Annotated in this window: 50 protein-coding genes and 1 pseudogene (2 of these 51 only partly in view); 27 read left to right on the plus strand and 24 right to left on the minus strand. The window is 63.4% G+C overall.

Annotation, left to right across the window (positions count from 1 at the left end; translation table 11 throughout):
- The 3 genes from FB481_RS19585 to FB481_RS19595 form a co-directional block, all read right to left on the minus strand.
- Window positions 1-263 carry the start of an ABC transporter ATP-binding protein gene (locus FB481_RS19585; protein ID WP_093507252.1) on the minus strand. 847 nt of this gene lie to the left of the window's left edge, so only the first 263 of its 1110 coding nucleotides appear in the window; the start codon lies at window positions 261-263; its stop codon lies beyond the left edge, outside the window.
- A gap of 217 nt (window positions 264-480) precedes the next feature.
- Window positions 481-1110: a response regulator transcription factor gene (locus FB481_RS19590; protein ID WP_093507250.1), complete on the minus strand. Its 630-nt coding sequence runs from the start codon at window positions 1108-1110 to the stop codon at window positions 481-483.
- Window positions 1107-3527: a PAS domain S-box protein gene (locus FB481_RS19595; RefSeq protein WP_147177450.1), complete on the minus strand. Its 2421-nt coding sequence runs from the start codon at window positions 3525-3527 to the stop codon at window positions 1107-1109. Before FB481_RS19595 ends, FB481_RS19590 begins: the two co-directional genes overlap by 4 nt.
- A gap of 137 nt (window positions 3528-3664) precedes the next feature.
- On the opposite strand from FB481_RS19595, the gene FB481_RS19600 reads away from it, so the two are divergent.
- A complete protein-coding gene (locus FB481_RS19600) occupies window positions 3665-4639 on the plus strand; it encodes an alpha/beta hydrolase family protein (protein WP_147177451.1) in 975 nt (324 codons plus the stop codon).
- Between the two features lie 12 nt (window positions 4640-4651).
- Here FB481_RS19600 and FB481_RS19605 read toward each other — a convergent pair whose 3' ends face one another.
- Genes FB481_RS19605 through FB481_RS19615 form a run of 3 tightly spaced genes read right to left on the minus strand, consistent with a single transcriptional unit; the run spans window position 4652 to window position 7105 of the window.
- Window positions 4652-5410, minus strand: coding sequence for a DnaJ domain-containing protein (locus tag FB481_RS19605; RefSeq protein ID WP_147177452.1), 759 nt, complete (start codon window positions 5408-5410; stop codon window positions 4652-4654).
- 1 nt (window position 5411) lies between these two features.
- Window positions 5412-6083, minus strand: coding sequence for an N-acetylmuramate alpha-1-phosphate uridylyltransferase MurU (murU, locus tag FB481_RS19610; RefSeq protein WP_147177453.1), 672 nt, complete (start codon window positions 6081-6083; stop codon window positions 5412-5414).
- Entirely contained in the window at window positions 6080-7105 is a 1026-nt protein-coding gene (locus FB481_RS19615) for an aminoglycoside phosphotransferase family protein (RefSeq protein WP_147177454.1), read from the minus strand. Before FB481_RS19615 ends, murU begins: the two co-directional genes overlap by 4 nt.
- Window positions 7106-7229: 124 nt before the next feature.
- On the opposite strand from FB481_RS19615, the gene FB481_RS19620 reads away from it, so the two are divergent.
- From FB481_RS19620 to FB481_RS19670, 11 genes are all read left to right on the plus strand, one after another.
- Complete coding sequence (locus tag FB481_RS19620; RefSeq protein WP_147177455.1) at window positions 7230-9995, plus strand: LPS-assembly protein LptD; 2766 nt, start codon at window positions 7230-7232, stop codon at window positions 9993-9995.
- A gap of 4 nt (window positions 9996-9999) precedes the next feature.
- On the plus strand, window positions 10000-11271 hold the full coding sequence (surA, locus tag FB481_RS19625) for a peptidylprolyl isomerase SurA (protein ID WP_372239580.1): 1272 nt from the start codon (window positions 10000-10002) through the stop codon (window positions 11269-11271).
- A gap of 93 nt (window positions 11272-11364) precedes the next feature.
- Window positions 11365-12363: a 4-hydroxythreonine-4-phosphate dehydrogenase PdxA gene (gene pdxA / locus FB481_RS19630; RefSeq protein ID WP_147177457.1), complete on the plus strand. Its 999-nt coding sequence runs from the start codon at window positions 11365-11367 to the stop codon at window positions 12361-12363.
- A gap of 119 nt (window positions 12364-12482) precedes the next feature.
- Window positions 12483-13295, plus strand: coding sequence for a 16S rRNA (adenine(1518)-N(6)/adenine(1519)-N(6))-dimethyltransferase RsmA (rsmA, locus tag FB481_RS19635; RefSeq protein ID WP_075933858.1), 813 nt, complete (start codon window positions 12483-12485; stop codon window positions 13293-13295).
- A gap of 14 nt (window positions 13296-13309) precedes the next feature.
- Window positions 13310-13690 (plus strand): Co2+/Mg2+ efflux protein ApaG, encoded by a 381-nt coding sequence (gene apaG / locus FB481_RS19640; RefSeq protein WP_075932234.1) that lies wholly within the window; start codon window positions 13310-13312, stop codon window positions 13688-13690.
- Window positions 13691-13957: 267 nt separating this feature from the next.
- The gene (locus FB481_RS19645; protein ID WP_147177458.1) at window positions 13958-14782 is read left to right on the plus strand and encodes a symmetrical bis(5'-nucleosyl)-tetraphosphatase; all 825 of its coding nucleotides are present in this window, start codon (window positions 13958-13960) and stop codon (window positions 14780-14782) included.
- A complete protein-coding gene (glpE, locus tag FB481_RS19650) occupies window positions 14779-15108 on the plus strand; it encodes a thiosulfate sulfurtransferase GlpE (RefSeq protein WP_147177459.1) in 330 nt (109 codons plus the stop codon). The genes FB481_RS19645 and glpE overlap by 4 nt, the downstream gene beginning before the upstream one ends.
- A 459-nt stretch (window positions 15109-15567) precedes the next feature.
- Window positions 15568-17490 (plus strand): PrkA family serine protein kinase, encoded by a 1923-nt coding sequence (locus FB481_RS19655; RefSeq protein WP_147177460.1) that lies wholly within the window; start codon window positions 15568-15570, stop codon window positions 17488-17490.
- Window positions 17491-17556: 66 nt separating this feature from the next.
- Window positions 17557-18828, plus strand: a complete 1272-nt coding sequence (locus FB481_RS19660; RefSeq protein WP_147177461.1) for a YeaH/YhbH family protein — start codon at window positions 17557-17559, stop codon at window positions 18826-18828.
- Window positions 18825-20387 carry a SpoVR family protein gene (locus tag FB481_RS19665; RefSeq protein WP_147177462.1) on the plus strand — a complete coding sequence of 521 codons (1563 nt, stop codon included), beginning with the start codon at window positions 18825-18827 and terminating at the stop codon, window positions 20385-20387. Before FB481_RS19660 ends, FB481_RS19665 begins: the two co-directional genes overlap by 4 nt.
- 57 nt (window positions 20388-20444) lie before the next feature.
- Window positions 20445-21680: a multifunctional CCA addition/repair protein gene (locus FB481_RS19670; RefSeq protein ID WP_093507220.1), complete on the plus strand. Its 1236-nt coding sequence runs from the start codon at window positions 20445-20447 to the stop codon at window positions 21678-21680.
- On the opposite strand, the gene folK is transcribed toward FB481_RS19670, so the two are convergent.
- Both folK and folB read right to left on the minus strand, forming a co-directional pair.
- Complete coding sequence (gene folK, locus FB481_RS19675) at window positions 21677-22204, minus strand: 2-amino-4-hydroxy-6-hydroxymethyldihydropteridine diphosphokinase (protein ID WP_093507218.1); 528 nt, start codon at window positions 22202-22204, stop codon at window positions 21677-21679. The genes FB481_RS19670 and folK overlap by 4 nt on opposite strands.
- A complete protein-coding gene (folB, locus tag FB481_RS19680; RefSeq protein WP_093507216.1) occupies window positions 22195-22551 on the minus strand; it encodes a dihydroneopterin aldolase in 357 nt (118 codons plus the stop codon). Before folB ends, folK begins: the two co-directional genes overlap by 10 nt.
- A gap of 74 nt (window positions 22552-22625) precedes the next feature.
- Between folB and plsY the strand changes: the two genes are divergently transcribed.
- Entirely contained in the window at window positions 22626-23195 is a 570-nt protein-coding gene (plsY, locus tag FB481_RS19685) for a glycerol-3-phosphate 1-O-acyltransferase PlsY (RefSeq protein WP_147177463.1), read from the plus strand.
- A gap of 219 nt (window positions 23196-23414) precedes the next feature.
- On the opposite strand, the gene tsaD is transcribed toward plsY, so the two are convergent.
- Window positions 23415-24440 carry a tRNA (adenosine(37)-N6)-threonylcarbamoyltransferase complex transferase subunit TsaD gene (gene tsaD / locus FB481_RS19690; protein ID WP_147177464.1) on the minus strand — a complete coding sequence of 342 codons (1026 nt, stop codon included), beginning with the start codon at window positions 24438-24440 and terminating at the stop codon, window positions 23415-23417.
- A 203-nt stretch (window positions 24441-24643) separates the two neighbouring features.
- On the opposite strand from tsaD, the gene rpsU reads away from it, so the two are divergent.
- From rpsU to rpoD, 3 genes are all read left to right on the plus strand, one after another.
- The gene (gene rpsU / locus FB481_RS19695) at window positions 24644-24859 is read left to right on the plus strand and encodes a 30S ribosomal protein S21 (RefSeq protein ID WP_003290642.1); all 216 of its coding nucleotides are present in this window, start codon (window positions 24644-24646) and stop codon (window positions 24857-24859) included.
- Window positions 24860-24989: 130 nt separating this feature from the next.
- A complete protein-coding gene (dnaG, locus tag FB481_RS19700) occupies window positions 24990-26969 on the plus strand; it encodes a DNA primase (protein WP_147177465.1) in 1980 nt (659 codons plus the stop codon).
- A gap of 67 nt (window positions 26970-27036) precedes the next feature.
- A complete protein-coding gene (rpoD, locus tag FB481_RS19705; RefSeq protein ID WP_147177466.1) occupies window positions 27037-28884 on the plus strand; it encodes an RNA polymerase sigma factor RpoD in 1848 nt (615 codons plus the stop codon).
- Between the two features lie 244 nt (window positions 28885-29128).
- Here the strand turns inward: rpoD and yjiA are convergent, their stop codons facing one another.
- The 3 genes from yjiA to FB481_RS19720 form a co-directional block, all read right to left on the minus strand.
- Window positions 29129-30094 (minus strand): GTPase, encoded by a 966-nt coding sequence (yjiA, locus tag FB481_RS19710; protein ID WP_147177467.1) that lies wholly within the window; start codon window positions 30092-30094, stop codon window positions 29129-29131.
- 84 nt (window positions 30095-30178) lie between these two features.
- Window positions 30179-30382 carry a YbdD/YjiX family protein gene (locus FB481_RS19715; protein WP_013793040.1) on the minus strand — a complete coding sequence of 68 codons (204 nt, stop codon included), beginning with the start codon at window positions 30380-30382 and terminating at the stop codon, window positions 30179-30181.
- Window positions 30372-32453, minus strand: coding sequence for a carbon starvation CstA family protein (locus tag FB481_RS19720; protein WP_147177468.1), 2082 nt, complete (start codon window positions 32451-32453; stop codon window positions 30372-30374). Before FB481_RS19720 ends, FB481_RS19715 begins: the two co-directional genes overlap by 11 nt.
- A gap of 249 nt (window positions 32454-32702) precedes the next feature.
- Between FB481_RS19720 and FB481_RS19725 the strand changes: the two genes are divergently transcribed.
- The 5 genes from FB481_RS19725 (at window position 32703) to FB481_RS19745 (ending at window position 38621) form a co-directional block, all read left to right on the plus strand.
- Complete coding sequence (locus FB481_RS19725; RefSeq protein ID WP_093507201.1) at window positions 32703-34076, plus strand: cache domain-containing protein; 1374 nt, start codon at window positions 32703-32705, stop codon at window positions 34074-34076.
- Window positions 34073-34699 (plus strand): response regulator transcription factor, encoded by a 627-nt coding sequence (locus FB481_RS19730; protein WP_093507200.1) that lies wholly within the window; start codon window positions 34073-34075, stop codon window positions 34697-34699. Before FB481_RS19725 ends, FB481_RS19730 begins: the two co-directional genes overlap by 4 nt.
- A 76-nt stretch (window positions 34700-34775) precedes the next feature.
- Window positions 34776-35147: a PilZ domain-containing protein gene (locus tag FB481_RS19735; protein ID WP_093507198.1), complete on the plus strand. Its 372-nt coding sequence runs from the start codon at window positions 34776-34778 to the stop codon at window positions 35145-35147.
- Between the two features lie 131 nt (window positions 35148-35278).
- Window positions 35279-36466, plus strand: a complete 1188-nt coding sequence (locus tag FB481_RS19740) for a DUF3142 domain-containing protein (RefSeq protein WP_147177469.1) — start codon at window positions 35279-35281, stop codon at window positions 36464-36466.
- Window positions 36453-38621, plus strand: coding sequence for a hypothetical protein (locus FB481_RS19745; RefSeq protein WP_147177470.1), 2169 nt, complete (start codon window positions 36453-36455; stop codon window positions 38619-38621). Before FB481_RS19740 ends, FB481_RS19745 begins: the two co-directional genes overlap by 14 nt.
- A 7-nt stretch (window positions 38622-38628) precedes the next feature.
- Here the strand turns inward: FB481_RS19745 and FB481_RS23240 are convergent, their stop codons facing one another.
- Together FB481_RS23240 and radA are read right to left on the minus strand one after the other, a co-directional pair.
- Entirely contained in the window at window positions 38629-38802 is a 174-nt protein-coding gene (locus FB481_RS23240) for a hypothetical protein (protein ID WP_167363188.1), read from the minus strand.
- A 107-nt stretch (window positions 38803-38909) separates the two neighbouring features.
- Window positions 38910-40277 carry a DNA repair protein RadA gene (radA, locus tag FB481_RS19750; RefSeq protein WP_027904895.1) on the minus strand — a complete coding sequence of 456 codons (1368 nt, stop codon included), beginning with the start codon at window positions 40275-40277 and terminating at the stop codon, window positions 38910-38912.
- A 137-nt stretch (window positions 40278-40414) separates the two neighbouring features.
- Between radA and FB481_RS19755 the strand changes: the two genes are divergently transcribed.
- Entirely contained in the window at window positions 40415-40900 is a 486-nt protein-coding gene (locus FB481_RS19755) for a GNAT family N-acetyltransferase (protein WP_147177471.1), read from the plus strand.
- 135 nt (window positions 40901-41035) lie between these two features.
- On the opposite strand, the gene FB481_RS19760 is transcribed toward FB481_RS19755, so the two are convergent.
- Window positions 41036-41272, minus strand: coding sequence for a YdcH family protein (locus FB481_RS19760; RefSeq protein ID WP_075932254.1), 237 nt, complete (start codon window positions 41270-41272; stop codon window positions 41036-41038).
- Between the two features lie 221 nt (window positions 41273-41493).
- Window positions 41494-41748 (minus strand): DUF465 domain-containing protein, encoded by a 255-nt coding sequence (locus FB481_RS19765; protein ID WP_147177472.1) that lies wholly within the window; start codon window positions 41746-41748, stop codon window positions 41494-41496.
- 282 nt (window positions 41749-42030) lie between these two features.
- Between FB481_RS19765 and mscL the strand changes: the two genes are divergently transcribed.
- Window positions 42031-42444, plus strand: coding sequence for a large-conductance mechanosensitive channel protein MscL (mscL, locus tag FB481_RS19770; protein WP_147177473.1), 414 nt, complete (start codon window positions 42031-42033; stop codon window positions 42442-42444).
- A gap of 63 nt (window positions 42445-42507) precedes the next feature.
- On the opposite strand, the gene FB481_RS19775 is transcribed toward mscL, so the two are convergent.
- From FB481_RS19775 to araD1, 4 genes are all read right to left on the minus strand, one after another.
- On the minus strand, window positions 42508-44070 hold the full coding sequence (locus FB481_RS19775; RefSeq protein WP_147177474.1) for a TerC family protein: 1563 nt from the start codon (window positions 44068-44070) through the stop codon (window positions 42508-42510).
- 312 nt (window positions 44071-44382) lie between these two features.
- Window positions 44383-45156 (minus strand): ferredoxin--NADP reductase, encoded by a 774-nt coding sequence (locus FB481_RS19780; protein ID WP_013793054.1) that lies wholly within the window; start codon window positions 45154-45156, stop codon window positions 44383-44385.
- A gap of 352 nt (window positions 45157-45508) precedes the next feature.
- Window positions 45509-47086 (minus strand): aldehyde dehydrogenase (NADP(+)), encoded by a 1578-nt coding sequence (locus tag FB481_RS19785; RefSeq protein WP_147177475.1) that lies wholly within the window; start codon window positions 47084-47086, stop codon window positions 45509-45511.
- Between the two features lie 55 nt (window positions 47087-47141).
- Window positions 47142-48137, minus strand: coding sequence for an AraD1 family protein (araD1, locus tag FB481_RS19790; protein ID WP_147177476.1), 996 nt, complete (start codon window positions 48135-48137; stop codon window positions 47142-47144).
- A 113-nt stretch (window positions 48138-48250) separates the two neighbouring features.
- On the opposite strand from araD1, the gene FB481_RS19795 reads away from it, so the two are divergent.
- The gene (locus tag FB481_RS19795; RefSeq protein ID WP_147177477.1) at window positions 48251-49171 is read left to right on the plus strand and encodes a LysR family transcriptional regulator; all 921 of its coding nucleotides are present in this window, start codon (window positions 48251-48253) and stop codon (window positions 49169-49171) included.
- Between the two features lie 179 nt (window positions 49172-49350).
- Here FB481_RS19795 and FB481_RS19800 read toward each other — a convergent pair whose 3' ends face one another.
- Window positions 49351-50340: a TRAP transporter substrate-binding protein gene (locus FB481_RS19800; protein WP_147177478.1), complete on the minus strand. Its 990-nt coding sequence runs from the start codon at window positions 50338-50340 to the stop codon at window positions 49351-49353.
- 311 nt (window positions 50341-50651) lie between these two features.
- On the opposite strand from FB481_RS19800, the gene FB481_RS19805 reads away from it, so the two are divergent.
- Window positions 50652-51773, plus strand: a complete 1122-nt coding sequence (locus FB481_RS19805; RefSeq protein WP_147177479.1) for a class I SAM-dependent methyltransferase — start codon at window positions 50652-50654, stop codon at window positions 51771-51773.
- Window positions 51774-51856: 83 nt separating this feature from the next.
- Here the strand turns inward: FB481_RS19805 and FB481_RS23400 are convergent.
- Window positions 51857-52144: pseudogene (locus tag FB481_RS23400) on the minus strand (phosphodiesterase); the annotation flags it as partial.
- A 171-nt stretch (window positions 52145-52315) separates the two neighbouring features.
- Entirely contained in the window at window positions 52316-53236 is a 921-nt protein-coding gene (locus FB481_RS19810) for a LysR family transcriptional regulator (RefSeq protein WP_147177480.1), read from the minus strand.
- Between the two features lie 160 nt (window positions 53237-53396).
- On the opposite strand from FB481_RS19810, the gene FB481_RS19815 reads away from it, so the two are divergent.
- Together FB481_RS19815 and FB481_RS19820 are read left to right on the plus strand one after the other, a co-directional pair.
- A complete protein-coding gene (locus FB481_RS19815; RefSeq protein WP_256662778.1) occupies window positions 53397-54680 on the plus strand; it encodes an MFS transporter in 1284 nt (427 codons plus the stop codon).
- Window positions 54677-56203 carry a M81 family metallopeptidase gene (locus FB481_RS19820; RefSeq protein WP_256662779.1) on the plus strand — a complete coding sequence of 509 codons (1527 nt, stop codon included), beginning with the start codon at window positions 54677-54679 and terminating at the stop codon, window positions 56201-56203. Before FB481_RS19815 ends, FB481_RS19820 begins: the two co-directional genes overlap by 4 nt.
- A 633-nt stretch (window positions 56204-56836) precedes the next feature.
- Here FB481_RS19820 and FB481_RS19825 read toward each other — a convergent pair.
- Window positions 56837-57671 carry the 3' portion of a TldD/PmbA family protein gene (locus FB481_RS19825; protein ID WP_147177482.1) on the minus strand. It continues 485 nt past the right edge of the window, so only the last 835 of its 1320 coding nucleotides appear in the window; its start codon lies off the right edge, out of view — the gene reads right to left on this strand; its stop codon occupies window positions 56837-56839.

A 57671-nucleotide genomic window follows, 5' to 3' on the forward strand; every position in this document is an offset into this window, starting at 1 on the left:
ACCATGCCGATGTCGCGCTTGTGCGGTGGCACGTTGTTCAGGCGCTTGCCGGCCAGGGTGATCTCACCGGCGGTGGGCGTCTCGAAGCCGGCCAGCATCATCAGGCTGGTGGTCTTGCCGGAGCCGGACGGCCCGAGCAGGGTCAGGAACTCGCCCTTGCGAATATCCAGATTGAGATCTTTGACGATCAGGTTCTCGCCGTCGTAGCTCTTCTGCACGCCACGAAAGCTGACCAGGATGTCGCTCGAAGAAGTGTCGCCCATCACCGCACCTGCCTGTTGTTCTACCGTGCCCCAAGACTAGAACCGGCGTTAGAACCTGGAAATCGGGCGTGCTGACACTTTGCTATAAGGCAGGCGGAAAGGCGCTTGTAGGGCAATCCCTACAGCGATGTCGCGATTGGGTAAGTATCGGCGCTCCGGTGACGGCAGCATGCAGTGCCGCGCAGCAGAGCATGTCGCGAATGGATATGCGGCGCGCTCAGATCAGCTTGTGCTCGACCGCGTAACGCACCAGATCGGCCACCGAATGCAGGTTGAGCTTCTGCATCAGCCGCGCCTTGTGCGTGCTGATGGTCTTGCTGCTGAGCGCCAGGTGGGCAGCGATCTCGTTGACGCCCTCGCCCTGCACCAGACGCTCGAACACCGAAAACTCGCGCTCGGAGAGCAGCGCGTGGGGCGGCCGAGAGTCGGTCAGGCCGACCTCGAAGACCATGCGGTCGGCCAGTTCCGGGTCGATGTAGCGCCCGCCGCCGGCAACCTTGCGGATGGCGGTGAGCAGCAACGCCGGGTCACTGTCCTTGGTGGCATAACCCGCCGCGCCGATCTTCAGGGCGCGGGCGGCCATCTGCGCCTCATCATGCATCGACAAGACCAGAATCGCCGGCGGCTGACTCAGCGCACGAATCCGCGGAATCGCCTCCAGGCCATTGACGCCGGGCATGGAGATATCCAGCAGCACCACTTCGCAGGGCGTCTGCCGCAGGGTTTCCAGCAACTGCTCGCCGTTGCTCGCCTCGCCGACTACCTGCAGGTCGCGGGCCATGCCGATCAACTGCTTGATGCCCTCGCGGACGATGGTGTGGTCTTCGGCTACCAGTACTCGGATCACGCGTTTGGCCTCTGTTCGATCATCGGGTCGCACTCGCTCAGCGGCACCCGCACGCGCAACAGAGTACCTTCGCCAGGCCGGCTGTCGAGGTTCAATTGTCCGCCGAGCATCAGCACACGCTCGCGCATGCCGACCAGGCCGAAGGAGTCGGCGCGCACGCTGGCCGGGTCGAAACCCCGGCCATCGTCGCTGATCGACAGGCACAGGCTGTCGCCCTGCAGCTCCAGACGCACCGTCACCGTGTGCGCCTGGGCGTGGCGCATGACGTTGGTCAGCGACTCCTGAAGAATGCGGAACAGCCCGGTGGCCTTGGCGTCGCTCAGCGGCGGCACGTGTTCAGGCACCTCGACCAGGCACGGGATCTGCGTGCGCGCTTCGAAACGCCGCGCCTGCCATTCGATGGCCGAGGCGATACCGGCATCCAGAATCGGCGGGCGCAGCGCGGTGGCCACATCACGCACCAGCTGGAACAGGTTGGCGATCAGCTTCTTCATGTTGTCCAGCCGCTCGCGCAGGCCGGGGTCGAGGTCGGCGAAGCCCAGCTCGCACATTGAGGTTTCCAGCTTGAGCACGGTGAGCACCTGACCCAGCTCGTCGTGCACCTCGCGGGCGATGCGCGCCTTCTCTTCCTCGCGCACGCTTTCCAGGTGCGCGGACAGATCGCGCAGGCGCGCCTGGGATTCGGCCAGCGCCAGTTCATTGCGCTTGTTGTCGCTGATGTCCCAGACCACCCCGTCCCAGATCACCCGACCATCGGCCAGGCACCGGGCCATGGCCTTGATATCGACCCAGCGCGAATCCCCTGTGTGGGTAAGCATGCGGCCCTGCCAGTGCCAGTCGCTGTCGCTGTCGAAGGCCTGGTCCTGCACGCGGTGGTAGTCGGCCTTGTCGTCCGGGTGCACGAGGCTGCGCAGGCCGTGATCGGGCGCCAGCAGGGTCGCCGCACGATAGCCAACCAGGCTCTCGCTGCCTTCGCCGATAAAAGCGAACAGCGCCGGATCACCGGGCCGCGCCCGTTCCAGGCGAAACACCACGCCCGGCACGTTGGCGGCAATGCCCTGCAGACGCGCCTCGCTCTCCTGCAGCGCGGCCAGGGCGCGGCGGCGATCGGTGACATCGGTGATGAACACCACCAGGTACTCGGTATCGCGGTACTGCAAAAAGCTCAGCGACACGTCGACCGGCAGACGGCTGCCATCGGCGCGCAGGCATTCGGTCTCGAAACTCGGAGGACGCTCGTCCCCTTTACGTGCCAGGCGCCACAATTCGAGCCAGCGGTCCATGCTCATGCCCGGCTCGAAATCGCTCAGCGGTCGGTCCACCAGCGCGCCGCTGCGGTAGCCGAGCATCGCCTCCGCAGCCTGGTTGGCGTAGCGCACGTGGCTGTCCCAGTTGACCCAGAGGATGCCGACCGTGCTGTTGTCGATGGAGAACTGCGACAGGCGCAAGGCGTCGCGGGCAATCTCGCGCAGCTCAACCTCATGGCGCGCGGCCAGCAGGCGAAACTCCAGGGTGTCGCGCTGGCGCCGCAGCCACCACGCCAGAAGCAGGGCAAACACCAGCAGCAGGCCAAGCAACAGACTGCTCGCCCGCCAGAAACTCGCCGAGCTTTCCTGCTGCAGGTAGCTGGGCGGCAGCCAGCGATTGTGCAAGTCATCCAGCTCCCGCGCCGAAACGCTGCGCAAGGCGACATCAACGATGCCTGCCAGCTCCGGCCTATCGCGCCGAGTGGCCACGCGCAGCAGCTGCGGAAAGCCGATATCACCGACGATGGCCAAGCCGAGGAACTCAGGCTCGCGGGACAGCCGGCCCAGCTGGGCTTCGTCGAGCACCGCATAGCTGGCCTGCTGATTGACCACCCGCTGCAGCGCCTGGCGTGGCGTGGCGGTGACGTCCAGCTTGAGCCTTGGGTAGTTGCTGCGCAGGTAGTCGAGCACAGCATCGGAGCCTTTCAGGGCGACCGGTGCACGACCATCGAGCTGCTCCAGATCGACCGCGCCGCCGCCATCGCGCTCGCCGATCACCAGGTTCGAAACGCGCAGAAAAGGGTCGGAAAACAGCCAGTGGCGCAGGCCGGCTGGTGTCTGGCTGAGCCCCGAAGCCAGGTCGATCTGATCGCTGCGCAGCGCCTGCTCCAGTTCCTCAGGCGTCTGGAAGGTGCGCCAGCGCACCTGCGTACCCATCAGCGCGGCCAGGGTGTTGACGATCTCCACGTTGGCGCCGGTCAAACGATGCAGGCGGCGGTCGAGCTGAGCATAGGGCGGCTGTAACACCACGCCTGCACGCAGCACCGGGTTGGCGGCGAGCCACTGCTGCTGGGCGGCGTCGAAGATCCTCGCCGGTGCCACTGGCGGCTCATCCGCCCACAGCGTGGCGGGGATGCTCAGGATCAGAAGAAACAGCCAACGCAGGATCATGCACGAACACCAGAAACGAATCGGAAGCCACCATGCTGAACACGGGACGGCACTGGCCGCATTAAGCACCATCAGGATCTGACAAATCCACGACAAGTGATTAGGCTGCCTTGCATCGAATACTTCCAGGCCTTGCCATGACGCGCCTTCGCCACCTACCCCGCTACGCCCTGTTTCTGACCCTGCTGGCCAGCGCCCTGGCAGCGCACGCCGAACAAAGCCCACCTGCCGATGCCGCAGACAAGAACGCGGCCAAGCCCGAGCAGCGCGCGCCGCTGGCCGAGCGCAGCGATCTGGAAGCATCGGCCCTGGAACGCCAGTTGGCAGCCAGCGAACAGCAGCAGCTCGACGCTGCCGGCACCACCTTTCTCGCCCTCTGGCGACCCGCCAACGACCCGGCGCCCATGGGCGCGGTGATTCTCGTGCCAGGCGACGATGAAAGCGCCGACGCGCCGCCGACCGTCGGTCCACTGCGACGCAAAATTCCGGACGCCAGCTGGCACAGCCTGAGCCTGACCCTGCCAGATCCGCAAGGCGCCAATCTGCCGGTGCGTAAACCAGAGGCACCGGCCAGCGGTGACAGCAAAGCTACCGGGCCCGCTGCCGAAAAGGCGCCGGAACCCGCTGCGCCGGAGCCAGCCACACAAGCACCACCGCCTGACGCCGAAGCGGCCCGCACCGCACACGTCGAGCGAGTATTCGCCCGTATCGATGCTGGCATCGCTTTCGCCAGTCAGCAGCAGGCCAAGGTCGTGGTGCTGCTCGGCCACGGCAGCGGCGCCTACTGGGCGGCGCGCTATATCGCCGAGCGCAAACCCGCCAACGTACGCCATCTGGTGCTGGTCGATGTGAGTCAGCCGGAGGGCTTCGACGCGCCGTTCAACGACCTGCTGGGGCAGCTCACTGCCAAGGTCGGCGACTTCTATTACCGCGACACGGCAGCCGCGCGGCAGGCCGCCCTGGGGCGCAAGCAGCTCAGTCAACGGCAAAAACAGCCTGAACTGGTACAGATTGCCCTGGACGCCATGCCAGGCAACCCGGATGTCGCTCAGGAGCAGCTGTTCCGTCGCCTGCGTGGCTGGCTGGACAAGCATGCCGGCGGCGCCAAGTAGCCGCCGAGACGCTTAGCGGAAGCCGCGGCGCTGGCGGATCAGCGCATAGGCGTTGTGCAGTTCGCGGGTCGCTTCCGTGGCCTCGCGCACCTTTTCCGGGGCCGCACCGCTGCCCGCCAGCTTGTCGGGATGGTGACGACTGAGCAGGCGTCGATAAGCCTTCTTGATCTGCTGAACCTCGCTGTCAGCCGACACACCGAGCAGGCGCAGGGCCTGCTGATAGCTGTCCGCAGCCGCGGCCGGCGGACCACGGCGCGGTGAATAGGCGTCGCTGAATGCCTCTTGCGCTTCGACGGCGACCCCCAGCCACTTGCCCCATAGCAGGATCAGCTCGCGTTCGGCCTGGCCCACCTTGCCGTCGGCCCAGGCCATGCGCCAGCAGGCACGCAGCAGTTCCTGTGCCTCGCCACGGCGCCGCAGCAGCGGGCCACGCAGGTTGTCTTGCCCGGTCTTGCCCCGCGAGAAGGCTTCGATGGCCGCCGCCCTTCCGACCTCGCCCAACGCCAGGCGCTGCATCTCGGCGCGGGCCTGGCGGATGTGCGTCTGCTGCACCACACCATCGCTCTTGGCCAGACGACCGAGCATGACGAACAGCAGGTTACCGTCAGCGACCGCGGGCTTGCCGACCAGTCGCTCGCCTAGTGTTTTCCAGCCACGCAAGCCCAGGCGGCGATCCAGAACCTGGCCAAGCAAGCCACCAAGCAGCAGACCGGGAATGCTCGCCAGGGCGAAGCCGGCCAGCGCCCCCACCAACGTCAGCGGCCAGTACATATCAGCGCTCGCCCTGCAGCAGCGATTCCACCTCGGCCAGGCGCTCGTGGGTGCCGACATCGACCCAACGGCCAGTGAAGCGTTCGCCGCTCACCTGCTGCTCGGCCATCGCCGCCCGTAGCAAAGGTGCCAGTTTGAACGCGCCGAGCTGGCAGCCAGCGAACAATGCAGGATCGAGCACGGCGATGCCGCTGTAGGTCAGGCTGGCGTCACCGGCTGCGGCATCCGCCACCCGGCCTTCTTGAAGGCGGAAGTCGCCCGCCGGGTGATGAGTCGGGTTATCCACCAGCACCAGATGAGCCTTAGTACCGAAGGGCCGGCGCAGAACCGAAAAATCGTAGTCGGTGAAGATATCGCCGTTGACCACCACGAACGGCTCGTCACCGAGCAGCTGTAGCGCCTTGAAGATACCGCCGCCGGTTTCCAGCGGCTCGCCTTCGGCCGAATAGCGAATGCTGACACCGTAGCGCTCACCAGTGCCCAGGTAGTCTTCGATCTGCTGGCCGAGCCAGGCGTGATTGACCACCAGCTCACTGAAGCCCGCACGCGCCAGGGCGCGCACGTGGTAGTCGATCAGCGGCACGCCAGCAGCCCGCACCAACGGTTTGGGCGTGTGCAGCGTCAGCGGTCGCAGGCGCTCGCCCTTGCCGGCAGCGAGAATCATCGCCTTCATCGGGCGGCCTCCGTGGCGCCTTTGAGCTCGGCGATCAGCTCGCCGAGCTCGGCCAGTTCAGGACGCCTGGCGAGCACGGCTTCTATATAGGCAAAGAAACGCGGCACGTCGGCCAGATAACGGGGCTTGCCATCGCGGTGGCAGATGCGCGCGAAGATGCCGATCACCTTGAGGTGGCGCTGTACGCCCATCAGGTCGCTGGTACGCAGGAAGTCCGCCAGATCATCCTGCACGGGAACGCCGGCGGCGCGGGCCTTGTGCCAATAGCCTTCCAACCAACCCTGCACGCGCGCCTCTGGCCAACTGAGGAAAGCATCCTTGAACAGACTGGTGATGTCGTAGGTGACCGGGCCGTAGACAGCATCCTGGAAATCCAGCACGCCGGGATTGGGCTCGCTGATCATCAGGTTGCGCGGCATGTAGTCGCGGTGCACCAATACCTTTGGCTGTGCCAGAGCGCTGTCGATCAACAGGGTGCAGATGCGTTGCCAGGCGGCCTGCTGCTCGGCATTGAGAGTCAGGCCGAGTTCGCGGGCCACGTACCAATCCGGAAACAATTGCAGCTCGCGGCGCAGCAGGGCGTCGTCGTAATGCGGCAGCCCGGCATCCATGGGCAGCTGCTGATAGGCCAGCAAGGCATCGATGGCAGGCGTGAACAATTGGTCGGCATTGTCGCCGTCGATCACGTCCAGGTAGGTCTGACGGCCCAGATCGCTGAGCAGCAGAAAGCCCTGATCGAGATCCGCCGCATGGATCTGCGGCACGTTCAGATCGGCGCGAGCCAGCAGATTGGCCACCTCGACGAAGGGCCGGCAGTTCTCCTGGGGCGGCGGCGCGTCCATCACGATCAGGCTGCGCTCGCCCGCCTGCCAGCGGAAATAACGACGAAAACTGGCGTCGCTGCTGGCCGGCTGCAGCACCGCCTCCGGTACCTCGCCCCAGCCATTGGTAGCGAACAGGGCCTGCAGTTGTGGCGCTAGCCATTGCTTCAGGCGTTGTAAACGTACATCGTGATCAGGCATTGCAAGGGTCTCCGACGGCGCTAGCCGTTGCGCGGGTCATGCTTTATTATCCAGCATCTTTTTCAGCCCATCGAGAGGCGTGCGGCCCCTGGGCCAAAAGCGCACAGGAAGCCCGGAAAACAAGATGGCAGTAAAATACCCCGCTTTTCGCAAGAAATTCCCGCTTCTGGTAACGGGTGGCCTGTTGGCCCTGCAGCCCTTCGCCAGCCCATTCGCCACCGCTGCCGAACAATTCGACTGCCAGGCATCGCCAACCGGCGGCTGGGCCTGTGCACCGAAAACCAGCAACGCCAACGTGCCAAGTCGTCCGGACCATAGCGCCAACTCAGTGAGTTCCGGCGGCTCCGCTGCGCCTGCGGCGGCGGCCAAGAGCAAACCCCAGCCGACGCTGGTGACCGAAGCGGGTGGCCGCGCCCTCGCCTCGCGAAGCGCCGACTATAGCCACTTGGACTGGGTACCGCGCGAGAAGCTGACCAGCGCCCAGCTGGCAGAGATCGGCCCGGCCTGCTCCGGCGCCTACATCGAGCCGGCCCGTCCGGGTATGAACGACAAGACGCCGATGAGCGAAGCACCGATGTTCGTATCGGCCAAGGCTTCGCGTTATCAGCAGGAAGAGCAGGTCGCGACCCTCGCCGGTGACGTGGTGGTGCGCCAGGCCGGCATGCAGGTCGAGGCCGACGAAGCCAGCCTGCACCAGGCCGAGAACCGTGGCGAGCTGGTCGGCAACGTTCGCCTGCGCGACCAGGGCGCCCTCGTCGTCGGTGATCGTGGCGAGCTGCAACTGGACAACGGCGAAGCGCGCATCGACAACGCCGAGTACGTGATGCACGCTCAACACGTACGTGGCAGTGCGGCTTACGCCAAGCGCGAAGAAACCGCGATCATCCGCCTCAAGGATGGTACCTATACCAGCTGCGAACCAGGCAGCAACGCCTGGTACCTGAAGGGCAACAACATCACCCTCAACCCGGCCACCGGTTTTGGTACCGCGACCAACGTCACCCTGCGGGTCAAGGATTTCCCGGTGTTCTACACGCCGTACATCTATTTCCCGATCGATGATCGCCGCCAGTCCGGCTTTCTGCCGCCGAGCATCAGTACTTCAGGCAGCAACGGCCTGACCCTGCAAACCCCGTATTACTTCAATCTGGCACCGAACTTCGACGCCACCCTGTACCCAACCTACATGGCCAAGCGCGGCCTGCTGATGGAAGGCGAGTACCGCTATCTGACCCGCAACAGCGAAGGCCAGGTCGGCGGCGCCTACCTGGACGACCAGGAAGACGAGCGCAAGCTGCAGTCGGGCTACAAGGATCAGCGCTGGATGTACAGCTGGCAGCACAAGCAGGGCCTTAATGACCGCCTGCTGGCCGAGGTCGACTACACCGATATCAGCGATCCTTATTATTTCCAAGATCTAAAGTCGGATCTGGGTGTCGAGACATCTGATTATGTAAACCAGCGCGGTACACTTACCTGGCGTGGCGACAGCTACACCGCGAAACTCAACGCGCACGCCTATGAGTTGGCTAGCATAACCGCCGTGACGCCTTACAACCGCCTGCCGCAAATCACTCTGGACGGTAAGCTACCGATTGAACCGGGTGGCCTGAACTTCACCTACGGCAGCGAACTGGTACGTTTTGATCGCGATCTGCGCAGCGGCAACTACATCGACCAGAATGGCAACGTCGAAGGCCCCTGGAACGACTTCAACGTGCAAGGCCTAGCACGTGCCAATGGTACCCGGCTGCATGTGGAGCCCGGCGTAAGCCTGCCGCTGGACTGGAGCTGGGGCTACGTCAAGCCGCAGATCAAGTACTTACAAACCAACTATGATCTGGACTTGGATCAGCGCGGCAAGAACACCCTGCTGGCTGACGAACAGTACAGCAGCACACAGAGCCGCGGTGTTGGTATGTTCAGCGTCGACAGCGGCCTGTACTTCGACCGCAATACTTCGCTATTCGGCCGTGAAGCTCGCCAGACTCTGGAGCCACGCCTTTTCTACCTCTACGTGCCCGAAGAAGATCAAACTGATATCCCGGTCTTCGACACCAGCGAGAGCACTTTCAACTACTCCTCGCTGTGGCGTGAAAACCGCTTTACCGGCAAGGATCGTATCGGCGACGAGAACAAAATCTCGCTCGGCGTAACCAGCCGCTGGATAGAGCCCAACGGCTTCGAGCGCCAGCGCTTCAGCATCGGCCAGGCTTTCTACTTCGAAGACCGTAAGGTGCAGATGCCGGGCATTAATTACCGTGACCGCGATGAAGCCACCTCTTCGGTTTCGCCCTACGCTCTGGAATATATGTATCGCTACAACCAGGACTGGCGTTTCACTTCAGACTTCAACTGGGATCCGGACACTCATCGCACCCGCTCCGGCAGCGCCATGTTCCATTACCAGCCTGCGGACAACCCACGCAAGGTTGTCAATGCTGGTTACCGTTATCGTAACGACACCCTCAACTACGACGAGAGCACCGGCCGCTGGGGCTACGGAAGCGATTACGGCACGCCTGGCAGCAGTACCTTCATCAAGGACTACTACAAGGTTAGCCAGCATGACTTCTCCGTCATCTGGCCGGTTGGTCCGCAGTGGAGCCTGATCTCGCGCTGGCAGTACGATTACGGCCGTAACCGTACCCTGGAAGCGTTTGGCGGTTTCGAGTACGACAGTTGCTGCTGGAAACTGCGCGTGATCAACCGCTACTGGATTGATCACGACGAGGTCAGCCTCAACCCCTCGCGCAACGACAAAGCCGACACTGGCATCTTCCTGCAGGTCGTCCTCAAAGGCCTGGGTGGCGTGACCGGCAATAAAGTTGAGACCTTCCTCGACCAAGGCATTCAAGGTTATCGTGAACGTGAAGAACAAGCTCACTGAGTACATGCGCACGCTGCTGTTGGGCGCGATGTTTCTGGGTACTGCGGCGCACGCCGATGTACAGCCTCTCAACCGCGTGGTGGCGATCGTCGATAACGACGTGATCATGCAAAGCCAACTCGATGCCCGGCTGCGCGATGTACAGCGCACCCAGGCCAAGCGTGGCGGCGAAGCGACACCAACTGATGTCCTGACCAAACAGGTGCTCGATCGTCTGATCCTGGAGAATATCCAGCTGCAGATGGGCGAGCGCGCCGGTATCCGCATCAGCGACGAAGAACTCAATCAGGCCATGGCTACCGTTGCACAGCGCAACGGAATGACCATGGACCAGTTCCGTGACGCCCTGGCAAAAGACGGCCTGTCCTTCAACGATGCCCGCGACCAGATAGCCCGCGAGATGATCATCAGCCGCGTACGCCAGCGCAGGGTCGCTGAACGTATTCAGGTGACCGAGCAGGAAGTGAAGAACTTCCTCGCCTCCGACCTGGGCAAGATGCAGCTGTCCGAAGACTTCCACCTAGCCAGTATCGTCATTCCGATTCAGGAAGACGCATCCTCGGACGCCCTGCAAGCCGCCGAGCGTCGTGCCCAGGACATCTACCAGCAGGCCCGCCAGGGCGGCGACTTCGCCAAGCTGGCGGTCGCCAACTCGGCCAGTGAGAACGCGCTGGACGGTGGTGACATGGGCTGGCGCAAGGCCGCCCAGCTACCATCGCCATTCGATAACATGATCAGTGCCATGAGCGTGGGTGATGTAACTGAGCCGATCCGCACCCCAGGTGGTTTCATCATCCTCAAGGTGCTGGAGAAGCGTGGTGGTGAGGCCGCGGCCGTACGTGACGAAGTGAACGTGCGTCACATCCTGATCAAGCCAAGCGAGATCCGCACCGACGCCGAGGCCAAGGTATTGGCCGAGCGCCTGTACCAGCGCATCCAGGCAGGCGAAGACTTTGCCGAACTGGCGAAGAACTTCTCCGAAGACCCGGGCTCTGCGCTCAACGGCGGTAGCCTCAACTGGATCGACCCGAACGCTCTGGTGCCAGAGTTCCGCGAGGTGATGAACAACACCGCCAGTGGCGAAGTATCCAAGCCGTTCAAGAGCCAGTTCGGCTGGCACGTGCTGCAGGTCATGGGGCGTCGCGCCACCGACAGCAGCGAGCAGATGCGTGAGCAGCAGGCCCTGAACCTGCTACGCAACCGCAAGTACGACGAAGAACTGCAGACCTGGCTGCGCCAGATCCGCGATGAAGCCTATGTGGAGATCAAGCTGTAAATCAGCTTGAATACCCTCGAAGCCCGGCACAGCGCCGGGCTTTTTCATTTCTGCCTGGGCTAAAATCACGCAGCCCGACCTCGAGACCGGATCATGCCCAATAGCCTGCGCTTCGCCCTCACCCCCGGAGAACCTGCCGGCATCGGTCCGGATCTTTGCCTGTTGATCGCCCGCGAGCAGCAGACCCATGCACTGATCTGCGTCGCCAGTCGCGCACTGCTGCAAGCTCGCGCTGCGGAGCTGGGACTGCAGATCGAGCTTATCGATACTGCACCTGATAATTGTCCTACTCAGCCCGCGCCAGCCGGCAGCCTCTACGTGTGGGATACGCCGCTGGGCGAGCCGGTGGTCACCGGTCAGTTGAGCAAGGCCAACGCCGCCTATGTACTGCAGACCCTGACGCGCGCCGCCGAAGGATGCCTGAACGGCAGCTTCGCCGGAATGATCACCGCGCCGGTGCACAAAGGCATCATCAACGATGCGGGTATGGCCTTTTCCGGCCATACCGAATTTCTCGCTGACCTGACCGGCACGCCCCAGGTAGTGATGATGCTCGCGACCCGCGGCCTGCGGGTAGCACTGGTCACCACCCACCTGCCGCTCAAGGACGTAGCCGATGCCATCACCACTGAGCGCCTGCAGCGCGTGACACGCATCCTGCACGCCGACCTGCGCGACAAGTTCGGCATTGCCAGACCACGCATCCTGATCTGCGGCCTTAACCCACATGCCGGCGAAGGCGGCCACCTGGGACGCGAGGAAATCGAAGTCATCAAGCCTGCGCTCGAGCAACTGCGCGGCGAAGGCATGGAGCTGATCGGCCCGCTACCGGCCGACACGCTGTTTACCCCCAAGCACTTAGAGCATTGCGACGCCGTGCTCGCCATGTATCACGATCAGGGTTTGCCGGTGCTCAAGTACAAAGGCTTCGGCGCAGCGGTGAACGTGACCCTGGGCCTGCCGATCATCCGCACCTCGGTCGACCACGGCACCGCGCTGGACCTTGCCGGTACCGGGCGCATCGACTGCGGCAGCCTGCAGGTCGCCCTGGAAACTGCCTACGAGATGGCGGGCAGCCGCCTTGAGCCATAAGTCGACTGTCGAGAGCGGCGCCGCTGCACGGGCGTTCCCTGCTAAACTGCGCGTTTTCGCCTGACCGCTTTACGCGCTTGCTTGATGCTTGCAGCTTGAAGCCTGGAGCTGCTTTTCAGATGTCCGAGCCTTACCAACACCGCGCGCGCAAGCGCTTCGGCCAGAACTTCCTTCATGACGCCGGGGTGATTCACCGTATCCTGCGCGCCATTCATGCCCGCGAGGGCGAGCACCTGTTGGAGATCGGCCCAGGCCAGGGCGCACTGACCGAAGGGCTGCTCAACAGTGGCGCCCAACTGGACGTGATCGAGCTGGATCTGGACCTGATCCCGATCCTGCAGGCCAAGTTCGCCGACCAGCCGCGCTTTCGACTGAACCAGGGCGATGCCCTGAAATTCGACTTCTCGAGTCTGCAGGCAGCGCCCAACAGCCTGCGGGTGGTCGGCAACCTGCCGTACAACATCTCCACACCGCTGATTTTCCACCTGCTGGACAACGCCCATCTGATCCGCGACATGCACTTCATGCTGCAAAAGGAAGTGGTCGAGCGCCTGGCCGCGGGCCCGGGCGGCGGCGACTGGGGGCGGCTGTCGATCATGGTGCAGTACCACTGCCAGGTGGAACACCTGTTCAACGTCGGCCCGGGTGCCTTCAACCCACCGCCCAAGGTCGACTCGGCCATCGTGCGCCTGGTGCCGCACAAGGTGCTACCGCACCCGGCCAAGGATCATCGCCTGCTCGAGCGCGTGGTGCGCGAGGCCTTCAACCAGCGCCGCAAGACCCTGCGCAACACCCTCAAGGCGCTGCTGCCGGCCAGTGAGATCGAGGCAGCCGGCGTCGATGGCAGCCTGCGCCCCGAGCAGCTGGATCTGGCCGCGTTCGTGCGCCTGGCCGACCAGCTGGCCCTGCAACCCGCGCCTTCGCCCACCTGATTGATCGAGTGCCCATGTCCGACCCTCGTTACCAGATCGACGTCAACATCGTCACCCGCTACCTGCCAGCGCAGTCGCAGCCCGAGCAAAACCGCTTCGCTTTCGCCTACGACGTGACCATCCACAACGCCGGCGAGCTGCCGGCGCAATTGCTGGCGCGCCACTGGGTGATCACCGACGGCAACGGCCAGGTTCAGGAAGTGCGCGGCGCCGGCGTGATCGGCGAACAACCGCTGATCGCTCCGGGCGAAAGCCACCGCTACAGCAGCGGCACGCTGCTGGCCACCCAGGTCGGCACCATGCAGGGCAGCTATCAGATGCTGGCTGACGACGGTCAGCGCTTCGATGCGCCGATCGCGCCCTTCCGCCTCGCCGTTCCAGGCGCCCTGCACTAAGGGTCTACCCCGGTTTCGTTCGTGGCCGCGCCGGAGCCATTTTTTGCGCGAGGCTAGGCATGAGGAGAGAAGTTTGGTTATTCCAAATGAACGACGAATAACGCAGCATCGCGCAAAAAATGGCCCGACCCTTCGGGTTGCGCGAAGAATTGCACCATGCAGCGTTGCGAGGCTTGGCAAGGGAGCGACCATTACCTGCGCCTCGCGCCTTACCTGGTGCAATTTTTCGCAGCAACGCGGCTCACGACGAAACGGGGGTAGACCCTAATGGCGACCTATGCCGTCGGCGACCTGCAGGGCTGCCTGAAGCCGCTGCAGTGCCTGCTCGAACGCGTGGCCTTCGACCCGGCCCGTGACCGACTGTGGCTGGTCGGCGATCTGGTCAACCGCGGTCCGGCGTCCCTGGAAACCCTGCGTTTTCTCTACGGCATGCGCGAGGCGCTGGTCTGCGTGCTGGGCAATCATGACCTGCACCTGCTCGCCGCCGCGCGCAATATCGAGCGCCTCAAGCGGGGCGACACCCTGCGCGAGATTCTCGAAGCGCCGGACTGCGACGAACTGCTGCAATGGCTGCGCCAGCAGAAGCTGCTGCATTATGACGAGCAGCGCGACACTGCCTTGGTACACGCCGGCATACCGCCGCAGTGGAACATGGCCAAGGCACTGCGCCGCGCCACCGAAGTCGAGAACGCGTTGCGCGACGACGCTCTGTATCCGATGTTCCTCGACGGCATGTACGGCAACGAGCCGGCGTGCTGGGACAAGGAGCTGCAGGGCATCGCGCGGTTACGGGTGATCACCAACTATTTCACCCGCATGCGCTTCTGCAAGGCCGACGGCACCCTGGACCTGAAGAGCAAGGAAGGCCTGGATACCGCGCCGGCCGGCTACCTGCCCTGGTTCAGCCACAAACAGCGCAAGACCCGTGACCAGAAGATCATCTTCGGCCATTGGGCGGCTCTGGAAGGCCACTGCGACGAACCCGGTGTGTTTGCCCTGGATTCGGGCTGCGTGTGGGGCGGCAGCATGACCCTGATGAATATCGATAGCGGCGAGTACCATCGCTGCGACTGTAGCGAGGAAGCAGCATGAGCGAGTTCAAACGCATCCCCCCCGAACAGGCCCAGGCACTGCGCGACAAAGGCGCCGTGGTGGTCGACATCCGCGATCCGCAGAGCTTCGCGGCCGGTCACATCAGCGACTCCCAGCATCTGGACAACTATTCGCTGGCCGACTTCATCGCCAAGGCCGATCTCGACGCACCGCTGATCGTCACCTGCTACCACGGCAACTCCAGTCAGGGTGCCGCAGCCTATCTGGTTGGCCAGGGTTTCTCGGAGGTCTACAGCCTCGACGGCGGCTTCGAACTGTGGCGCGCCACCTACCCCCAGGACACCGAAACCAGCCAGCCGGAATAAAACCGGCTCGCTACCTCACCTACGTCGCCAAGACGCTCGCGCATAAATTTTTTTCGCCAGCCAAGCCCCGCCAATGCTGGGTTTGCCTGCCTCTCTGGCGCCGCAATGGAGCCTGACCTGGCAATTGCGCCTTGATCTTGCCGATTACCAACTATCCTTGTTCTAGGCCATCCCAATTCAGGTAGCCGGCCAACCGGCCGAACGGGCCATCGGTACTCACCTTCAGCAGCCAGCCAGAGCCACGCAATACAGGGTCAGGCGGGAGAAGGCAGCCGATACGCCTTGCGCGAGATGCGCAAGGCGGCTGTCCTCAACCTGCCATGCGACGGACAGCCGACCATGAGGTTCTGACTGACCAAGGGGTGTTTGGGGGATTCATCTCGGCAGCGCGAGCGCCGAGTCTGCATGCACCCGCTCGACCGATCCCGGCCGGCTCCCAGCATCGAGCGAGGTGAAGTCATGAGCATTTTCAGTCACTTCCAACAACGATTCGAGGCGACGCGCCAGGAGGAATACTCGCTGCAGGAGTACCTCGAACTGTGCAAGCAGGACCGCAGCGCCTACGCCAGCGCGTCCGAGCGCTTGCTGATGGCCATCGGCGAACCGGAGCTGCTCGATACTTCCCATAATCCGCGGATGTCGCGCATCTTCTCCAACAAGGTGATCCGCCGTTATCCCGCCTTTGCCGACTTCCACGGCATGGAAGAATGCATCGAGCAAATCGTGTCCTACTTCCGCCACGCTGCCCAAGGCCTGGAAGAAAAGAAACAGATCCTCTATCTGCTGGGCCCGGTCGGCGGCGGTAAATCCTCACTGGCCGAGAAGCTCAAGCAACTGATGGAGAAGGTGCCCTTCTACGCTATCAAGGGCTCCCCGGTGTTCGAATCGCCGCTGGGCCTGTTCAACGCCGCCGAGGACGCTGCAATCCTCGAAGAGGATTACGGTATTTCCCGCCGCTACCTGGGCAGCATCATGTCGCCCTGGGCCAGCAAGCGCCTGGCCGAGTTCGGCGGCGACATCAGTCAGTTCCGGGTAGTGAAGCTCTATCCGTCGATCCTCAACCAGATTGCCATCGCCAAGACCGAGCCGGGCGACGAGAACAACCAGGACATCTCCGCGCTGGTCGGCAAGGTGGATATCCGCAAGCTCGAGGAGTTCCCGCAGAACGATGCCGATGCCTACAGCTATTCAGGCGCGCTGTGCCGGGCCAACCAGGGCATGATGGAATTCGTCGAGATGTTCAAGGCGCCGATCAAGGTACTGCACCCGTTGCTCACCGCCACCCAGGAAGGCAACTACAACAGCACCGAAGGGCTGGGCGCCATTCCCTACAACGGCATCCTGCTGGCCCACTCCAACGAATCGGAGTGGCACACCTTCCGCAACAACAAGAACAACGAGGCGTTCATCGACCGTATCTACATCGTCAAGGTGCCGTACTGCCTGCGCGTCAGCGATGAGATCAAGATCTACGACAAGCTGCTGGTCAGCAGCTCCCTGGCCAACGCCCACTGCGCGCCAGACACCCTGAAGATGCTCGCCCAGTTCTCCACCCTGTCGCGCCTCAAGGAACCGGAGAACTCCAACATTTACTCGAAGATGCGTGTCTACGACGGCGAGAACCTCAAGGATACTGATCCCAAGGCCAAGTCGATCCAGGAGTACCGCGACGCAGCCGGCGTGGACGAAGGCATGAACGGCCTGTCGACCCGCTTTGCCTTCAAGATCCTCTCCAAGGTCTTCAACTTCGACCCACACGAGGTAGCCGCCAACCCGGTGCACCTGCTCTACGTGCTCGAGCAGCAGATCGAACAGGAACAGTTCCCCGCCGAAACTCGCGAGCGCTACCTGCGCTTCATCAAGGAATACCTGGCGCCGCGCTATATCGAGTTCATCGGTAAGGAAATCCAGACTGCTTATCTGGAGTCCTACAGCGAGTACGGCCAGAACATCTTCGACCGCTACGTGCTGTACGCCGACTTCTGGATTCAGGATCAGGAATACCGTGACCCGGAAACCGGGGAAATCCTCAATCGCGTGGCCCTAAACGAGGAACTGGAGAAGATCGAGAAGCCGGCCGGCATCAGCAACCCGAAGGATTTCCGCAACGAAATCGTCAACTTCGTGTTGCGCGCCCGGGCCAACAACAACGGCAAGAATCCGACCTGGCTCAGCTACGAGAAACTGCGGGTGGTGATCGAGAAGAAGATGTTCTCCAACACCGAGGACCTGCTGCCGGTCATCAGCTTCAACGCCAAGGCCAGCAAGGAGGATCAACAGAAGCACAACGACTTCGTCAAACGCATGGTCGAGCGCGGCTATACCGAGAAGCAGGTGCGCCTGCTGTCCGAGTGGTATCTGCGCGTACGTAAATCGCAGTAAGCGGCCTCTGCTGCGGGCCACGGTCATCTCGCCGTGGCCAGCATCAGCAGTGCCCGGAGGGCTTGTATGAGCTACGTGATCGACCGTCGCCTGAATGGCAAGAACAAGAGCACGGTGAACCGCCAGCGGTTCATTCGTCGCTATCGCGACCACATCAAGAAGGCGGTGGAGGACGCCGTCAGCCGCCGCTCCATCACCGACATGGAGCACGGCGAGCAGATCAGCATTCCCGGCCGCGACATCGACGAGCCGGTGCTGCACCATGGCCGCGGCGGCAAACAGACCGTCGTGCACCCCGGCAACAAGGAGTTCGTCGCCGGCGAACGGATTCCACGCCCGCAGGGCGGTGGTGGCGGCCAGGGTGCCGGCAAGGCCAGCAACTCCGGCGAGGGCATGGACGAGTTCGTGTTCCAGATCACCCAGGAAGAATTCCTGGACTTCATGTTCGAGGATCTGGAGCTGCCCAATCTGGTCAAGCGCCATCTGACCGGCGCGGAAACCTTCAAGACCGTGCGGGCGGGCATCAGCAGCGAGGGCAATCCGTCGCGCATCAACATCGTGCGCACCCTGCGTTCGGCCCATGCCCGGCGTATCGCGCTGTCCGGAAGCAGCCGGGCCAAGCTGCGCGATGTCAAGGCCGAGCTGGAGCGCCTGCGCCGCGAAGAGCCGGACAATTTCAGCGACATCCAACTGCTCGAGGCCGAGATCGAGCGCCTCAGCGCACGCATTCACCGTATCCCGTTTCTCGATACCTTCGACCTCAAGTACAACCTGCTGGTCAAGCACCCCAACCCCAGCTCCAAGGCGGTGATGTTCTGTCTGATGGACGTCTCCGGCTCGATGACCCAGGCCACCAAGGACGTCGCCAAGCGCTTCTTCATCCTCCTGTACCTGTTTCTCAAGCGTAACTACGACAAGATCGACGTGGTGTTCATCCGCCACCACACCAGTGCCAAGGAGGTGGACGAGGAAGAATTCTTCTATTCCCGGGAAACCGGCGGCACCATCGTCTCCAGTGCACTGAAGATGATGCAGGAGATCATGGCCGAACGTTACCCGGCCAACGAATGGAACATCTACGGCGCCCAGGCTTCGGACGGCGACAACTGGAATGACGACTCGCCGATTTGCCGGGATATCCTGATCAAGCAGATCATGCCCTTCGTGCAGTACTTCACCTACGTGGAGATCACCCCGCGAGAGCACCAGGCATTGTGGTTCGAGTACGAGCGAGTGGCCGAAGCCTTCGGCGAAACCTTCGCCCAGCAGCAACTGGTATCGGCGGGTGACATCTACCCTGTATTCCGCGAACTGTTCCAGCGGAGGCTCGCCACATGAGCAGCAACAAGAAACGCCAGCCCCTGTCCACCGGCTCGGAATGGACCTTCGAGCTGATTCGTGACTACGACCGGGAAATCAGCCGGCTGGCCGAGCGCTACGCCCTCGACACCTACCCCAACCAGATCGAGGTGATTACCGCCGAGCAGATGATGGATGCCTACGCCTCGGTCGGTATGCCCCTGGGCTATCACCACTGGTCATACGGTAAGCAGTTCCTCAGCACTGAGAAATCCTACAGCCGCGGGCAGATGGGCCTGGCCTACGAAATAGTGATCAACTCCGACCCGTGCATCGCCTACCTGATGGAGGAGAACACCATCACCATGCAGGCGCTGGTGATCGCCCACGCCTGCTATGGGCACAACAGTTTCTTCAAGGGCAACTATCTGTTCCGCACCTGGACCGACGCCAGTTCGATCATCGACTACCTGGTGTTCGCCAAGCAGTACATAACTCAGTGCGAGGAGCGCCACGGTATCGATGCGGTCGAGGATCTGATCGACTCCTGTCATGCGCTGATGAACTACGGCGTGGACCGCTACAAACGCCCCTACCCCATTTCCGCCGAGGAAGAGCGCCGTCGCCAGAAGGATCGCGAAGAGCATCTGCAGCGACAGATCAACGATCTGTGGCGCACCATCCCCAAGAGTGCCAGCAAGGCCGACGGCAGCGACAACAAGCGCTTTCCCGCCGAACCTCAGGAAAACATTCTGTATTTCCTGGAAAAACACGCTCCGCTGCTTGAGCCCTGGCAGCGCGAAGTGATCCGTATCGTGCGCAAGATCGCCCAGTATTTCTACCCACAACGCCAGACTCAGGTGATGAACGAAGGCTGGGCGACCTTCTGGCACTACACGCTGATGAACGATCTCTACGACGAAGGCCTGGTCACCGACGGTTTCATGATGGAGTTCCTGCAGTCGCACACCAGCGTGGTGTTCCAGCCGTCGTTCGACAGCCCCTACTACAGTGGAATAAACCCCTACGCCCTGGGCTTCGCCATGTACCGCGACATTCGCCGCATCTGCGAGGAGCCCACCGAAGAGGATCGCCGCTGGTTCCCGGACATCGCCGGCAGCGATTGGCTGAGTACCCTGAAATTCGCCATGACCAGCTTCAAGGACGAAAGCTTCATCCTGCAGTACCTGTCGCCCAAGGTGATTCGCGACCTGAAGCTGTTCAGCATTCTCGACGACGACCAGAAAGACGAACTCAGCGTGCCGGCCATCCACGACGAGCCGGGCTATCGGACCATCCGTGAAACACTCGCTGCTCAGTACAACCTTGGCAATCGTGAGCCCAACGTGCAGATCTGGAGCATTGATCGCCGCGGCGACCGCTCGCTGACCCTGCGCCACTTCCAGCACGACCGCAAGCCGCTGGGCAGTTCCACCGAAGAAGTGCTCAAACACCTGCACCGCCTGTGGGGTTTCGACATTCACCTGCAGACGCTGCAGGGCGATCGGATCGTCAACACCCAACACGTGCCACCGAGAAACGATGCAGCACAGGATGGCGACCACCCACGTCTGGATCTGCATATCCCTGCGCTGTAACCGCGCGACGACAGCCTCCGGCACAGCGGGTATCCTCTGCGCATGACGGAGACTTCTATGCAAATCTACAAAGTCGGTGGCGCCGTGCGCGACCGCCTGCTCGGCCGCCCGGTGACCGAGATCGACTGGGTGGTGGTCGGCGCCACGGCAGACACCCTGCTGGAGCAGGGCTATCGCCCGGTCGGCGCTGATTTTCCGGTATTCCTGCACCCGCAATCGGGCGAGGAGTACGCCCTGGCCCGCACCGAACGCAAGAGCGGGCGCGGCTATGGCGGCTTCACCTTTCACGCCAGCCCCGAGGTGACGCTGGAGGAGGACCTGATCCGCCGCGACCTGACCATCAATGCCATGGCAGAAGATCAGCAGGGCAACCTGATCGACCCCTACGGCGGCCAACGCGACCTCCAGGCCAAGCAACTGCGCCACGTTTCGCCTGCCTTCGCCGAAGACCCGCTGCGCGTGCTGCGCGTCGCCCGCTTCGCGGCCCGCTACGCGCCACTGGGCTTCAGCGTGGCACCCGAGACGCTCGAGCTGATGCGCCAGTTGGCCGAGTCCAGCGAGCTGGATGCCCTGACCCCGGAACGCAGTTGGAAGGAGATTTCCCGGGCACTGATGGAGCCTCGCCCGGACGTTTTCATTCAGGTACTGCGCGAGTGCGGCGCCCTGGCCGCCATGCTGCCGGAGGTCGACCGGCTGTTCGGCGTGCCCCAGCCCACGGCCCATCATCCGGAAATCGATACCGGTGAACATGTGTTGGCGGTACTGCGCCAGTGCGCCAGGCACGAGCAGCCACTGCCCGTGCGCTGGGCCTGCGTGCTGCACGATGTCGGCAAGGGGCTGACCGATCCCGCCGAGTGGCCGCGGCATATCGCCCACGAGCACCGTGGCATCGCACTGATCGAGGCGATCAACAAACGCTGCAAGGTGCCACGGGAATGCCAGGAGCTGGCCGAGCTGGTCGGCGAATTTCACACCCACGCCCACCGCGCTCTGGAGCTGCGTGCTTCGACGTTACTGGAGCTGATGCAGCGCTTCGACGTGTTCCGTCGCCCACAACGCTTCGAGGCCTTCGTGGCGGCCTGTGAAATGGATGCCCGGGGTCGTCATGGCTTGGAGGATCGTGACTATCCCCAAGCGGCCTATCTGCTGGCCGCCATGGCCGCGGTACGCGAGGTGGCCGTGCAACCACTGCTGGAGCGCGGCTACAAGGGCGCAGAGCTGGGTGAGGCGCTCAATCGTGAGCGCCTCACCGCGCTGAAAGCCTTCAAGCAGGCCAGCGAGAAAACCCGTTAAGGCGAAGGTAGAAGCTCGGGCGGCGTCAGCTCCACGCCGCGCCATTGGAACGAGACCGGCCATAGCTGCTGCTCGATTCGCGCGTCTCGCCAAAGGTCGGCAAAGCGCCGGCCTGCGCCCGGATGTTCGGCCTCGGGCACCAGCAAGGCCAGCGGCCGCAGCACGAAGGCATTCTTGAGGATTTCCGCCCGGGGCAGCACCAGGCCATCGAAATTGCCCACCAGCTCGCCATAGGTCAGTACGTCGATATCCAGCGGCAGGCCCTTGCGATCTGGCGCATAACGACCGTTGTCGGCCTCGATGAATTTCAGCCGCCGATCCAGCTCGGTCAGCGGCAGCGCCGTGCGCCCGGCGATCACCAGGTTGAAGAACGGGCCGCTCTTGATGCCCACCGCCAGGCTTTCGAAGACCGGCGAGCAGCGCATGTCGGTGACGATTTCGGCCAGGGCATCGAGCCCGGCGCGCAGGTGCGCCTCGCGCTCGATATTGCTGCCCAGGCCCAACAGGATTGGCGTTAGCGACATCCGCGCTCGATCTCCACACCGACACCACCACGGGCCGCCGGCACAGCGCCCGGCTTGGTCACACGCAAGCGCACCCAGGGAATGCCGAATTCGCTCATCAGCAGCGCCACCAGGCGCTCGGCGAAGGTTTCCACGAGGATGAACTGGGATTCGCTGGCGAAAGCCTGGATGCGCGTCGACAGCGTGGCGTAATCCAGGGCCTTGCTGAGGTCATCGTCCAGGGCAGCCGGACGATTGTCCCAGCCCAGCCACAGATCCAGCTGCAGGCATTGGCGGATGGTGCGCTCCCAGTCGTAGGCACCGATGACGGTGTCGACTTCCAGCCCTGCGATAAACACTGTGTCCAAGCATGCTCTCCACGGCACGACAAGCTCGCCGCACCTCGTTAGAATCGGCCATCCCCCGGCGCGGAATGGATACCATGTTTTGGTTACTGGCGACCCTCGCCTACCTACTCGGCTCGCTGTCCTTCGCTATCCTGCTCAGCCGCATGACCGGCCTGGCAGACCCGCGCGCCAGCGGTTCGGGCAACCCCGGCGCCACCAACATGCTCAGGGTGGCGGGCAAACGCCTGGCCATTCTCACGCTGATTGGCGATCTGTTCAAAGGTTTGCTGCCGGTGCTGATCGCCGCCCACCTCGATTTCACCGTTCGAGAGCAGGCCTGGCTGGGCTTGGCCGCGGTGATCGGCCATCTCTACCCGATCTACTTTCGCTTTCGCGGCGGCAAGGGCGTCGCCACGGCAGCCGGCATGCTGCTGGGGCTCTACCCACCGGCCGCGCTGCTGGCCCTCGGCGCCTGGCTGCTGACCTTCACCCTGACCCGCACCAGCTCCCTGGCGGCTCTCACCGCCGCGCCCCTGACGCTGCCGCTGCTGGCCTGGCAACAACCAGCGGCGCTGCTGCCGATGTGCGTGCTCAGCGGGCTGATCGTCTGGCGCCACCGCGGCAATCTGCGTGATCTGTGGGCCGGCCGCGAACGGCATTTCTGATCAGCGCCTGCTCGTGACAGCGCAGGCTTAGCTTTCGATGAAAAAATGATGCAGGGTGGCGAAAGCGGCCTGTCGCCGAGCCACTGCGGGAGCGCGCCATGCGCGCGAAAAATCGCGGGCATGGACTGGGCGTCCCCGCCCGCTCCCACAGATATGCGCCGATATACGCTTTTGCTTTCTAGCAGCCGCTTCACCCGCACATCACCAACACACCAACCCTCACAACGCCGGCAACTGCTCCATCGGCCAACGGGCCTGCACGGTGATCGCCAATTCCTCATGCTGCCCGGCCAGCAAACGCTGGCAACCGGCGTAGGCGATCATTGCACCATTGTCGGTACAGAATGCCGGACGCGCATAAAACACGTTGCCCTTCAGCGCTGCCGTCATGTCTTCGAGCGACATACGCAGCGCCCGGTTGGCACTCACTCCGCCCGCGATCACGAGGTTGCTCAGGCCGGTCTGTTTGAGCGCGCGACGGCATTTGATGGTCAGCGTCTCGACCACCGCCTGCTGGAAGGCCAGGGCCACGTCGCAGCGGGACTGCTCGCTGTCATCACCGCTGTCCTGACACTGCTGCCAGGTATTGAGGGTGAAGGTCTTGAGGCCGCTGAAGCTGAAATCCAGGCCCGGGCGATCGGTCATCGGTCGCGGGAACACGAAACGCCCCGGAATGCCGCGCTCGGCAAGACGGGCGATTTCCGGGCCACCGGGGTAGCGCAGGCCCATCAGCTTGGCGGTCTTGTCGAAGGCTTCGCCGGCCGCGTCGTCCAGGGACTCGCCGAGCAACTGGTACTGGCCGATGCCGTCGACGCGCACCAACTGGGTGTGACCGCCCGACACCAGCAGCGCAACGAACGGAAATGCCGGCGGCGTCGACTCCAGCATCGGTGCCAGCAGATGGCCTTCCATGTGGTGCACGCCAATGGCGGGAATGTCCCAGGCGAACGCCAGGGCCTGGGCGCAGGAGGCGCCGACCAGCAGCGCACCGACCAGGCCGGGCCCGGCGGTATAGGCGATGGCGTCGATATCGGTAGCCACGCAGCCCGCCTCGTTCAGCACCTGGCGGATCAACGGCAGCATGCGCTTGACGTGGTCACGCGAGGCCAGCTCCGGCACCACGCCGCCATAGGCGCGGTGCAGGTCGATCTGACTGAACAGCGCATCGGCGAGCAGGCCGCGTTCGCTGTCGTAAAGCGCGACACCGGTCTCGTCGCACGAAGTTTCCAATCCCAGAACCAGCATGGTTTCGCCTTCTCTGCCGCTTGCCCAGCGTAAAAGGCCGGCATGATAATCGCCGCTCGGCGGCCCAGACCAGTGCTTTTCGATCAGAGGCTTTGCATTCCGCTTGACGAGGCGGTAACATCCGCAACCCTTAAAAACCTGTGATCTTTCCGTGCCGTTGCCAGGAAGACACAAACCTCCGGTAATAAAGAAGGTAGCCCTGGATGCCAGCCGTCAAAGTTAAAGAGAACGAACCCTTCGACGTAGCTCTGCGTCGTTTCAAGCGCTCCTGCGAAAAAGCCGGTGTTCTGGCCGAAGTTCGTAGCCGCGAATTCTACGAAAAGCCGACCGCCGAGCGTAAGCGCAAAGCCGCTGCCGCTGTTAAGCGTCACGCCAAGAAAGTGCAGCGCGAGCAGCGCCGCAGCGTTCGCCTGTACTAATAGCGTACACGCAACGCCCGAATGCCCGGCCGAGCCGGGCATCATCGCCAAGAACTCCGCATCGCCAGCTGGCGAAATGGCGGAGTTTTTGCGTTTGTGCCGCTACATCTTCTGGACACCCTGAGCGTCTATGGCCGGCCTGATCCCGCAATCCTTCATCGATGACCTGCTCAACCGCACCGACATCGTCGACGTGGTGAGTTCGCGCATCCAACTGAAGAAGACCGGCAAGAACTACAGCGCCTGCTGCCCGTTCCACAAGGAAAAGACCCCATCCTTCACGGTCAGCCCGGACAAGCAGTTCTACTACTGCTTCGGCTGCGGCGCTGGTGGCAACGCCCTGGGCTTCGTGATGGATCACGACCAGACGGAATTTCCCCAGGCCGTCGAGGAACTGGCCAAGCGCGCCGGCATGGAAGTACCGCGCGAGGACAGCGGCCGCGGCGGCAAACCTCGCCAGGCCACCGACTCGCCGCTTTACGCGCTGCTCAAGTCGGCTGCCGACTATTACCGCCAGGCCCTGAAAAGCCATCCGCAGCGCCGCGCCGCGGTCGAGTACCTGAAAGGTCGCGGTCTGTCCGGCGAGATCGCCCGGGATTTCGGCCTCGGCTTCGCCCCGCCGGGCTGGGACAACCTGCTCAAGCATCTGGCCGGTGACAGCCTGCAGCACAAGGCGATGATCGATGCCGGCCTGCTGGTCGAGAACCCGGACAGCGGCAAACGCTACGACCGCTTTCGCGACCGGGTGATCTTCCCCATTCACGACAGCCGCGGCCGGGTTATCGCCTTTGGCGGCCGCGTGCTGGGCGACGACAAGCCCAAGTACCTGAACTCGCCCGAGACCCCGGTATTTCACAAGGGCCAGGAACTCTACGGCCTGTTTGAGGCGCGCAAGCACAACCGCAACCTCGACGAGATCATGGTGGTCGAGGGCTACATGGACGTCATCGCCCTGGCCCAGCAAGGCCTGCGCAACGCGGTGGCGACCCTGGGTACCGCCACCAGCGAAGAGCACCTCAAACGGATCTTCCGCCTGGTGCCCAGCGTGCTGTTCTGTTTCGACGGCGACCAGGCCGGGCGCAATGCGGCCTGGCGCGCCCTGGAAGCCGCGCTGCCCAACCTGCAGGACGGTCGCCGCGCACGCTTTCTGTTCCTGCCCGACGGCGAAGACCCGGACACCCTGGTGCGCAGCGAAGGCCCCGATGCCTTCCAGGCGCGCATTCATCAACACGCCCAGCCGCTGGCCGACTACTTCTTCCAGCAACTGAGCGAAGAGGCCGACCCCCGCTCGCTGGAAGGCAAAGCGCATCTGGTCACCCTGGCTGCGCCGCTGATCGACAAGATCCCCGGCAACACGCTACGCGCCCTGATGCGCCAGCGCCTGACCCAGATCACCGGCCTGGATGCCAGCGCCATGGGCCAGCCACAGGCGGCGCCTACGCGGCAATCGAGCGCGCCCGCCCAGCAAAGCCACGACCATCACGCACCGCCCTTCGAAACCATCCCGGACAGCGCCTATTACGACGCACCGCCAGGCTTCGAGGAGCATGCTGCGCCGGCGCAGGTGTTCGAGCGCCCGACCCGCAAGCCCGGCAAGGGCGAATGGAAAAAGGATGGCGGCAAATGGAAGAAAGGCCGCGACGACTACCATCCACCACGCACTGCGGTCAGCGTCGAGTCGCCGCACCTGAGCGCCCTGCGCAGCCTGCTGCATCATCCGGAGCTGGCGCAGAAAGTCGAGGATGTCAGCAACTTCGCCGCCGAAGACGACACGTACGCCCAACTGCTGGTAGCGCTGGTGGGCACTTTGCAGAAGCAACCGAAACTGCGTTCGCTGCAACTGATCGCCCGCTGGCACGGCACCGAACAGGGCCGCCTGCTCAAGGTTCTGGCAGAAAAAGAGTGGCTGATCGATCACGACAACCTTGAACGGCAGTTTTTCGACACCATAACTACACTTGCCCGTAGTCAGTCGCTCCGGCGACGCGAAACCGCTCTGCGCAGCATCATGCAAAAAAGCCCGAGCGAACTCACCGACGAGGAAAAGGCTCTGTTACGTGAGCATTACAGCAGCCTGAACTCGCCCAGCAAGACCCCAACTGGCGCCTGAGCGCCGAGCTGAGGTATAATCCTCGGCTTGTTTTCAGCCCGCCAAGACCTTAAGTGGATAGGGTGTTATGTCCGGAAAAGCGCAACAGCAATCTCGTTTGAAAGAATTGATCAGCCGTGGTCGTGAGCAGGGTTACCTGACTTACGCGGAGGTCAATGACCACCTGCCCGAGGATATTTCAGATCCGGAACAGGTGGAAGACATCATCCGCATGATCAACGACATGGGGATCAACGTATTCGAGAGTGCTCCGGATGCGGACGCCCTGTTGTTGGCCGAAGCCGACACCGACGAAGCTGCTGCCGAAGAAGCAGCCGCTGCTCTCGCGGCCGTTGAGACCGATATCGGCCGTACCACCGACCCGGTGCGCATGTACATGCGTGAAATGGGTACCGTGGAGCTGCTGACCCGCGAAGGCGAGATCGAAATCGCCAAGCGTATCGAAGAAGGTATCCGTGAAGTCATGGGCGCTGTCGCTCACTTCCCGGGCACCGTCGACAGCATTCTTGCCGAATACACCCGCGTCACCACCGAGGGCGGCCGTCTGGTCGAAGTCCTCAGCGGTTACATCGACCCGGATGACGGCAGCGTGCCGGCTGAAGCTGCCGCCCCCGTTCCCGCCGCCTCGGACGACAAGGCCGAAGACAAGGACGATGACGAAGAAGACGGCGACAGCGACGACGAGGAAGAAGAAGGCGATGGCGGCCCGGACCCGGAAGAGGCCCTGCGCCGTTTCACCGCGGTCTCCGATCAGCTGGAAGTCGCCAAGAAAGCGCTGAAGAAGCACGGTCGCGACAGCAAGCAGGCCATCGAAGAGCTGCGCGTGCTGGCCGAGCTGTTCATGCCGATCAAACTGGTGCCCAAGCAGTACGACGCACTGGTGGTGCGTGTACGTGAAGCCCTGGACCGCCTGCGCGGCCAGGAACGCGCCATCATGCAACTGTGCGTGCGTGACGCCCGCATGCCGCGTGCCGACTTCCTGCGCCTGTTCCCCGGCAACGAAGTGGACTTGGACTGGGCTGCCAGCCTGGCCAAGGGTAAAGCCAAGTACGCCGAGGCCATCGGCAATCTGCAAGCCGACATTCAGCGCTGCCAGCAGAAGCTGATCGCCCTGCAGGATGAAAGCGACCTGACCCTGGCCGAGATCAAGGACATCAACCGTCGCATGTCGATCGGTGAAGCCAAGGCCCGTCGCGCCAAGAAGGAAATGGTCGAGGCCAACCTGCGCCTGGTCATCTCCATCGCCAAGAAGTACACCAACCGCGGCCTGCAGTTCCTCGATCTGATCCAGGAAGGCAACATCGGCCTGATGAAGGCGGTGGACAAGTTCGAATACCGCCGTGGCTACAAGTTCTCGACCTATGCCACCTGGTGGATTCGCCAGGCGATCACCCGCTCGATCGCCGACCAGGCGCGCACCATCCGTATTCCGGTGCACATGATCGAGACGATCAACAAGCTCAACCGCATCTCCCGTCAGATGCTCCAGGAAATGGGCCGCGAGCCCACGCCGGAAGAGCTGGGCGAGCGCATGGAAATGCCCGAGGACAAGATCCGCAAGGTGCTGAAGATCGCCAAAGAGCCGATCTCCATGGAAACCCCGATCGGCGACGACGAGGATTCGCATCTGGGCGACTTCATCGAGGACAGCACCATGCAGTCCCCGATCGACGTAGCCACCGTGGAAAGCCTCAAGGAAGCCACTCGCGAAGTGCTGGCCGGCCTCACCGCCCGTGAAGCCAAGGTTCTGCGCATGCGCTTCGGCATCGACATGAACACTGACCACACCCTCGAGGAAGTGGGCAAGCAGTTCGACGTCACCCGTGAGCGTATCCGCCAGATCGAAGCCAAGGCACTGCGCAAGCTGCGCCACCCGACCCGTAGCGAACACCTGCGCTCGTTCCTCGACGAGTAAGGGTTCACGGGAATGAAAAATGCCGGTCACTGACCGGCATTTTTTTCGCCTGCGCTTCGGGGCTTATGGAGCGGCCTCGCCCTCCACCGCGTTGGTGGATGAAAAGAGCGCCCTTTACCCTACAACCTTGTAGAGTGGACCGGGACGCGCAGTCAACGCGAAGCTTGTTCACCTGAGCCTAGCAACGCAGCCACCGGGCAATCCTCGCAAAACCCTACGCGGCGGAAACAGACAGTGTGCCAGCTCAGCCCGTCAGCTCGGCGAAGCCCTGACGAATAGCCTCCTCGGGCAGGTTGTCGCCGATGAATACGATCACGCTCTCGCGCTTCTCGTCAGCGCCCCACTCGCTGTCCCAGTCGAAGCCATACAGCCGCAACACGCCCTGAAACACCATGCGCCGGTCTTCGCCGGCGATGCTCAGCACGCCCTTGTAGCGCAGCAGCGAATTGCCGTGCTGTTCCAACAGGCCTTCCATGAAACCGCTGAGGCGATCCAGATCCAGCGGCTTGTCGCCCGTCAGCACCAGGGTGGCGATTCGGTCGCTGCTCTTGCCAGGCAGCACCGGTCGCAGGCTCGGCGACACGTCGGCATTGAGGTTGAAGCCGCGCACATCCAGCAGCTCGCTCAAGTCGATGCAGCCATGCTCGACCACGCGGATCGGCGCCCGGCGGTTGATGCGCTGCAGCCGTGCGGCAAGCGCTTCACGGGCAGCATCATCGACCAGATCAGTCTTGCTCAGCAGAATGCGGTCGGCGAACCCAACCTGGGCCTGGGCGATGGTTTCCTGCAGATGGCGCTCGGCATTGACGGCGTCCACCAGGGTAATGATGCCGTCGAGCACGTAGCGCTCGCACAGTTCCTCGGTGGCGAAGAAGGTCTGGGCGACGGGCGCAGGATCGGCCAGGCCGGTGCACTCGATCACCAGGCGGTCGAAATCCAGCTCGCCGCTGTCGCGCTTTTCCAGCAACACGAACAGCGCCTTCTCCAGCTCGACATGGATGGAGCAGCACACGCAGCCGTTGGCCAGGGTCATCACCTGCACCGGCTCGCTGCCGAGCAGTTGGCTGTCGATGGGCGTTTCGCTGTATTCGTTCTCGATCACCGCGATCTTCAGGCCGTGCTCGGCCTTGAGGATATGCCGCAACAGTGTGGTCTTGCCGGCACCGAGAAAGCCGCTGAGCACGGTGACCGGAATGGGGGAAAAGGACATGAATGCATTCCTCTGAAAGACACACGCCACGACGAGGCGTGGCGTGTGGTGCTTGAAGCGGGCCCGAAAGCCCACAAGGTGATGTCAGCAGCAGCGGATCGGCCGCCCCTTGCCACCACCATAACGTGCTTCCTGACGCTCGCGGAAGAAGGCTTCGTAGCTCATCACTGGCTGATCCGGATGCTTCTTGGCCATGTGCTCGACGTAAGTGTCGTAGTCAGGCATGCCCACCAGCATCCGTGCAGCCTGACCGAGGTACTTGCCCATCCGGCTGAGATCATTGAACACGGGCAACCTCCGGCGCGTCTGCAGGCAGCGCTTCATAGGTGGCTTCGCGGTCGGTACGCAGCTCCTTGCGCCAGGCGGCGCGGCCGACCTTGATCGCGTAGAACAGAACGCTCAGCACTACGAACAGGAACAGCACGGTGAGCGTGGCGTTGGTGTAGGCGTTGAAGATCACGTGCTGCATCTGGCCGATGTCCTTGGCCGGGGCGATGACCTGACCGGCGTCCAGCGCGGCCTGGTACTTCTTGGCCAGCGCCAGGAAGCCGACGGCCGGGTTCGGGTCGAGCAGCTTGATCAGGCCCGCCGTGGTGGTGCAAATCAGCAGCCAGGTGGCCGGGATCAGCGTCACCCACACGTAGCGCTCGCGCTTCATCTTGATCAGCACCACGGTGCCGAGCATCAGGGCGATACCGGCCAGCATCTGGTTGGAAATGCCGAACAGCGGCCACAGGGTGTTGATGCCGCCCAGCGGATCGATCACGCCCTGGTACAGCAACCAGCCCCACAGCGCCACGCAGCCCGCGGTGGCGATCACGTTGGCGGTCCAGGATTCGGTTTTCTTCAGGGCCGGCACGAAGTTGCCGAGCAGGTCCTGCAGCATGAAGCGGCCGGCACGGGTACCGGCGTCCACCGCGGTGAGGATGAACAGCGCCTCGAAGAGAATCGCGAAGTGGTACCAGAACGCCATGGTGTTCTCGCCTGGCAGCACGCTATGCAGGATCTGCGCGATCCCCACGGCGAGCGTCGGCGCACCACCGGCACGGGCCAGAATGGTGTTCTCGCCGATATCACGGGCGACCGCCTCGAGCTGCTCGGGCGTGATCATGAAACCCCAGCTGCTGACCGTGGCAGCGACCGACTGAACATCCGAGCCGACCAGGGCCGCCGGGCTGTTCATGGCGAAGTAGATGCCCGGCTCGATCACCGAGGCGGCCACCATGGCCATGATGGCCACGAAGGATTCCATCAGCATGCCGCCGTAACCGATGTAGCGGGCGTGGGTTTCATTGGCCAGCAGCTTGGGCGTGGTGCCCGAGCTGATCAGCGCGTGGAAACCGGATACCGCGCCACAGGCAATGGTGATGAACAGGAACGGGAACAGCGTACCCTTCCACACCGGGCCAGTGCCGTCGGTGAATTGGGTCAGCGCCGGCATCTTCAGCTCGGGCATGACCACCAGGATGCCGATGGCCAGGGCGATGATGGTGCCGATCTTGAGGAAGGTCGACAGGTAATCGCGCGGTGCCAGGATCAGCCAAACCGGCAACACCGCGGCGACGAAGCCGTAGCCGATCAGCATCCAGGTGATCTGCACGCCAGTGAAGGTGAAGGCCGGCCCCCATACCGGGTCAGCGGCGATCACCCCGCCCAGCCAGATCGAGCCGAGCAGCAGGATCACCCCGATCAGAGAAATCTCGCCGATGCGGCCTGGCCGGATATAGCGCATGTAGATGCCCATGAACATCGCGATGGGGATGGTCGCCATCACGGTGAACATGCCCCAGGGGCTTTCCGCCAGCGCCTTGACGACGATCAGCGAGAGCACCGCGAGGATGATGATCATGATCAGGAAGGCGCCGAACAGCGCGATGGTGCCGGGGATCTGGCCCATTTCCTCGCGCACCAGCTCGCCCAGAGAGCGGCCGTTGCGGCGGGTGGAAATGAACAGCACCATGAAGTCCTGCACGGCGCCGGCCAGCACCACGCCGGCGATCAGCCAGAGGGTACCGGGCAGATAGCCCATCTGCGCGGCGAGTACCGGGCCGACCAGCGGGCCGGCGCCAGCGATGGCGGCGAAGTGGTGACCGAAAAGGATGTGCTTGTTGGTCGGGACGTAGTCCAGGCCATCGTTGTTGAGCACGGCGGGGGTGGCGCGGGTGGGATCTAGCTGCATCACCTTGGTGGCGATGAACAGGCTGTAGTAGCGGTACGCGACGAGGTAGATCGCCACGGCAGCGACGACGATCCACAGGGCGTTGATCGATTCGCCGCGGTTCAGCGCCACGGTGCCTAGCGCGAAGGCGCCCAGCAACGCGACCGCAAACCAGGCGATATGACTGGCCATTCTGGTCATTTGGACATCTCCGGTCGCGGGCCTTAACCCACGACACTCATTGTTATTGTTGTGCTCTGTTACAAGAGCCCCGCAACTATCCATATAAGTACGCTTTGCAGTAATTCGCAAAACTACCCACGGCCCTCTACGTAGAACTACGTAGAAGCATGCAGATCCCGTCAACCGGGCCCTGCGCCTTTGTGTATGCTCTGCCCGCCGTCCATCCGCCGCGGGGCTGCCTGCCCCGGCACGCAGCCCGGAGTGCCCATGCAACTCAAGCACAAGATCGTCGCCCTGAGCCTGCTGCCCATGCTCCTGGCCGTGGCAGTGGTGTGCCTGCTGGTGCTGATCCAGAACCAGCGCCTGGGTAATCAGCAGGCCCAGCTGATCGAGCACAGCATCCTCGGCAGCAAGCAGGCCGAGCTGCAGCACTATGTGGAAATGGCCATGAGCACCATTGCACCTCTGTACGACAGCGGCCGCGACGACGAGGAAACCAAGCGCCAGGTGCTGGCCCTGCTGCAACGCATCAATTTCGGCAGCGACGGCTACTTCTTCGTCTACGACCGCAACGGCAAGAACCTCATGCACCCGCGCCAGGCCACGCTGGTGGGCAAGGATTTGTGGAACATGACCGATCCCCATGGCCTGCTGGTGATCCAGGCACTGATCCGCAGCGCCACCGAAGGCGACGGTTTCCAGCGCTACGCCTGGCAGAAACCCTCCACCGGCCAGGTCGCCGAAAAGCTCGCCTACGTGACCCAGCTCGACCGCTGGGGCTGGATGCTCGGCACCGGCATCTACCTGGAAGACGTCGACAACGCCATTGCCCAGGTTCGCCACGACGTCGGCAGCGGCATTCGCACCACCATGCTGGCCATCGCCATCGTCGCGCTGATCGCCGTGCTGCTGGTGTTCGCCAGCGGCCTGACCCTCAACGTCAGCGAACACCGCCTGGCCGACCGCAAGCTGCAGCAACTGACCCAGCGCATTATCACCTCCCAGGAAGAGGAGCGCTCGCGCCTGTCCCGTGAGCTGCACGACGGCATCAGCCAGTTACTGGTGTCGATCAAGTTCAAGTTCGAGCTGGCCGCTCACGAACTGGACGCCGGCAAGGCCAGCGCCGCGCAGACCCTACGCCAGGGCATCGAGCGCCTGGCGGGGGCGATTGGCGAGGTGCGGCGCATCTCCCACGACCTGCACCCCTCACTACTCGACACCCTCGGCCTGGCCTCGGCGATCGGCCAGCTGGCCAGCGAGTTCGAGCAACGCAGCGGCCTGCGCGTTGCCTATGAAAACAGCCTGGGCGACACGCGCCTGAGCGACGACATGAACGTGGCGCTATTTCGCATCCTCCAGGAGGCGCTGACCAATATCGAGCGCCATGCCCGGGCCAGCCAGGTGACCATCCAGCTGACCGGCAACCCGCGGCGGGTCAACCTGCGCATCAGCGACGATGGCACCGGCTTCAGCCCACGCCAGGCCGAGCAGAGTGGCGGCATCGGCCTGCGCAACATCCGCGAGCGGGTGGAGCATTTCGGCGGCGACTTCAGCATCGCCTCCACGCCCGCTGGCACCGTTCTGACCATCGCCCTGTTACTCTCCGCCAAAGCGCCACAATCCCGGACTGAGCACGCATGAAGACCATCCGCATCGCCCTCGTCGACGACCACATTCTGGTGCGCGAAGGCATCCGCACCTTGCTGTCGATGGTCGAGCATTTCGAGATCGCCGGTGAAGCCGGCAGCGGCAGCGAGGCGCTGGAGCTGGTGGCCCGTGAGCAGCCGGATATCCTGTTGATGGACATTGGCCTGAAAGACATCAACGGCCTGGAGCTGACCGGCATCATCAAGAAGCGTCACCCGGCCACCAAGGTGCTGATCCTCAGCATGTACGACAACCAGGAATACGTGAGCAGCTCGCTGCGCATGGGCGCCTCGGGCTATGTGCTCAAGGAGGCGCCGTCCCAGGACATTATCTCGGCCATCGACGTGCTGGCGGTCGGCGGGCGCTTCTACAGCGGCGACGTGGCCCACAAGCTGGCCCAGGAAGAAACCGAGGAAGGCGAGCTGACTCCGCGCGAACGCCAGGTGCTGCTGATGATGGCCCAGGGCCTGAACAACAAGGCCATGGCCCGCGAGCTGGCGATCAGCGTGCGCACCGTGGAAACCTACCGGCTGAACATTCGCCGCAAACTGGATATCGAAAAGCCCGCCGACCTGGTCAAACACGCCATGGAGCACGGCTGGTCACCGCAAACCTGACGCCAGCTTTCGCGCAGTCGGCGACGCCGCCGCGCGGCTTGGCTATAGTGGGCTAAACCAATAGAGGACAGCTTCCATGAGTGACAACCACGAACGTCGGCGCTTCCAGCGCATCGCCTTCGACGCGCCCGCCGAGATCGTGCAGGGCGAACAGAGCTGGCAAGTGGAGTTGCATGACATCTCCTTTCGCGGCGTACTGGTACGCCGGCCCTGGAACTGGGAAGGCGAAGCCGGCCAGGATTACCTGCTGCGCATTGCCCTCGATGACAACCTGCAAGTGAGCATGCAGGTCGAGCTGGTACACCGTGAAGAGCGCGTGCTGGGCTTTCTCTGCCACCACATCGACCTGGACTCCATGAGTCACCTGCGCCGCCTGGTGGAACTCAACCTGGGCGACGAAACCCTGCTTGAACGCGAGTTGGCCGCCCTCTGCGAAGACGATAACTGACTCCTCCCATCCAGAGCGACGATTCGCCGAGCCGGTGACCTAGCAAGGCCTGGCTTGGCAAAATCAGCGCGCAGCAAATGCGGGCCAGGCGTATCGTATGTACCGCCCCGCTGCGCGACGATACCGACCGTATGCATCGACCCCTCTGCTGTTTGTGCCTGTCGCTGCTGGCGCTGCTTTGTGCTGCCTGCTCGCCATCGCCTCCGGCACCGCTGGAGCAGCAGGTCTATATCTGGCAGCGGCAATGGCAACCCTCACATCGTCAGGTGCTTACGCAGAGCAAGAGCGACTTCACCGTCTTACGCGTGCTCGCTCTGCAGTTTCATCCCAAGGCAGGCTGGGCCAGGGCCTATCCCGACCTGCAGCAACTGATCGCTGACGGTCGCCCGGTAGTGATGGTGATACGGCTCGACGGACAATTGCCGCAACCAGATCAGGCGCAGATTCTCGACCAAACAGCCAGCCTGCTGGCTGAATGGCAAGCCAGCGGGGTCAATCTGCAAGGCGTGGAAATCGATCACGACTGCGCAAGTGCGCGGCTGCCCGTCTACATGGACCTGCTAGCAGCACTGCGCTCCGCGCTGCCCACCAACCTCGCGCTGAGCATCACCGCCCTGCCCACCTGGCTGAATAGCCCGCATCTGGAAGCCCTGCTACGTCAAGTCGACAGCTCGGTGCTGCAGGTTCATGCCGTCAACGATCCACGCGATGGCCTGTTCGACCCACAGCAGGCAAAACGCTGGGCCGATGCCTACGGCAAGCGCAGCGAAAAACCCTTCCTGCTCGCGCTCCCCGCCTATGGCGTCGCCGTGATCGAGGCATCACGACAAGTCGAGAGCGAAGCCCCACTGGATGTGAGCGGAAGGCGCCGCGAACTGCTTGCAGACCCGCAGCAGGTCGCCAACCTTCTGACCACCCTGGACGAGTGCCGCCCGGAAAAGCTGCGTGGCATCATCTGGTTCCGCCTGCCGCTGCCAGGTGACAGACGCGCCTGGCCGCTGGCGACGCTGCAAGCGGTTATACATGGGCAGCCGTTGAACGCCTCGATCACCGTGGACGTGAACCAAGCCGGCCCGTTGCGTGAGTTGACGCTGGTGAGCAAAGGTAATCGCGACGTCGACCTTCCAGCGCGCGTCAGCCTGGCTGGCAGCCACTGCGAAGCAGCCGACGCCGTCGCCGGCTATCGCCTGGAACGAGGCGAAAGTGGTCCGGTATTCGTTCGCAAACAACCCGCCCGTCTCGCGGCAGGGCAACGCCAGGCACTGGGCTGGGCACGCTGCAGCCTGTTCGAGCAAGGAGCAATTCATGTTTCACCCTGAGTGGCAACGCCGGCTGCTAGGTATCGGCGTTGGCCTGGTGCTACCGCTGTCCCCGGCCATCGCTTGTGGACCCGACTTCCCCTATCTGCTGCTCAATGATCGCCAGAACACTCTGGCGCAGCTGCCCGAAGGCAGCTTCACACAGGAGATTCGCAAACTTGGTGCGACGATTCCCGGCCTGGGCGGGGCCAGTGAAGCGACACTGCCGCAGTACTGGGGCACCAACGACCGCCTGCCGGATCAGCGTGACGAGGTGGAAAAAGCACAGTTGCCGGACGGCGTCTTCGAGCATGTTCAGCAATTGCGCACACTCACCGATGCGGCCGAGGTAGAGCGCCAGAGCGTCGAGCTGCCGGCCGAGCTGCGCCTGTACACCGCTGGCGCCGTGGCCTTTGCCCAAGGCGACCACCGGCAGGCCGCCGAGTACTTCCAGCGCGTACTGGCCTTGCCGGCCGAGCAACGCAAGTTGCGCAGCACCTGGGCGGCCTACTCCCTTGGTCGTAGCCTGGCGTTCATGACCGGCGAGGCCTCCGACACCATCGATCCCGAGCTGCCGCAGCGGGCGACCGCGGCTTTCGAGCAGACGCGTAAGCTGGCGATTGAAGGTTTCGACGATCCGCTCGAGCTGGCCATTGCCAGCCTCGGCGAACAGGCGCGACTGAGTCTGCAGGCAGGCGCATGGAGCCAGGCCATCGCCCTCTACGCCAGCCAGGCCATCCATGGCTCCGAAACCGGCAGCAGCTCATTGCGCGAGGTCGGCGCAACGCTCGCTGCCATGGATGATCAACACCTGCTGCCGCTGCTGCAACAGCAGGCGGTGCGGCAATTACTCAGCGCCATGCTGCTGGCCGGCATCCAGCATTCGTCGCTGCCCGCAGAACGCCTGCTGACGCTGATTCAGCAGACGGGCATCCAGCAGTTGGACGACGCCGACCACCTCGCAGCAATCGCTTACCGCGAAGGGGATTACACCACAGCTCAGCGTTTTCTCGAGCGCGCTGCAGATAGCGGCCTGACCTGGTGGCTACGAGCCAAAATGGCGCTGCGCGCTGGCGACAGCAAAGCCGCCAGCCAGGCCTATGCCGAGGCGGCCAAACGCTTTCCGGACGACGAGAACTGGGGTTGGCGCCGTAACGGCGACTGGCTGAACGAAACCCTGAAGCCCAAATGCCGTATCGAAGGCGAGTCGGCGATTCTCGCACTCGAGCGTGGTGACTATCTGCAAGCCTTCGAACAGCTTTATCGCAGTGGTGATCTCTACTGGGAGGACGCCGCTGCCGTGGCAGAGCGCGTACTGACCACCGATGAACTCAAAGGCTACGTCGACAGTCACGTCACCAGCACCCCGGAGCCTGCCGACGGCGAACCTTGGAATTACTGGGACCGCCCGCCGGCCTTGCGCCTGCGCGAGCTGCTGGCGCGCCGCCTGATGCGCGACGGCCGTTATGACGAAGCACGTGGTTACTTCACCCAGGCCGGGCAACAGCAGGCCGCAGCGGACTACCAGCAGGCACGCCAGCGTACACAAAGCGCGTGGACCGATATCGGCCGCGCCGAGGCCTATTTCGAGGCTGCCAGCATCCTTCACCACCAGGGCATGGAACTGCTGGGCTACGAACTGGGGCCGGATAACTACGTTTATGCAGGCAACTACCCCGAACGCTACAACAGCGCACAGGTGACTCCGGACACAGGCCCGGTTGATACGGGTGGCCTGCTATCGGTAGCCGAGGCGCAGCGCTGGAACGCCACTGTAGCCGAACCCTATCGGCGCTTTCATTACCGGTGGATAGCGGCAGATCTGGCCAGCAGCGCGGCGGATCTGCTGCCAGAACGCAGCCAGGCGTTCGCCAGCACCTTGTGTGCGGCCACCGACTGGATGATCAATGTCGATCCGCAACGTGCACAGAGCTACTACCGGCGTTACGTTGAGCATGGCGCGCTGCGCCTGCCGCCAGCTCAGGCCTTCGTGTTCGGCGTGGGCGCCTGCGAGACGCCTGATTTCCAGGCAGCGCGCAAGCGGCAATGGATAGAGCGCGGGCAAACCGTCACTCAAGCCGTACGCGAATACCGGGGTGCGCTGGCTGCACTCTCGCTAGCAGTTGTCGGCATCGCCATCTACTGGCGACGACGTGCCAGGAAAGCCACTGTGTGAGGGTCGCTCAGTGGCGGATACCGAAATCGCAGCAGGCCGCATCGGCCTCGCGACGACGGGCGCGACGGGCTTTCACCACACGCGGCAGCAAATCCAGAAGCGGCTGACGCTTGCGCTCGACGCCCAGGCGGTCGACGTGGGAAGCACTGGATTTGGCGATGATGTCGTAGAACAGCAGCATGATGGCGACTCCTCTGTGGGTACGCCTTCATCCTGCGACTGCCGCCCTGCCCCGCCATTGACGCGGATCAATAGCCGCCGGAGGCCCATAGCGGCAGAACGCCGCAGCTACTCGAACAGTGCGTCGAGGGCCTGCTCCAGGCGCGTCACGGCGACCACCTGCAAGCCGGGCGGCGACTCCTTCGGCGCATTGGCCTTGGGCACGATGGCGCGTTTGAAGCCATGCTTGGCGGCTTCTTTCAAACGCTCCTGACCGCTGGGCACCGGGCGAATCTCGCCGGAAAGGCCGACTTCGCCGAACACCAGCAAGTCGTGGGGCAGCGGCCGGTTGCGCAGGCTGGAAATCACCGCCGAGATCAGCGCCAGGTCGGAGGCAGTTTCCAGCACCTTCACGCCGCCGACCACGTTGAGGAACACATCCTGGTCATAGGTGGGAATGCCGCCATGGCGGTGCAGCACCGCGAGCAGCATGGCCAGGCGATTCTGATCAAGCCCAAGCGTCACCCGCCGTGGGTTGGCCATATGGCTGGTGTCGACCAGCGCCTGCACTTCCACCAACATCGGCCGGGTGCCTTCCCAGGTGGCCATGACGATGCTGCCCGGCACCTCTTCCTGGGCGCGGGTGAGGAAGATCGCCGAGGGGTTGCTGACTTCCTTGAGGCCCTTGTCGGTCATGCCGAACACGCCTAGCTCGTTGATCGCGCCGAAGCGATTCTTCACCGCGCGCAACAGGCGCAGGCGGCCATCGGGATCGCCCTCGAAATACAGCACGGTATCGACCATGTGCTCGAGCACCCGCGGGCCGGCCAGGGCGCCCTCTTTCGTCACGTGACCGACCAGGAAGATTGCCGTGCCGCTCTGCTTGGCGAAGCGCACCAGCAGCGCCGCACTCTCGCGCACCTGGGCGACGCCGCCGGGTGCGGACTGCAGTTGCTCGGTGAAGATGGTCTGGATCGAGTCGATCACCATCACCTTGGGCTTTTCATGGCGGGCGGTGGCGATGATGCTTTCGATGCAGGTCTCGGTCATCACCTTGAGCTTGTCTTCCGGCAGGCCCAGACGCCGGGCGCGCATCGCCACCTGCTGCTGGGATTCCTCGCCGGTGACGTACAGCGCCGGAAACCGCTGGGCGACGTTGCACAGGGTCTGCAGCAGGATGGTCGACTTGCCGATGCCGGGGTCGCCGCCGATCAGCACCACCGAGCCGTCCACCAGGCCGCCGCCGAGCACGCGGTCGAGTTCGCCGGACGCGGTGGAAAAGCGCGCAACTTCCTCGACGCTGACTTCGGCCAGGGTCTTCAACTGCGCCTGCTGCCCGGCCCAGCCGGTTCGCCCGCTGGGCGCCGCAGCGCCGCCGGCTTCGATCATGGTTTCGGTGAGGGTATTCCAGGCTCCGCACTCGCCGCATTGCCCGGCCCACTTGGGAAAGGTCGCGCCGCACTCGGTGCAGCCGTACAAGCGTTTGGCCTTGGCCATGGGAGTCGTCCTGCCTGATCGATCGAGGCCGAAACGATACCGAACAACTGGATAAATTTACAGACCTGTGCGCGCAGGCTATCGGCGGTGCACCGGCCAGGTCGATAATGCGCCGCTCCCCTGCCCCGAGAACCGTGATGTCCATCGAACTGATTCCCGCCAGCGCCGATCAATTGCCGCTGATCCGCAACCTCTATCAGTTCTATGCCTACGAGTCGTCGGACTGGGAGCAGGAGGATGTTGAGATCGATGGCCGGTTCTACGTGCACGAGCCGCATCTGCAGCGCTACTGGCAGGACCAAGGCTGGAGCGCCGGACTGATTCTGGTCGACGGTTTCATCGCCGGCTTTCTGCTGCTTGAGGCCTGCGAAAAACCGGACGTTGCAGATATGGAGTTCGCCGACCTGTTCCTGCTCAGGAAATACCGGCGCCTGGGCATTGGTCGCGCGTTACTTCAACAGACGGTCAGCGACGGGCGCCGTTGGCTAGTTTGTTGTTACGAGCAGGATGAGCTGGCGAGCGCTTTCTGCCGGCAGGTGCTGAGCGAGCTGCCGTACAAGGTGCGTGAACTGGATAAAGAGCCGGAAGAGCCGGGGCTGCGGCGCTTTGTGGTGCAGGCCTGATTGCCGGTAGAAATGGAGAACCCGGGTTACGCCTGCGGCTAACCCAGGCTACAGAAACCAGCCCGTAGCCTGGCGTTGAGCGCAGCGATACCCAGGCATCCATCAAACATCGCTGCACCCAATATCGACTGAGGCTCAGCGCTCGGTGAGCTCCTGCACGATCTTGTCCTTGAGCAGCACCCGCTCGCGGCGCAGGCGGCCCAGGGTTTCGTCGTCGAAGGACTGGTTGCCGGACTCGAGTTCGACGATGCGTTTGTCCAGATCCTGGTAGCGGCCTACCAGGCCATCGAACCCCGGATGGCTCTTGCGACGCTCGGTCAGGGCGTCGCCGAACTCACGAAATTCTTCGCGCAGATTGTGCTCGGCGGTCATGGGGCGCTCCTCTATGGTGGGGTGGTGATCCATTGACCTTAGCGCATGTTCACGATCTGCTGCGCGTCGGCGCTCCTGCGTTAAAAACAAGCTCGGAATGCTCATTTACCACTCGTAAACTCCGCTTCCTCGCTTGTTTTTGCCTTGGATCGCTCTAGCTCGCGAGATCGTGAATAAGCTCTTCGCCCATCACCACCGACACGCCCGCCCGACGAGTTGCATCAACCGCCGCAGTGGTTGCCGCTGTTGCAACATTCACCGCGCGCCTTGCGCTGCTGACGCGCCAGATCCTCGCGCAAACCGGAGCGGCGCAATTTCAGGGCAGCCAGGCTTAGCCCGTCAGGCCGCTCCAGGCCATTTTCAATCCGGGCGATACGCCGGTCGACATCGTCGTGCTGCTCCACCAGCGCCGCATAGGCGGGGTTACCGTGCAGCCGCGCGGCGGTGTCGGATTGGGCGGAATAGTCGATATGCATGGCCAGGCTCCTAAAAATGATGTGGCCACTCTAATCAGGTGGAAGACCCTTGCCGTTGATCCTCGTCAACCGCGCAAAGCGCCAGGCCACCGCTGGTCGTCCGTGCGCAAAGCACCGATGCAGAGCGCTGCAGCGAACCGGCTTGTATCAACTTCCGGTAATAAATTCGGACAATGCCGCGACCTGGGGGTCACAAACCTAACGCCAGCCGAACGCCAATCATGGCAGACCGCTAGCGGTGCTTTACACTTCAGCGCACCAAACAGATCCAGGGGGTTACACATGAGCATCATCAACGAATTCAAGGCCTTCGCGGTCAAGGGCAACGTCGTCGACATGGCGGTCGGTATCATCATCGGCGCGGCCTTCGGCAAGATCGTCTCGTCCTTCGTCGGCGACGTGATCATGCCGCCCCTGGGGCTGCTGATCGGTGGAGTGGACTTCTCGGACCTGGCCATCACCCTCAAGGCCGCCGAGGGCGATATCCCGGCCGTGGTGCTGGCTTATGGGCGCTTCATCCAGACGGTGATCGACTTCATCATCATCGCCTTCGCGATCTTCATGGGCGTCAAGGCGATCAACCGCCTCAAGCGCGAAGAAGCCGCCGCGCCGTCGGTGCCACCAGCGCCGAGCACCCAGGAAGTACTGCTGACGGAAATCCGCGACCTGCTCAAGAGCCAGCAGCACAAGGATTGATCAGGCAGCAGAGCAGTAAAGAAAACGGCGCCTCCAGGGCGCCGTTTCCATGTCCAGCTGTGGTCACGCAGCCGACTCGCCGCCCGGCTTGAGCAGTACGCGGGTGATGCGCCGTTCCTTCACCTCGATCACCGTCAGCTCCCAGCCCAGGTACTCGACCTTGTCGCCGATCAGCGGCAGACGGTCCAGTAGGCTCATGGCCAAGCCGGCCAGGGTCTGGTAATCGTCGGTCGGCTTGGCCGCGAAGTTCATCCGCTCGCGCAGCACCGCCAGGTTGACCGCACCGTTGACCCGGTAGCCACCATCCACTTCCTCGACGTCCGGGCCGTCCACTTCGCTGGCATCCGGCAGTTCGCCAGCGATGGCCTCGAGGATGTCGGTCAGGGTCAGCAGGCCTTCGAAGCCGCCGAACTCGTTGACCACGAAGGCCACGTGGGTCGAGCCCTGGCGCATCTGCTCCAGGGAACTGAGCACGCTGGAGCTGTCCGGCAGGTTGATCGGCGCGCGTACCAGGCTTTCGATATCCGGCTGCTGGCCCTTGAGCAGTTCCTTGAACAGCTCCTTCTTATGCACGTAGCCCAGGGGCTCGTCGCGCGTTTCGTTGCGGATCACCACCAGGCGCGAGTGCGGTGAGTCGAGCAGCGCCTGCTGGATCTTCTCCGGGGCGTCGTCGAGGTTGATGCAGTCGACCTCCATGCGGTCGGTCATGACCTTCTGGATCGACAGCTCGGCCATGTTCAGCACACCGCTGATCATCACCCGCTCACGGCGGTCGAACAGCGCGGTTTCGCCCTGCTCGCCCTCGAGCATGTCGGCGATGTCCTCGCCGACTTCATCGGCCTGCACCTTGCCGCCAAGCATGCGCATCACCGCGTGGGCGGTGCGGTCACGCAGGCCGCGCTGGCCCTGCAGGCTGCGCTTGCGGCGCGAACGGGCGATCTGGTTGAACAGCTCGATAAGGATCGAGAAGCCGATGGCCGCGTACAGGTAACCCTTCGGAATGTGGAAGCCCAGGCCTTCGGCGGTCAGGCTGAAGCCGATCATCATCAAGAAGCCCAGGCACAGCATGATCACCGTCGGGCGGGCGTTGACGAAGGCGGTCAGCGGCTTGCTGGCGACGATCATCAGGCCGATGGAGATGATCACCGCGATCATCATCACTTCCAAATGCTCGACCATACCGACGGCAGTGATCACCGCGTCCAGGGAGAACACCGCGTCGAGCACGATGATCTGCGCCACCACCGGCCAGAACTTGGCGTAGGTGCGCGAGCCGCCATGCTGATGGGTGCGCCCTTCGAGTCGCTCGTGCAGCTCCATGGTGGCCTTGAACAGCAGGAACACACCACCGAACAGCATGATCAGGTCACGGCCGGAGAAGGACTTGCCGAACACCTCGATCAGCGGATCGGTCAGCGTCACCAGCCAGGCCATGCTGGCCAGCAGGCCCAGGCGCATGATCAGCGCCAGGCTCAGGCCGATCACCCGCGCGCGGTCACGCTGCTCGGGCGGCAGCTTGTCGGCGAGGATGGCGATGAACACCAGGTTGTCGATGCCCAGCACGATTTCCAGGACGATCAGGGTCAACAGGCCCAGCCAGGCCGTCGGATCAGCGATCCATTCCATTTAGTGTGTAGCTCTCTCTAGGGGAAAACGGAGACGGCCGAACGCGGCGCGCATGCAGGGCGCAGGCGCGTGAAGTCTCGGCTGTCGGGAAGGATGCGCAGCGCTGTGCTGCACGATGGGCGCGCGCCGGGCGGCGCTGCCTTTGGGAAGCGCCCTCGTCCGTAATGGCGAGGGCGGTCGACTACTGTCGCTGTCCATGTAGACCGGATAGTGGGAAACAGACCCTGCAATCTACTGGAGCACGAGTCACACCGAAAGCGGCAAGTTTGTAACCGTGCTTTACATGCCTGGCCTGGGCACCAGCCGACGGCCTTACCAGTAGTTCTCCACGGCGACCTGGCCAGGCCGCCGGGTCAGGCTGAGGTTCATGTTGCGCGCCTTCAGGCACTGGCGGATGTCGTCGATCATCTGCGGGTTGCCACAGATCATCACCCGCGAATGTTCGGGGGTCAGCTCAAGACCGGCGGCACGCTCCAGCTCACCGTTTTCGATCAGCTGGGTGATGCGCGCATTCAGGCAGCCCGGCGCCTGCTCGCGGGTGACCACCGGCACATAGGTGAGCTTGTGGGTGTACTCGGCCAGATGCTCCAGCTCGGCGAAGCCGTGGATCATGTCCTGATAGGCCAGCTCGGCCAGGGTGCGCGCGCTGTACACCAGCACGATGCGCTCGAAGCGCTCCCAGATTTCGAAGTCCTGCAGCATCGACAGGAACGGCGCGATGCCGGTGCCGCTGCCCAGCAGCCACAGGTCGCGGCCATCGACGAAGCGATCCAGGGTCAGATAACCGGTGGCCATCTTCTCCACCAGCAGGGTGTCGCCGACACGCAGACGGCTCAGTTCGCTGGTGAACTCACCGCCGGGTACCACGATGGAAAAGAACTCCAGGTGCTCGTCATGGGGCGCGGAAACCAGCGAATAGGCACGCCAGACCACCGAGCCATCGGCCTTCTCCACACCCAGGCGCACGAACTGCCCGGCGCGAAAGCGAAACCCGGCATCGCGGGTGGTGCGCAGGGTGAACAGGCTGGGCGTCAGGGTCTGTACGTCGAGAAGGGTCTGGCGGGTGAATTTGTCTTCGCTACTCATCGGCGGCTCCGTCTGGGCTCATGGGGCCTAGTGTCGCGCAAAGCGGCAGCTGGAAACACCGGTAAAGATCAGGGAGAACGGTTGGGCGAGATCGCCGGGTGCACGGTTTCGATGTGATTGGTGGATAAGCTTCGCGTTATCCAACCGATGGGCGATGCACGGTGTCGCTTCGCTCAACACGGGCCACGGCAGAGGGCATTTGCGCGGTTCTCCTGTGGGAGCGCGCCATATGCGCGAATCGCGGGCATGGCCCGCTCCCACACCGATGACTACCTGCACCGATCACGTCCGATCCACCGCCCACAAAAAAGCCGACCCTGAGGTCGGCTTTCTCTAACTAAGCAGCCAGCGCTTACAGCGCGTCGCGGCTGCTGGCGCCATCCACCAGGCGGGCGATCTGCAGCGGGTTGGCGTTCTTCAACGCGTCAGGCAGCAGGGCGTCCGGGCAGTTCTGGTAGCACACCGGGCGCAGGAAGCGGTCGATGGCCAGGGTGCCGACGGAGGTGCCGCGGGCGTCGGAAGTCGCCGGGTACGGGCCGCCGTGCACCATGGAGTCGCAGACTTCCACGCCGGTCGGGTAGCCGTTGAACAGCACACGGCCGACTTTCTGCTCGAGCAGCGCGAACAGCGCTTCGCTGCCGGCCAGGTCGCCCGGCTCGGTGAGCAGGGTGGCGGTCAACTGGCCGTGCAGGCCGTTGATGGCCTTGAGCAGTTCGGCCTTGTCAGCTACTTCGACGACGATGGTGGTCGGGCCGAAGACTTCTTCCTGCAGCAGTTCGTCGCCGTTCAGCAGCAGGCTGACATCGGCTTTGAACAGTTGCGGGCGAGCCTGGTTGCCTTCCTGCTTGGCACCGGTCAGGTGGGTGATGCCCGAATGTGCGTTGAGCGCTTCCAGGCCTTTCACGTAGCTCTTCAGGGTGCCGGCGTTGAGCATGGTTTGCGGCTGCTGCTCGGCCATCTTGGCGGTGAAGGTTTCCAGGAAGGCGCTGAACTCCGGCGAACGAATACCGATCACCAGGCCCGGGTTGGTGCAGAACTGACCACAGCCCATGACCACCGAACCGGCCAACTCGCCAGCGATCTTCTCGCCACGGGCCTTGGCGGCTTCTGGCAGCAGGATGACCGGGTTGATGCTGCTCATCTCGGCGAACACCGGGATCGGCTGCGGGCGTGCCGCGGCCATGTCGCACAGGGCGCGACCGCCTTTGAGCGAGCCGGTGAAGCCGACGGCCTGGATGGCCGGGTGCTTGACCAGCGCCTCGCCAACGCCGGAGCCGTAGATCATGTTGAACACGCCTTTGGGCATGCCGGTTTTCTCGGCGGCGCGCAGGATGGCTTCACCCACGTGGGCAGCAGTGGTCATGTGGCCGCTGTGGGCTTTGAAGACCACCGGACAACCGGCGGCCAGCGCGGCGGCGGTGTCGCCGCCGGCGGTGGAGAAGGCCAGCGGGAAGTTGCTGGCACCGAATACGGCAACCGGGCCCAGGCCGATGCGGTACTGGCGCAGATCCGGGCGCGGCAGCGGCTGGCGATCCGGCAGGGCGCGGTCGATACGAGCGCCGTAGAAGTCGCCGCGGCGCAGCACCTTGGCGAATAGACGCATCTGGCCGCTGGTGCGGCCGCGCTCGCCCTGGATACGGGCGGTCGGCAGGGCGGTTTCGCGGGTTACGGTGGCGACGAACTCGTCACCCAGGGCGTCCAGCTCGTCGGCGATGGCGTCAAGGAACTCGGCACGCTTGGCGGCGGAAAGGCTGCGGTAAGTCGGGTAGGCAGCAGCGGCAGCTTTGGCAGCAGCATCGACTTCTTCAGGGGTGGCCTGGATGAAATCGTAGGAAAGGGCTTCGCCAGTAGTGGCGTCGTGACTCTTGTGGACTACGGAGCCGGCTGCGCTGTAGGCGCCGCCGATGATGTTATGGCCATTAACGGACATGAATATTCCTCCTGTGGAAAACCAAGCGGGGCCCTAAGGCCCCGGTGAACAGTGTTTACAGAGCGGTCACGCCACCCGGCTCGAGCGGTTCAGCTGCCGCTACCAAGCCATTGCGCAGGGGCGCGCCGAACTCTTTCATCTCAATCTCGAAGGTATCGCCAGGCTGCGCCTGGATGCCGTCGGCATAGGACAGGGTCGCGGTGCCGAAGTAATGCACGTGCACGTCGCCCGGGCGCAGGAACTGCTGGTACTTGAAGTGGTGGAACTCCAGGTTCTCCAGGCTGTGGCACATGTTCTCCTCGCCACTGAGAAATTCCTTCTCCCAGATGACCTCGCCACCGCGATGAATGCGGCTGGTGCCCGACAAATGGGCCGGCAGCGCACCGACGCGCAGCTCTGGCCCGTAGGCACAGGCGCGCAGCTTGGAATGCGCCAGGTACAGGTAATTCCGGCGCTCCAGCACGTGGTCGGAGAACTCGTTGCCCAAGGCATAACCCAGGCGATAGGGCTTGCCGTCGTCACCGATCACATACAGGCCGACCAGCTCGGGCTCCTCACCGCCGTCTTCGGCGAACACCGGCAGCGGCAGTTCGGCGCCAGGGCGCACGACGATGCTGCCGTCACCCTTGTAGAACCACTCCGGCTGCGCACCGACCTGGCCGGCAGCCGGTTTGCCGCCTTCCAGGCCCCAGCGGAAGATGCGCATGGTGTCGGTCAGGGTGGCTTCGTCCTGGCCTTTCTGCTGGTGCATCTTGTCGCGGGTCGAGGCGCTGCCCAGGTGCGTCAGGCCGGTGCCGCTGATCAGGCAATGGGCCGAATCCTCATGGTCCAGCGGCGGCAGGATGCGCCCACTCTGCTGCAGTTCGGCGTAGGACGGGCCGGCGTCGCTGCCGCGGCTCTCGACTTCGCCCTGCAGGCTGCGCCCGGCGCGGATCGCCGCCAGCGCCAATTCGCGGGTGCTGGCCACGTCACGCACGGTACGGATGGCGTCGCCTTCGACAACGCCGACCTGGCGCTGGCCGCTGGTGGTTTCGAACTGGATCAGTCGCATGGCTTATCTCTCTTGTCAGTCTTGCCCGAACGGGTACAGAGCAGACTTTACGAACTGCGCGCCAGCCTGCCTAATGACAGGCTCTGATCAAGCAATAACCGATGGTTATCACCATGCTCGCTTCCCTGCCCGCCCTGGTTTCCCGACTGCGCCTGAAACAGCTGCGCCTGCTGATCGCCCTCGACGAACAGGGCTCGCTGCACAAGGCCGCCGACGCTGTGGCGATCAGCCAGCCAGGCGCGACCAAGGCGCTCAACGAAATCGAATCGGCATTCGGCACGCGGCTGTTCACCCGCACCAGTCAGGGCCTGGAAGCCAACGACCTGGGGCGCTGCGCGATTCGCTACGCGCGGCTTATCCACAGCGACCTGGCGCACCTGCGCGAAGAAATGCTCGGCATCCTCCAGGGCCAGGGCGGCCGCCTGGTGGTGGGCGTGATCATGGGTGCGGTGCCGCACCTGACCCGCGCGCTGTCACGCTTGCGCGCGCGCCAGCCGGAGCTGTCGGTGGAAATCGTCGAGGACACCAGTGCGCGGCTACTCAGCCTGATCGACCAGGGCCGCGTCGACCTGGCGATCTGCCGCACCAGCGTGAGCCGCCGGCCGGACGATTACGACTGCCTGAGCCTGCATGACGAACAGCTGAAAGTGGTGGCCAGCCCCGCCCACCCGCTGGCGAGCACGCCGGGCCTGAACCTGGCGCAACTGGCCGCCTACAGCTGGGTGGTGTTCCCGGCGAACATGCCGATGCGCCTGGTGCTGGAGCGGGCCTTCAGCGACGCCGAGCTGGAGTTTCCGCGCTATCCGCTGGAAACCGCGTCGACCTTCGCCACCCTGATGCTGCTGCAGGAAGATCCGAACCTGGTGGCGCTGATGCCGCGGGAAACAGCCCAGTCGGCGGCGCGCGCCGGCCAGCTGGCGTGCCTGGAGCTGGCTCAGGTACTGCGCAGCGAGCCCTACGGGGTGATCAGCCGACGTGGCTCGCCGCTGTCATCGCCGGCGCGATTGCTGTTGGAGGAGTTGCGCGCTTCGTAGTCATAGCTTCGTAGATGGGGCGGACCGTAGGATGGGTGCAATCCATCAATCCCGATGGGTTGCACCCATCCTACGGCCTTGCGCAGATCTAAATGTGGGAGCGGGCGGGGACGCCCAGTCCATGCCCGCGAAAAATCGCGAGCATGCCACACGCTCACATAGCAGCCTGACTTAACCAATCAGCGCCGATTGACCGTCTGCGCCGCCCGCAGCACATCAGCACCGATCTCCGCCTCGAAACGCTGCCACACCGGGCGCATCGCTTCGCGCCAGGCTTCGCGCTGCTCGTGGGTCAGGGTGATGATCTGCGCGCGGCCGGCGGCGACCAGTTGCTCGCGGCTCTTGCGGTTCAGCTCCTCGGCGTCCTGATTCACCTTGAAGCTGACCTCCTCGATGATCGCTTCCAGCTGGGTACGCACCTGATAGGGAATGCTGATCCAGAACTTGGAGTTGCTGATCAGCATGTAGTTGAGCGAACCGTGGTTGGTTTCGGTGATGAACGGCTGCACGCTGTCGAGCTTCTGGCTGGCCAGGTTAGACCAGGGGTTTTCCGCGCCCTGCACGGTGCCCTTCTGCAGCGCCGCCAGGGTTTCACTGAAGGCCAGCTTGCTGGTGCTGGCGCCAATCTGGGCGAACTGCGCTTCCAGTACCGGCGACGGCTGGATACGGAAGTTCAGGCCCTTGGCGTCAGCGGGAACCTTCAGCGCGCGGGTGGCGGAAAGCTGTTTCATGCCGTTGTTCCAGTAGGCCAGGCCGTAGATGTCCTGGCCGGCCATGGAGCGCAGCAGCTCGCGGCTCTTCTCACGCTTCTGGAAGCGTTTCACCGCTTCCAGGTCATCGAACAGGAACGGCAGGTCGAACACCTGCAACTGCTTGGTGTAGGCATCGAACTTGGACAGCGACGGCGCCAGCAACTGCACCTTGCCGTCACGCAGCGCCTGCAGCTCGTCCTCGTCACCGAACAGCGTGGAATTGGGGTACACCTCGACCTTCACCTTGTCGCCCAGGCGCTGCTCCACCAGCTCCTTGAACAGCTGCGCACCGCGGCCCTTCGGGGTGTCTTCGGCGACCACGTGGGAGAACTTGATGACGATGGGCTCGGCGGCGAAGGCCGGCGTGCAGATCAGCAGCGCGGCTGACAGGACGGTGGTGACAACGGACTTGAACATGCAGATACCTTGGCAATGGCAGCACGGCAGGCGCACGGGGCACCCACCTGAAAAAAGGGACTCATCTGGACTGGCCTCGGCGAGGCACTGGCGACGCGTTGTCGGCTGGGTCCGCAGCGGGTGCGGAAGGGCCGACTATTATTGGAGGGGCTGCGGATATGACCGGCGGGTTGGCAAATGACCGGCAGGGCAGCGGCCGCGATTCTTCGCGATTGGCATCTGCCGAACAAGCCGCAAATACGCCAACTGCCGCACAACCTGAAGATTTCCCGTGGCAGAATGCGCCCCGCCACGCACACCACGAGATCAGCATGTCGTCGTCCTTCGTCACCCCGTTCGCCACCCTCGACCTGCAGCGCCAGCCCGAGCAACCCGGCATGCCGCTGCAAGCCTTCGATGCCGCCGATGCCTATCTGCTCGATCAGGTGCAGGCACTGCCGGCCGACGCACGCGTGCTGCTGCTCAACGACAGCTTTGGCGCCCTCGCCTGCGCCCTCGCCGGCCGCGCCCGGGTAACCAGCAGCGGCGACTCGCACCTCGGCCACCTGGCGCTGCGCCTCAACCTGGCGCGCAATGGCCTCGCCGAAGACGCGGTGACGTTCATCCCGGCCAGCGAGGCAGCGAGTGGGCCGTTCGACCTGGTGCTGATCCGCATCCCGAAAACCCTGGCGCTGCTGGAAGAACAGCTGATCCGCCTGCACGGCCAGCTCGCGCCAGGCGCCCAGGTGATCGCCGGCGCGATGATCAAGCACCTGCCCCGCGCCGCTGGCGACCTGCTGGAGAAGTACATCGGCCCGGTACAGGCTTCGCTGGCGGTGAAAAAGGCCCGTCTGCTGCACGCCACGCCCGAAACTCGGCCTGCGGCGCAGTCGCCCTACCCGACCCGCTACCGCCTCGACAAACCGGCGCTGGAACTCGGCAACCACGCCAACCTGTTCTGCCGCGAAGGCCTGGACATCGGTACCCGCGCCTTCCTGCCGCACCTGCCGCGCCATCTGGACAACCGCCGGGTGGCCGACCTGGGCTGCGGCAACGGCGTGCTGGGCATCGTCTACGCCCTCGGCAGCCCACAGGCCGAGCTGACCCTGGTGGATGAGTCCTACATGGCCGTGCAGTCCGCCGCCGAGAACTGGCAGGCCGCCCTGGGCGAGCGCCCGGTGGCCGTGCGCGCGGGCGACGGCCTGGCCGAGCAGTCTGCCGACTCACTGGACCTGGTGCTGTGCAACCCGCCCTTCCACCAGCAGCAGGTGGTCGGCGACTTTCTCGCCTGGCGCATGTTCCAGCAGGCGCGCAGCGCGCTGGTCACCGGCGGCGAACTGTGGATCGTCGGCAACCGCCATCTGGGCTACCACGCCAAGCTGGCGCGGCTGTTCCGCGGCGTCGAGCAGGTGGCGGCCACCCCGAAGTTCGTGGTGCTGAAGGCGACCAAGTGATCCAGATGAACCCCGGTGTCGCTTCGCTAGACCCGGGCTACCAGAGCGGCCCGTAGCGCAGCGATACCCAGGGAAACCGTCTCTCAGTCGATCAGGCCGTTGGCGTCATGGAACGGATACGGACCCGGGTATTTATCGAAGCCGATGTGAGTGATAAGCCCATGAGCCACGTGCCAGTGGTGCAGCAGATAGCCGAGTGGCTCCAGATTGAAATGCACCAGTGCGCTGGGCTGCAGGTCGAGCACGATCTGGTGGAAAATCCCGGGGCACAAACGGCTGAGGCTACCGGCGAAGCGCCGCTGGATCGGCCAATGCAGGTGCTTGTAAAGCAGTCATTCCATCTGCGGATGACCGTCGATCAGCCACTCCAGCACAGGTCAACTGCGCAACCAGGGAATCACCTATCAATAGGGCCGCATCCCGAGGAGATGCCAGAAGGAAGGTACTGGAGAAAGGCAACGACCACGTCATCCTCAAGGCCTGCGAACGGCTCAAGCAGCAAGACAACAAGCAATTCCTCCCGGTGAAACCAGTCGCAGGGGTCAGCTCCGGCTGCCCTGAAACATCTCCACTCGCTCAGTGACCCAACGGATCAGCTCCTGCGCGCCCGGCGACAATGCAGGGCGTTTCTTTACCAGCAACCGGCCATACACATTATTGAATAGCTCATGGTCGATCTGCTGGCTGATCAGGTGCCCGGAGCTCACGTCGCTCAGGGCAGAGAACTCGGCGATGAAGGTCACTGCATTGGAATTGAGTACATAACGCCTCAACGCGAGAAGCGAATTGGTGACAAGCGCGGGTCTCATAGCCAGGTTTTCTCGGTGAAACACATGCTGCAGTGCCTGCCCGATGCCGAACTCCAAAGGCATGGTCGCAATCGGGTAGCGGATGATGTCATAGAGGCTGACTGGTTGAGTCAGCGTGGCCAAAGGATGGTCTGCCCTGAGCAGCAAGTGAATAGGTTGCCGGCATGAAGCCAAGTAAGTGATTTCATCATGGGGCGGCGGGTTGTAGGCGATACCGAAGTGTGCTCGCCCGGTCGCCACGTATTCCAGCACGGTGTTTACCGGCAAGACATTCAGCGTGATGCGAATACCCGGGTAGACCCGGGAAAACTCGCCGAGCACGTGACTATTGAGAATGTCGACGAAACCCTCGCTCAGGGCGATGCGTACCTCACCTTCCTGCAAGCCTTGCAAGGCACGCAGCTTCTCCTCGAAATGCTCCTGCTGGGACTTGCAACCATGCCAGAACTCCACCAACAACTGTGCGGCGTCCGTGGGTGCTACGCCACGCGGTAGTCGCTCGAACAACTCAGCGCCCACTTCCTCCTCCAGCAACTTGATCTGCCGGGTAATTACAGAGGGCGCCGTGTTCAGGCTTTCCGCCGCAGCGCGCACCGAGCCATGCCTAAAAACCTCGAAGAAATAACGCATTCTGCGCTGATTCAGTTCACGCATCGGTCAGCCTGCTCCATTTCGATACCGTTGCCCTAAAAGCAACGAAACGTCCAAAAAGTTGCTCTTGCTGCACTAGGACCATAGACGCAACATCCTTGGCAAACAACTAGCCAACGGTGGGAAGGCGATGAGCACAGCGACCCGATACAGCCCCGAAGTGATGGCCTTGTACCGCAAGATCGATTTGCGGATTCTCCCCTTCCTGTTGGTGTGTTATTTGTTCGCCTGCCTGGACCGGGTCAACGTCAGCTTCGCCAAGCTACACATGCAGAGCGACCTGGGGCTATCGGATGCTGCCTACGGCCTGGGTGCCGGGATCTTCTTCATTGGCTACGCGCTGTTCGAAACTCCAAGCAATCTGTTAATGATCCGCATTGGAGCTAGGAAGACCTTGAGCCGCGTAATGATCCTCTGGGGCATTACCTCGAGCTGCATGTTCCTGGTCAATAGCGAAACAAGCTTCTACGCCCTGCGCTTTCTGCTGGGAGTGTTCGAAGCCGGCTTTGCCCCCGGCATGATTTACTACCTCACACTGTGGTATGGGCGAGATCGCCTTGGCCGAGTCATGGCCTTCACCATGCTCGCTGGCCCAATCAGCGGCATTATTGGCGCTCCGCTGTCGACTTGGATCATGAGTGAATTTGCTGACGTAGGCGGCCTGCGCGGCTGGCAGTGGATGTTCCTGATCGAAGGGATACCTGCGGTGATGCTGGGCCTGCTGGCACTCAAGGTACTCTCCGACACCCCGGCCAAGGCGATTTGGCTGAGCGCCAAGGAAAAGGCCGCGCACGCCCGGTTAGTGAACAGAGACGCGGGGGGCCACCACGCGCTCGGTGCCGCGCTCAGAGATCCGCGTATCTACCTGATGGCCTTGGGCTACTTCTGTCTGATCTGTGGCATTTACGCGATGAATTTCTGGCTGCCGACGATCATCCGCGACAATGGCGTGGACAACCTGATGACCATCGGCGTGCTCACCGCCATCCCCTATGCGGTGGCGATTCTGTTCATGCTGGCCCTGGGGCGCTCTGCCGACCGCCTGAACGAGCGACGCTGGCACACCGCAGTGCCGGCAGTTCTGGCTGCCGTCTGCCTGGGCGCCGCCACGCTCTTCAAGGGCAGTCTGGGTGCTTCGCTGACCTGCCTGGCGCTGGGCACCGCCCTGCTCTGGGCAGCCTATACGGTGTTCTGGTCGATCCCCCCGCAGTACCTCAAAGGAACCGCAGCGGCCGGCGGCATCGCGGTTATCAACACCATCGGCCTGCTGGGCGGCTTCGTCAGCCCTACCCTGATCGGCCTGCTCAAATCCCATACCGGCCAGGCAGAGTCGGGGATCCTGGCCATGGTGGCGATCATCGCCGTCGGCGCCTTGCTTCTGGCTGCCAACAAACCCAAGGCACAGTCTGGCTTTGAAAGCAGCGTGCCGACAGCCATCCAGAAATGACAGGAATTAAAACCATGCCTTACAAAATTCTGGTTGCTGGTTTCCAGCATGAGACCAACACCTTCGCCCCGAGCAAGGCCCGCTACGAGAACTTCGAGCGCGGCGAGGGCTTCCCGCAGTTGTGCCGGGGCGACGATCTGCTGAAACTACGTGACGTCAACATCCCGGTCGGCGGATTTCTGCGTCAGGCGCAGGCGCTGGATTTCCAGATCGTGCCGGTGATCTGGGCCGGTGCTAGCCCTTCGGCACATGTCGAAAAAGACGCCTACGAACGCATCGCTGGCGAAATCATCGAGGCGACACGGCGGCAAAAAGTGGACGCCATCTATCTGGACCTGCACGGCGCCATGGTCGCGGAGCACACCGACGATGGCGAAGGCACCTTGCTGGCGCGATTGCGGGCGGTGACCGGTGACGCACTGCCCATAGTCGCCTCACTGGACCTGCACGCCAACGTCACCGAGGCGATGCTACGGCATGCGGACGCCCTCACTGCCTATCGCACCTATCCTCACGTAGACATGGCCGACACCGGCGCACGCGCTGCCCAGCTGTTAAACCTGCGCCTGCAACATGGCCGGCTGCATCAGGTCAGCCGCCGCCTGCCGTTCCTCATTCCGCTAAATGGCATGTGCACCCTGCTGGAACCCGCGCAAGGCTTCTACAAACGCCTGCAAGCTCTCGACAGCGCCGAAATATCGTTGTCATTCGCACCCGGCTTTCCGGCCGCCGACTTCGCCGAATGCGGACCGGTCCTCTGGGGTTACGGCACTGACCGTGATGTGCTGGAGCAGCAGGTAGTGGCGCTTTACGACCAACTGTTAAGCGAGGAAGCTCAGTGGGAGGTGCCCTTCCTTTCGCCCGACCAAGCGGTGGCACAGGCCATGACCATCGCTGCCAAGTCCAGTCGCCCTGTGGTGATTGCCGATACCCAGGACAATCCAGGCGCAGGTGGCGATGCCAATACCACGGGCATGATCAAGGCATTACTGCGCAACGGGGCGAAAAACGCCGCCGTGGGTTTGATCTTCGATCCCGAGGCGGTACAAGTGGCGGTGCGTGCCGGTGTCGGCGCACATATCGAGATTAGCCTCGGCGGACAGTCTGGTGTACCGGGAGACAGCCCGCTGCAGGGATGCTTCGAGGTGCTGCACCTGTCCAACGGACAGTGCCATTTCGACGGTCCGATGATGAATGGCATGTTCGCCGATGTAGGGCCAGTGGCCTGCTTGGGTATAGACGGTGTGCAAATCGCGGTCAGCTCGGCGAAGACCCAGATGCTCGATCGTAATCTGTTCAGGGTCGCCGGCATCCAGCCTGAAGATATGAGCATCTTGGTCAACAAGAGCTCAGTACATTTCCGGGCAGACTTCAGCCCTATCGCCGAGCAGATTCTGGTGGCCAAAGCGCCCGGGCCCATGGTCGCGGACCCATCAGACCTGCCCTGGCGCAACCTGGCACCCGGGATCCGCATGAAACCCATGGGGCCGGTTTTCCAGCCTTGCCAGCGCAGCAAGCAATAGCTACAGCAGCACGTCGTGTAAGGATCTGCAGCGGATAAAGGAACGCCGCAGCGGGTCCGGCGCCTAGACTGGAGCAGCGGCTCTCCGGTCACGTCGTTTTAGCCGACGGCCTGGTGGTAGGTGGTACTCAGCAGCAGGTTGTAGCCACGCGAGCGCGGCCTCTTCCATGGGCTGAAACTGCTTGGCGAACACCGGGCTGAAGAGGCTGGGGATCACCACACCGATCAGTTGCGTGGTCTGCAGGCGTAACTGGCGACTCAGCCGATTGGGCGCAAGCCATGCTGGCGAGTGGCTGCGAACGCCTGCTAGCGGGGATGCGGGCTCATCATGGCCGGCGTGGCAGAAGCCGTTGTGCCAGTGGCCCGCGAAACACCTACCGCTGGGCGAACTCTTTCAGATCCGCCTGCTCGCTCGCCTTGAGATCGATCTCATTGGTGAGCGCCTTAACGAGCGCAGATAGTAGTCGCGCGATGAGGGATAACAGTTCGTTTCCAGCCCGCTCCCTTGGACAGGGACGACTGCGCGACCGGTTGGCTAGCTCAATCACTCCCGGCCATCACTACACTCAACACTGCCTTAACAGAGCCACACGTAGCCTGCGGTTGAGCGCAGCGATACCCAGGAACACGCCCCTTACAACGTCAAGGTAAATCGCGACAGCAAGGCGCCGGGCAGCGCCATCGAGCCGGTCTGCCGCGCGCCGTAGGTGCCGCTGGGCAGCAGCAGCTCCGGCTCGCGGGCCAAGGCTTCCAGGTTCGCGCCGAGGAAGTCGAACAGCGAGTCGTCGAAGCGCATGGTGTTCACGGGCGCCTGGATACGGCCGTCCTCGACCCAGAAGGTGGCGAAGCGGGTCATGCCGGTCAGGCGCCCGGCCGGCAGGTCGGAGAAGTTGGCGTACCACAGGTTGCCGATATACAGCCCGGTACCGAGGCGCTGCAGGATCTCGCCCTCCTCCAGCTCGCCGCCGTGCATCTGCAGGGAGAACGGGTATTCGCCGCTGCCCGCGCCGTTGGCGATCAACCCGTGTTCGGCGGCGCTGCGTGAGCTGACCAGGCGCTCGCCCGCTTTGCCCTGGCTGACCAGGCGCAGCGGCTGGCGTGGCCCTTCACGGGTGAAGGCCGGCGCCAGGCCGCCTTCGATACGCTCGTCCAGCGTCACCTTGTCGCTCAAGCTGGCGCTGCCGGCGAACAGCCGCTGCAGCGGGCTGCCACCGGTGGCCAGCGCCTCGGCGGAAAAGCCCCAGGCGAACAACCCGAACAATTCTTCCAGCGCCGCTGGCGTCAGGTAGGTGCGATACGCTCCTGGCTTCAGTTCATGGGCGGGTTTGCCCAGGTATTCCAGTTGCTCACGGGCGAACGCCAATTTGCGCGCGAAGGCCTGGGAATCCCATTGCTCGCCGGCGTAACTGCTTTTCACAGCCTGACCGTTTTCGTGGAACAGGCTGAATTCGAAATTGAAACTGCTCGCC

This window comes from Pseudomonas sp. AG1028 (genome assembly GCF_007993955.1).
Taxonomy (GTDB): Bacteria; Pseudomonadota; Gammaproteobacteria; order Pseudomonadales; family Pseudomonadaceae; genus Aquipseudomonas; species Aquipseudomonas straminea.

Bases quoted from the DNA above. Each gene is read 5' to 3' on its own strand.
- FB481_RS19805 (WP_147177479.1), top strand. From the start codon at position 50,652: ATGTCGTCGTCCTTCGTCACCCCGTTCGCCACCCTCGACCTGCAGCGC.
- FB481_RS19725 (WP_093507201.1), top strand. From the start codon at position 32,703: ATGCAACTCAAGCACAAGATCGTCGCCCTGAGCCTGCTGCCCATGCTC.
- FB481_RS19775 (WP_147177474.1), bottom strand. From the start codon at position 44,070: ATGGAATGGATCGCTGATCCGACGGCCTGGCTGGGCCTGTTGACCCTG.
- yjiA (WP_147177467.1), bottom strand. From the start codon at position 30,094: ATGTCCTTTTCCCCCATTCCGGTCACCGTGCTCAGCGGCTTTCTCGGT.
- FB481_RS19800 (WP_147177478.1), bottom strand. From the start codon at position 50,340: ATGTTCAAGTCCGTTGTCACCACCGTCCTGTCAGCCGCGCTGCTGATC.
- FB481_RS19660 (WP_147177461.1), top strand. From the start codon at position 17,557: ATGAGCTACGTGATCGACCGTCGCCTGAATGGCAAGAACAAGAGCACG.
- mscL (WP_147177473.1), top strand. From the start codon at position 42,031: ATGAGCATCATCAACGAATTCAAGGCCTTCGCGGTCAAGGGCAACGTC.
- rsmA (WP_075933858.1), top strand. From the start codon at position 12,483: ATGTCCGAGCCTTACCAACACCGCGCGCGCAAGCGCTTCGGCCAGAAC.
- FB481_RS19785 (WP_147177475.1), bottom strand. From the start codon at position 47,086: ATGTCCGTTAATGGCCATAACATCATCGGCGGCGCCTACAGCGCAGCC.
- FB481_RS19795 (WP_147177477.1), top strand. From the start codon at position 48,251: ATGCTCGCTTCCCTGCCCGCCCTGGTTTCCCGACTGCGCCTGAAACAG.
- murU (WP_147177453.1), bottom strand. From the start codon at position 6,083: ATGAAGGCGATGATTCTCGCTGCCGGCAAGGGCGAGCGCCTGCGACCG.
- FB481_RS19820 (WP_256662779.1), top strand. From the start codon at position 54,677: ATGACAGGAATTAAAACCATGCCTTACAAAATTCTGGTTGCTGGTTTC.
- dnaG (WP_147177465.1), top strand. From the start codon at position 24,990: ATGGCCGGCCTGATCCCGCAATCCTTCATCGATGACCTGCTCAACCGC.
- FB481_RS19655 (WP_147177460.1), top strand. From the start codon at position 15,568: ATGAGCATTTTCAGTCACTTCCAACAACGATTCGAGGCGACGCGCCAG.
- FB481_RS19595 (WP_147177450.1), bottom strand. From the start codon at position 3,527: ATGATCCTGCGTTGGCTGTTTCTTCTGATCCTGAGCATCCCCGCCACG.
- FB481_RS19815 (WP_256662778.1), top strand. From the start codon at position 53,397: ATGGCCTTGTACCGCAAGATCGATTTGCGGATTCTCCCCTTCCTGTTG.
- glpE (WP_147177459.1), top strand. From the start codon at position 14,779: ATGAGCGAGTTCAAACGCATCCCCCCCGAACAGGCCCAGGCACTGCGC.
- FB481_RS19780 (WP_013793054.1), bottom strand. From the start codon at position 45,156: ATGAGTAGCGAAGACAAATTCACCCGCCAGACCCTTCTCGACGTACAG.
- FB481_RS19665 (WP_147177462.1), top strand. From the start codon at position 18,825: ATGAGCAGCAACAAGAAACGCCAGCCCCTGTCCACCGGCTCGGAATGG.
- plsY (WP_147177463.1), top strand. From the start codon at position 22,626: ATGTTTTGGTTACTGGCGACCCTCGCCTACCTACTCGGCTCGCTGTCC.
- FB481_RS19760 (WP_075932254.1), bottom strand. From the start codon at position 41,272: ATGACCGCCGAGCACAATCTGCGCGAAGAATTTCGTGAGTTCGGCGAC.
- FB481_RS19765 (WP_147177472.1), bottom strand. From the start codon at position 41,748: ATGCATATCGACTATTCCGCCCAATCCGACACCGCCGCGCGGCTGCAC.
- radA (WP_027904895.1), bottom strand. From the start codon at position 40,277: ATGGCCAAGGCCAAACGCTTGTACGGCTGCACCGAGTGCGGCGCGACC.
- FB481_RS19645 (WP_147177458.1), top strand. From the start codon at position 13,958: ATGGCGACCTATGCCGTCGGCGACCTGCAGGGCTGCCTGAAGCCGCTG.
- FB481_RS19720 (WP_147177468.1), bottom strand. From the start codon at position 32,453: ATGACCAGAATGGCCAGTCATATCGCCTGGTTTGCGGTCGCGTTGCTG.
- FB481_RS19670 (WP_093507220.1), top strand. From the start codon at position 20,445: ATGCAAATCTACAAAGTCGGTGGCGCCGTGCGCGACCGCCTGCTCGGC.
- FB481_RS19735 (WP_093507198.1), top strand. From the start codon at position 34,776: ATGAGTGACAACCACGAACGTCGGCGCTTCCAGCGCATCGCCTTCGAC.
- FB481_RS19615 (WP_147177454.1), bottom strand. From the start codon at position 7,105: ATGCCTGATCACGATGTACGTTTACAACGCCTGAAGCAATGGCTAGCG.
- rpsU (WP_003290642.1), top strand. From the start codon at position 24,644: ATGCCAGCCGTCAAAGTTAAAGAGAACGAACCCTTCGACGTAGCTCTG.
- FB481_RS19755 (WP_147177471.1), top strand. From the start codon at position 40,415: ATGTCCATCGAACTGATTCCCGCCAGCGCCGATCAATTGCCGCTGATC.
- folK (WP_093507218.1), bottom strand. From the start codon at position 22,204: ATGTCGCTAACGCCAATCCTGTTGGGCCTGGGCAGCAATATCGAGCGC.
- FB481_RS23240 (WP_167363188.1), bottom strand. From the start codon at position 38,802: ATGCTGCTGTTCTACGACATCATCGCCAAATCCAGTGCTTCCCACGTC.
- FB481_RS19605 (WP_147177452.1), bottom strand. From the start codon at position 5,410: ATGTACTGGCCGCTGACGTTGGTGGGGGCGCTGGCCGGCTTCGCCCTG.
- tsaD (WP_147177464.1), bottom strand. From the start codon at position 24,440: ATGCTGGTTCTGGGATTGGAAACTTCGTGCGACGAGACCGGTGTCGCG.
- FB481_RS19600 (WP_147177451.1), top strand. From the start codon at position 3,665: ATGACGCGCCTTCGCCACCTACCCCGCTACGCCCTGTTTCTGACCCTG.
- rpoD (WP_147177466.1), top strand. From the start codon at position 27,037: ATGTCCGGAAAAGCGCAACAGCAATCTCGTTTGAAAGAATTGATCAGC.
- apaG (WP_075932234.1), top strand. From the start codon at position 13,310: ATGTCCGACCCTCGTTACCAGATCGACGTCAACATCGTCACCCGCTAC.
- FB481_RS19730 (WP_093507200.1), top strand. From the start codon at position 34,073: ATGAAGACCATCCGCATCGCCCTCGTCGACGACCACATTCTGGTGCGC.
- FB481_RS19620 (WP_147177455.1), top strand. From the start codon at position 7,230: ATGGCAGTAAAATACCCCGCTTTTCGCAAGAAATTCCCGCTTCTGGTA.
- FB481_RS19740 (WP_147177469.1), top strand. From the start codon at position 35,279: ATGCATCGACCCCTCTGCTGTTTGTGCCTGTCGCTGCTGGCGCTGCTT.
- pdxA (WP_147177457.1), top strand. From the start codon at position 11,365: ATGCCCAATAGCCTGCGCTTCGCCCTCACCCCCGGAGAACCTGCCGGC.
- FB481_RS19745 (WP_147177470.1), top strand. From the start codon at position 36,453: ATGTTTCACCCTGAGTGGCAACGCCGGCTGCTAGGTATCGGCGTTGGC.
- surA (WP_372239580.1), top strand. From the start codon at position 10,000: ATGCGCACGCTGCTGTTGGGCGCGATGTTTCTGGGTACTGCGGCGCAC.
- FB481_RS19810 (WP_147177480.1), bottom strand. From the start codon at position 53,236: ATGCGTGAACTGAATCAGCGCAGAATGCGTTATTTCTTCGAGGTTTTT.
- araD1 (WP_147177476.1), bottom strand. From the start codon at position 48,137: ATGCGACTGATCCAGTTCGAAACCACCAGCGGCCAGCGCCAGGTCGGC.